Origin of the sequence: Nocardia sp. NPDC056952 (genome assembly GCF_042674185.1) — a bacterium.
Lineage (GTDB): Bacteria > Actinomycetota > Actinomycetes > Mycobacteriales > Mycobacteriaceae > Nocardia.
In genome coordinates this window covers 448,831-499,660 of the sequence record NZ_JBHURA010000006.1, presented here as the reverse complement: position 1 = coordinate 499,660, position 50,830 = coordinate 448,831, and the positions used below count along the sequence as shown (strand labels likewise).

Genomic DNA, 50,830 nt, shown 5'->3' with positions numbered 1-50,830 from the left:
GGCGCCGGGGCGTAGGCGACGAAGGAGCAAGCCCCGGTGCCTGACCGGCGGCCCCTCAGGGCCGCGGACACGCGCGCGCCAGCGCGCCAAAAACACAGCGTCAAACCGTCCTGGGACTACCGAACCCAGGTCATCCCAGGAGGTCAACGATGACAAACACCCACTCCACCACCGGCGCCCGCGCCCACGCACGCGCCCAAGCCGCAGCAGCGACCATCACCACCCCCGACACACCCCCTGACATAGATCCCACAAAAATCGTGGCCGCACAACGCATCCCCCCAGGCGGCTACGCGAATATCGTGCTCGGCAGAGGCACCCGAGTGCGCCTCAGCGACCCCACCGGCACCACCTGCGCCCACCTGTTCCTACTCCGGACCGAATCCCCCTGGGAACGGCTGAATGTCGCCGACACCGTGAAAGTGCCGTGGCAGGCCTACCTCAGCGCAGGCCATCCACTGCTCTCCGACCAAGGCCGGGTCCTGGCCACCGTCCTCACCGACTCCGACGGCCACCACGACACCCTCTGCGGCCCCACCGCCGAGGGCCGCCACCAACTCCACCTGGCAGGTGCCAAACAGGGCCTGGAGCCCCGCGATATCGGCCCCTCGATCGCGCTGTTCCGCGGTGCCAGGGTCGCGGTGGGCGGCGCGATCGAGCCCAACGGCAACGGCCCGGCAGGCGCCACCCTCGATCTCGTCGTCCATCTCCCCCTGACCCTCCTGGTAGCCAACGCCCCGCACCCCCTCGACGACCGCCCCACCGGCGACCTCGACCTTCTCGCCTGGTCCTCCCCCGCGGATCTGGACACCCGCAACGACGACCCCGAATACCGCCGGGCCGTGGAGAACACCGAAGCCGCCTGGACGGCCGCACTGAACACGGAGGTTCCGGCATGACCGCCACCCGCACCGTCGTCCTCGACGAGACCGTCCCCGCCCGGGCTCCGTGGTCGGCCATCGTCCGCGCGGGCGACCACCTCGACATCATCGACCTGCACGGCAATCAGGCCGTCGACTGCCTGCTCTACTCCGCCGCCGACCGCACCGACCGCTACAGCGCCCAGGCCACCATCGCCGCCCAGCGCAACATCTTCCTCACCACCGGCAGCGTCCTGCGGACCGAAGGCGGCACCCCGCTGATGACGGTGGTCGCCGACGAGGTCGGCAACCACGACACCATCGCGGGCGCCTGCTCCCAGGAATCCAACACGCTGCGCTACGGCCACCACACCCGCCACCAGCACGCCTGCGTGGAGAACTTCCTCACCGCCGCCCTCGAATGGGGTCTGGGCAAACGCGACCTGGTCTCCAACATCAACTGGTTCATGAACGTCCCCGTCGAACCCGACGGCACGCTCGGCATCGTCGACGGCCTGTCCGCGCCCGGCAAGAAGCTCACCCTCCGCGCCGAGATCGACACCCTGGTCCTGGTCTCCAACTGCCCCCAGATCAACAACCCCTGCAACGGTTTCGACCCCACCCCGGTCCGCATGGTGGTGACCCGATGAGCCTCACCGACACCCGCATCGATCCCGCTGCCGACCTGTCCACAACGAGCCTCCCCGCACCGAGTGGTGTCACCGACTCGACCACGAGGTCGGCTGTCCTGGACAGTGCGACCGAGCCGACTTCGGACACCCCGGCGGCGCCGTCGCCCACTCGGCGGCGCATCGATGTCGTCCGTCCCGGAATGCAGACCACCGTGCAGGACTGGCCGGGACGAATCGGCTACTGGCACATCGGGGTTCCGCCGTCCGGGCCGATGGACGATCTGTCGTTCCGCCTGGGCAATCGCGTGCTCGGCAACCCCGAAGGCGCGGCCGGGCTGGAGTGCACGCTGGGCGGACCCGCGTTGCGCTTCTCCGAGCCGACGTGGGTGTGTGTGACCGGCGCGGTCGCCGACGTCCGGGTGGACGGCGTCCCGGTCGAGCAGTGGCGGACCGTCGAGATCCAGGCGGGCGGCGTGCTCGATGTCGGCGCGATCCGCGGACCCGGCATGCGCACCTACATCCTGATCTCGGGCGGGATCGATGTCGACGAATTCCTCGGCAGCGCGGCGACATTCACGCTCGGCAAGTTCGGCGGCGGGACCGGTGCCGCGTTGCGCGCCGACGATTCGCTCACGCTGGGCGCACCGTCGATCCGCCGCGCTCCCGCCGTTCCGATGGCCGACCAGCCCGCCTTCGCGCATCGTTGGGAACTCGCCGTCACCGAGGGCCCACACGGCGCACCGGAGTTCTTCACCCGCGCCGACTTCGACACCATCATCGGGACCGACTACGAGGTCCACTTCAACTCCGATCGCACGGGCGTGCGCCTCATCGGCCCGAAGCCCGAGTGGGCCCGCACCGACGGGGGCGAAGCGGGCCTGCACCCGTCGAACATCCACGACAACGCGTATACCGTCGGCGCCCTCGACTTCACCGGCGATACCCCGATCCTGCTCGGCCCGGACGGCCCCAGCCTGGGCGGATTCGTCTGCCCGGTCACCGTCGTCGCCGCCGACCGCTGGAAACTCGGCCAGCTCACACCCGGCGACAAGGTCCGCTTCGTCCCAATCCGTTCCGAACACGCCGCCCCCGCAGCGGAACTCGGCGCTCGTCGACGCGCCTGCTTCGGCACCGTCCTTTCGGCCGGTCGTGACGGCGACGACGGGATCCTGCGCCGTACCGAAGTCGACGACGAGACCGGCGTGACCTACCGCCGCCAAGGCGACGACGGCGTGCTGGTCGAATACGGCACGCTCACACTGGATCTCGGCCTTCGTGCCCGCGTCCACGCCCTGCACCAGCACCTCATCGCGATCGGGCTGCGTGGCGTCATCGAGCTCACCCCGGGGATTCGCTCACTCCAGATCAGGGTCGACCCCGCCGTCCTGCCGATCCCCCGTCTGCTCGACCTCCTCGCCGAAGCCGAGGCGCAGCTGCCGAATTCCGATCAGCTGGTCGTCCCGAGCCGCACGGTCCACCTCCCGCTGTCCTGGGACGACCCCTCCACCAGGGAAGCGATCACGCGCTACATGCACGGCGTGCGCGCCGACGCCCCCTGGTGCCCGTGGAACATCGAGTTCATCCGCCGGATGAACGGCCTCCCGTCCGTCGAGGATGTCTACAAGACGGTCTTCGACGCCGAATACCTGGTCCTCGGCTTGGGCGATGTCTACCTCGGCGCCCCCGTGGCCACCCCGACCGACCCCCGCCACCGCCTCGTCACCACCAAATACAACCCGGCCCGCACCTGGACCCCGGAGAACGCGGTCGGCATCGGCGGCGCCTACCTCTGTATCTACGGCATGGAAGGCCCGGGCGGCTACCAATTCGTCGGGCGCACCACTCAGGTCTGGAACCACCGGGCCCGCCCGGCCGGCACGGCGGGCCCCGGCGTCGACCGCTTCGCCACCGACCCCGAAACCCCCTGGCTTCTGCGCTATTTCGATCGCATCCGCTGGCACCCGGTCGAGGCGGACGAACTACTGGACCTTCGCGCGGATTTCGCGGCGGGCAAGGTCGACATCACCACCGAGAACGGCGACTTCCGCCTGGCCGACTACCGGAAGTTCCTGGCGGAGAACGACGACTCCATCACCGACTTCCGCGCCCTCCAAGCCGAGGCCTTCGCCGAGGAGCGCCAATCCTGGCGCACCGCAGGAGAACTCACCGACTGAGCTGGGTCAGGCAATGAGAACGGTCTTCCCCGACGCGTGCCCTTGCTCGAACGCGGCGACGGCAAGGGGCGTGTCGGACAAGGGGAACCGCCGCTCGATCACCGGCCGCAACTCTCCGGAGACAGCCAATTCGGCCAGGTATTCCAGGTCGGCGGCGGCGGGTCGCATGAGCAGTGCCTTCAGGGTCTGTCGCGCGAACAGGTCGGTGAGTACCACCTGACCCAGCCATCGGATCGGGCCGAACCAATCGTTGCCCGGCGCGGCGGCGGAGGAGATGAACACACCGTCCACGGCCAGCGCGCGACGGATTTCGCGTAGTTCACGGTTGCCGGCGAGGTCGAAGATCACGTCGTAAGGCACGTCTGTCAGGGTGAAATCGTCAGTGGTGTAATCGATGACGATGTCGGCGCCGATATCGCGCACCATGTCGATGTGCCGGGTGCTGCACACCGCCGTCACGTGCGCGCCGAGCACCTTCGCGATCTGCACCGCGAAACTGCCCACCCCACCGGACGCACCGTTGACGAGCACCCGCTGCCCCGGCCCGACCCTGCCGATGTCGCGCAGCCCCTGCAAAGCCGTCATTCCCGAATCCGGTATCGCCGCGGCGTCTTCCACGCTCAATCCAGCGGGGACCGCGGCGAACGAACCCACGTCCGCGCACACGTACTCGGCGAACCCGCCGCTGGGGACCGCACCGAAAACCTGATCGCCGACCCGGAATTCAGTGACCGAGTCACCCACCGCGACGACCTCGCCCGCCGAGTTCTGCCCGATCATCCGATGCTTGGGCCTGCGCAATCCGAACCCGAGCCGCAGCAGGTACGGCGTTCCGTTGAGCAGGTGCAGGTCACCGCTGCACAGCGAGGCCGCTCGCACCCGGACCACCACATCACGGTCCCCCGGCGTCGGCCTCGGCACGATCTCGGTCCGCAACACCTCGCCGCCGCCGTATCGGGGCGCGATCCAGGCGGTCATCGAAGCGGTATCGACATCGGTCATGAGAATTGCCCCTCAACTCATACTTACAGCGTAAGTCGCTCAGGCGAGACGCTACGCTTACGCCGTAAGTACGTCAAGGAGAGGACACCCATGCCGACGCGCACTCCACTCACCAGGGAACGCGTCCTGCGCGCCGCCATCGACCTCGCCGACCAGCAGGGCCTCGCCGCCCTGTCGATGCGCAACCTCGCCAAGACCGTCGGAGTGGAGGCGATGTCGCTGTACAACCACGTCGCCAACAAGGACGACCTCTACGACGGCATCATCGACCTGGTGGTCGCGGAGATCTACGTCCCGCGAGCGGGCGGCGACTGGCGGGCGGAACTGCGCCGCCGCGCCACCTCTGCCCACGAGGTCCTGCTGAGCCACCGCTGGGCCACCGGCCTGCTCGGCTCCCGCATCAACGTCGGCCCCGCCATGCTGCGCTACATCGATGCCACCCTCGGCTGCCTGATCACCGCGGGCTTCACCTACGAACAGGCCGACCGAGCCTGGAATGCCCTGGACAGCCACATCTACGGCTTCACCGTCCAGGCCGTCAACTTCCCTCTCGCCACCTCCGAATACGCTTCGGCCGCAGAACAATTCCTTCCGCTCATCCCCGCGGCAACCCATCCCTACATGCACGCGCTGGCCGCGCGCGTCATCACCGGAACTCACTCCGGCGAGGCTGATTTCACTTTCGGCCTCGAGCTACTGCTCGAGGGGTTGGCCGGTCTGCTCCCCCGCTGACAACGGCGCGGTGTCAGATACAGATCTCCACGCTACCCAGTGGGAAGCACAACGCCACCGATCCGACTTCCGATGCTGTGGGGGTCGCGGTCTGCGGCGCGGGCACGGCAGCCGAGGCCGCGGGAGCGGCGACAGCGCCGAGAGACAGAACGATGGCAGCCGCGGCGGCCGCCTTGCTGATCTTCGCGGACATGGGGAATCCTTTCCCTCGAGTGAACTCGGTTGGTTGGTTCCTAGCTGCGCGCCTCCTCAGTCTTCGCGGTGACGAGGGCAAACTCCAGGCAAGAAAGCATTACGCCGGACGCGGTGGCGTCGCGGAACTGTCACTGCCGGGATTCGACGGTCACCCGAGACAGGCCCGCATGCCGCGGCAGCCGGCGGCTTTCCCGGCGTGGCGCCGGAAAAACCGAGTGTTACCGCCCGGTGACCTTCGCGCCGGCGCATTCACCGTTCCGGAATGTGGCCAGCGGTTGTCCACCGATCGGTGGACACGAAGTTCGACCGGTCGATGCTGTCTGCGGCACCGGCCACCCGAGCAGCATTGACGACATGCGAAATCGCTTGGTATTGATCGCCGTTGCCAGCGCGCGCCATCCGTGGCGAGCCATTGTCGGCTGGTTCGTCTTCGTCGCGTTATGCGTCGGAATCGGCGCCGGAATCGGCGGTAAACCCGCGGCCACCGAGGACTTCTGGATCGGCGAGGCGGGCCGCGGTGAGGCGATCGCGACCTCGGGTGGGTTGCAGCAGGTACCGATGGAACGGGTGCTGATCACCGGCGCAGGAGCGGCCGCGCACAACGCCGCTCGCGACATCACCGACCGAATGCTGACACTGCCCGAGGTCAGCCGGGTACCAGGTCCGCGCTTCTGCGCACGGCACCGGCGAACTGACCGTCCGATTGCGGCGCGACCTCCATGACCGCTTCCGCCACAGCGAGACAGGCACCGAGCCGCGGCGGTCGGCGCAATCCCGAATCCCCTTGCAGCAGGAGCCGAACCGCGGCCCATGGGAGGTTCACGTCGGCGAACGACGTGTGGAACAAGCCGGCCGAGGGCCGGGGATTCGCCTCGAGCAGTACCGGTTCGCCACCGCGATAACGCAATTGAACATTCGTCAGATAGGCCAGTTCGAAATGCCGCACGAGCCGACGTGCGATGTCGACCAGCGCGGGATCGTCGAGCAAGATCCGGAACCGACCGTGCTTGGCCCGCGGAATACCCATCAGCAGTTCGCCTCCCGGAGCGGAGAGGCAGTCGATGCTGATCTCCGGTCCTTCGAGGAACGGCATCACGAGCAGCGGCGGCACCGCTTCGCCCTCTTCCGCCGCCCGGCGCATCGCCCCCGCGACCGCCTCGACCGAGGCCACCGGCCGGGGCGCGACCCGCAGGTTCGCCATGGTCAGCGGGCGGTCGTCGAGGATGCGGAAGCCGAACGCCGAGTACTCACCGCTGGGCTTGATACACAGCGTCTCCCCGGTGAGCGAGAGCTCGTCGACGGCCGCGTAGAACTCATCGACGTCGGCCGCCTCGCGCCACGGCGGCACGGGAATTCCCGCGGCACCGGCTATCTCGTAGGTGAGAACCTTGCTGGTCAGCGCCGTCACCGCGGACAGCGGCGAACACATCAGACTGGTACCGACCGCGGCGAAGTCGGCCACCCGGCCCGCGAGCGCGTCGAGACGGCGCGGCGGGATGAGCACATCGATGCGATGCGTCCGACAGAAATCAAGCGCGAACTGTGCATACTCCTCGTTGCTGACATACCGAGGTTCGATCGCCGACACATCACACGCCGAGAGAGCTGCCGCACTCGGATCCACATTGCTGGCATAAATACTGACGGCCACCCCGTCGGGATTCTCCCGCAGCAACCGCATGACCTGCACGGTTGCCGCCCCCGCACTGCTCAGCCAAACCCGAAGCGTAATACCAACCGCTCCCTTCTTGTTCTCGGAGAGAACCGGACCCTATCCCGGTTCTGCTTCGAGCACATTTCGAGCAGAAGGACCCCACGTCACATCCGTCCCGCCGAGTCGGACTCCGTTCCGTGGGCACGCCGGAACAGTGAATGAACGGCCGATCTAGCGAGGGAGCAGCGCGCCCGGGTCGAAGGTGACTTCATACGGCGAACGTAGAGTCACCGGATTACCGGCCGACGCACGGTGTGTCTGCTCGTACTCACCATCGGTGCCGAGTGCGTAGGCGAACAGCACCGGCAACTCCTCGTCGGCGAGACAGCCTTTGAACGGGTTGATTTCGAATCGCCAGTACGTCGGAATCCTGGCCTGCGCGTACAGAACCGGCTTCACCAATCGGTCCTGCAATGTCGTCGACTTCGACACGACCTCCACGGCGAGCGCGACCTGGCCCACCGGAACCCCGCGTCCATTCCAGTCGATCGATCCGGCGACCACCATCAGATCGGGGATCGGCTGGTCGTCCCCGATGAGTACGCCGACACCGTCCAAGACCAGGTGATCGGCGGGAACGCACGCGTCAAGGACCTGGGTCAGCCGTTTGATCAACCACTGATGCTTCGGCTTGGGTGCGGCGTTCACGACAAGCTGGCCATTCAATACCTCGTAACGCAGTCCGTCATCGGGTAGTTGATCCAGATCAGCAGCAGTCCACTCGGCCGAATGTGGCACCGGCATTGCCACGGAGACCACCTCCTACCTTGCTGAACTCGTCAGATGAACGCACTGGTAACGCTCAGTCTAGTTCAGCCATCGTGCTGAACCAGCTCATCACTCGGCCGAACGCGCACTCCTACTCAGCGACGATCACCGTGACCTCACTGTCGGCCACGTCGGTCGGGTCGCCCGTGACCACGAACCAGTGGGTGACCTCGCCGTCTGCCAGGTCGTCTTCCACCGAGGTATCGGGGAGCACCGACAGTGCTCCGGCAGTGGACGAGGCCAGGAATTCCTGGATGGCGGCCGGGCCGGAGGCGTGGGTGGTGTAGGTGGTGCATTCGTAGTCGATGCCGTGTTCGTCGCGGAGGGTTTCGGCGAGGGCGACCGCGGCGCTCTGGGTGAGTGTCGAGGTGGTGTCACCGGAGACCTGGACGAAGGCCGGGTGGTCCTCGGCCAGGGGACGGACCCGGTCGGCGTAGGAAACGGGATGGGCCGCGGCGGCGGCGATCTCGTCTTCGACGTCGGCCAGGATCAGCCACTGACCCGCCACCCCGGCGACCGGCGCAGCGCTGATCCCGAAAAGAGCTCCGGCGGCGGCGATTTCGACGCCGGAGAGTTCGCCGGCGAACAGCACCGCGGCACCCGCCTTCTGGACCGCCCAGGCGGCGAGGACCGAATCGACGCTGCGCGGCAGCGAGATCGCGACCACGTCGCCGGGACCCGCACCGCGCGCGATGAGCACCCGGGCCAGCTGGGAGGACTTGCGATCCAGTGCGCTGTAGGCGATTTCGCTGTCACCGCGCAGCAACGCCGGAGCCTGCGGATCGGCTTCGACGACCTCGGCGAGCACCTTGGCCACCGTCTGCGCACCGACACCGGAAACAGCCGGAGCCGAAACAGCGGCTGTCACACCGGAATCGGCGAGCAGCTGTGCGCGTTCGCTCGCATCGAGGATGTCGATGTCGCCGACCAGACCGGACGGGTTGTCGAGCAGCTCGTCGAGCACCCGCAGCAGGCGCTGCGACAGCGTGCGGACCTCGTCGGCGGTGAAGGTGCTGGTCAGGTACTTCATCGTGATCTCGATGGTCGACTCGGCCATCACCACCAGCGTGAGCGGGTAGTGGGTCGCGTCGTCGAGGCCGACACCGGTGACCTGCATGCCGTCGATCGAGCTCGCCGCGGTGACGGCGTCCTTGTCCATCGGGTAGGACTCGAACACCACCAGCGTGTCGAACTGCGAGCCCATGCCCGCCACCCGCTGGATGTCGGACAGACCGACGAAGTGGTGGCTGAGCAGCTCGGCCTGCTCGGACTGCACCCGCTGGGCGAGCTTCTCCGCGGTCATCCGATCGTCGATCTGGATGCGCACGGGCAGGGTGTTGATGAACAGGCCGACCATCGACTCGACGCCGGGCAGTTCCGCCGGGCGACCCGAGACGGTCGCGCCGAACACTACGTCGTCGCGCCCGGTGAGACGACCGACGACGATGCCCCACGCGGTCTGCAGCATCGTGTTCACGGTGACACCGAGCTCGCCGGCGAACTTGCCGAGCGCCCTGGTGCGGTCGTTGTCGATCTCGACGATGACCTTGCCGAGCTCGTAGCGTTCCTCGGTGCGCGGCGCGGGCGCGAGCTGGGTGGGGCCTTCGACCCCGGCCAGCGCGTCGGCCCACACCTGCAACGACACTTCGCGATCCCAGCCCGAGAGCCAGGACAGGAAGTTGCGGTAGGACGCCACGCGCGGGAGCGCGGTGAGGTCACCGTGCACCGCGTAGAGCACGAGCAGGTCGCGCATGAGCAGCGGCATGGACCAGCCGTCGACCAGGATGTGGTGAACGGTGATCGCCAGGTGCGAATGCTCCTCGTCGATCTTGTAGAGACCGAAGCGGATCAGCGGCGCGGTGGCCATGTCGAACTGGTTCGCCTGGTCAGCGGCCAGCAGCTGCCGCATGCGCGGCATCCGCTCGTCTGCGGGCAGGTCGGTGAGGTCGACCTCGCGCCACGGCACCTCGAGCTCGGACAGCACCACCTGCACCGGCTGACCGGCCGAATCGGTGACGAACGCGGTCCGCAGGTTCGGGTACCGGTCGAGCACGGCCTGGGCCGCGCCACGCAGCCGCTCGACGTCGAGGGTGCCGGTGAGGTCGAGGACGGCCTGCACGGTGTAGACGTCGACGGTCGCCGAGCTGAGCATGGCGTGGAACATCAGGCCCGCCTGCAGCGGCGAGAGCGGCCACACCTCCGACAGCGCCGGGTAGTCGCGCTCCCACAGCTCGAGATCGGACTGGCCGACCCGGACCAAGGACATGTCGGACGGGGTGAAGCCACCGGCGTCGACACGCTGGGCGTGCGTGGCGAGCGCGGTGAGCGCGGCCACGAACAGGTCGGCGAACTGCTGCGCCTGGTCGGCGGTGAGCAGGCCCTTCGGGAACGCGATGTTCGCGCCGAGCTGCGGGCCCTCGTCGCCGTCGTTGACGATGGCGTTGATGTCCAGGGTCGCGTTGGCGGGCATGTCGAGGTCCATCTCGGCGTCGAGCTGGCCCAGATCCGCCACCGGCACCCAGCCGAGTTCGGCGAGCTCGGCGGGGATCTCACCGGCGGTCGCGCGACCGAGGTAGTTGAAGCTGATCTGGCCCACGCTCGGCAGGTCGGCACCGTCGAGGTACTTCAGCATGCCGAAGCCGATGCCCTTGTCCGGCACCGCGAGCATCTGCTCCTTGACCGACTTGATGACATCACCGAGCACGGCGCCACCGGCGAACGCGTCGTCGAGGTCGGCGCCGCCCAGGTCCAAGCGGACCGGGAAGGCGGTGGTGAACCAGCCGACGGTGCGCGACAGATCCGCACCGGCGACGATCTCTTCCTGGCGGCCGTGACCTTCCAGCTTGATCAGGGCCGCGGTGCCGGATTCGTCTCCACGCCAACGGGATACGGCCAGCGCCAGCGCGGTGAGCAGGCCGTCGTTGACGCCACCGTGGTATAGGCCGGGGATCGCGGTGAGGACCGCGTCGGTGACCTCGGGCGACAGGGTGACCTGTACCCGGTCGACGGTGGCGAAGGTGTCGACCCGCGGGTCGAACGCCCGCGCGCCCAGCTGCGGATCGGCGGTGGCCGAAACCTCGCGCCAGAACGGCAGTTCCGCGCGACGATCGGTCGACTGCTCGACCAGGCTGTGCGCCCAGCGACGCATCGAGGTGCCGTTGACCGGCAGCGTCATCTGCTGGCCCGCCGCGATCTGCCCCCAGGCCATGCCGAGGTCCGGGATCAGGATGCGCCAGGAGACGCCGTCGATCACGAAGTGGTGGCCGACGATGAGCAGGGCGTCGCGCCGGCGCGGACCCTCGGTGGGCTCACCGAAGGTGAACCACACGAACTGCACCATGGCGGCGTTCGCGGGGTCGAGACGGCCCATGGCCTCGTCGTACTCGACGCTGGCCAGCTTGGACAGCTGATCGTCGGCGATGTCACCGGCGACCTCGACCCGGCGCACGAGCGTGGTCACGTCGACCTCGCCCGGCGCCAGAGCCTCGAAGATCCACCCGTTCGCGGCATCCTTCGCGACCCGCGAACGCAGCACATCGTGGTGGTCGAAGACCGCGCCGATGGTGGCGTGCAGGACATCGGCGGTGATGTTCTCGGGCAGACGCAGCACCATCGACTGGGAGAACCGGTCGTAGGTGGAACCGCTGGCCAGGATCTGGCGCATGATCGGCAGCATCGGGATATCGCCGACACCGCCGCCCGGCAGTTCCTCGAGCACGATCTGTTCGGCGTCGCCCGCGAGCACGGCGACCTCGGCAAGCCCCGCCACGCTGCGCTTGTCGAACACATCACGCGGCTTGAAGAGCACGCCGCGATCCTTGGCACGCGAGACCAGCTGGATGGACAGGATCGAGTCGCCGCCGAGGGCGAAGAACGAATCGTCCAGGCCCACGGCGTCCACACCGAGCACCTCGGCGAAGACGGTAGCGATGATCGCCTCGATTTCGCTGGTCGGCGTGCGGAACTCGCGCGGGGCGAGGACCGGCTCGGGCAGTGCGCGCCGGTCCAGCTTGCCCGCGGGGGTCAGCGGGATCTCGTCGAGGACCATCACGGCGGCCGGCACCATGTGCGCGGGCAGGTGCTGCGCCGCGTACTCGACCAGGGCGGCCGGGTCCACGTTGCCGCGGACGTAGGACACCAGGATGGTGGCGCCCGCGTCGGTCTTGCGGCCGATGGTGGCGGCGAACTCGACGTCGTCGTGCGCGGTGAGGATCGCGTCGATCTCGCCCAGTTCGATGCGGAAGCCGCGGATCTTCACCTGGAAGTCGTTGCGGCCCACGTATTCCACGACCGGCTTGCCGTGGACGGTGCGCCAGGCGACGACGTCACCGGTGCGGTAGAGGCGCTCGCCTGCTGTGTACGGGCTGGCCACGAAACGCTCGGCGGTGAGGCCGTGGCGCGCGTGGTAGCCGCGCGCCAGCGGGACGCCGCCGAGGTACAGCTCACCGGCCACGCCCTCGGGGACCGGGCGCAGGCGGCTGTCGAGCACGTACACGGTCGCGCCCGCGATCGGGCCACCGATGTTCATGGTGTCGCCCGGCAGCAGCGGATCGGACAGGTTGGTGGCGATGGTCGCCTCGGTCGGACCGTAGGCGTTGTAGAACCGGTGCAGCGCCGGGTCGGTACCCGCGCTGTGCCAGTTCGCGACCAGGTCGACGGGGGCCTTGTCGCCACCGACGATCAGCGCTTCGAGCCCGGCCAGGGCCGCGGGTTCCATCGACGCCGCGACCAGTGGGGTGAGGAACACATGCGTCAGCTGCTGGCCGGCGATGATGTCGGCCAGTTCCTCGCCGCCGACCACACCGACCGGTGTGATGACGAGGGTGCCCGCCGAGCCGACGGCCAGGAGGAACTCGAGGATCGAGGCGTCGAACGACGGTGACGCGAACGCCAGGGTCCGCGCGTTCTTGTCGAGACCGAACTGCGCGACCTGGGCGGCGGCGAAGTTGGGCACACCGGCATGGGTGACGACGACGCCCTTGGGCAGACCCGTCGAACCCGAGGTGTAGATCATGTAGGCCGTGTTGCCGGGGCGGACCGCGCCACGGCGATCGGCCTCGGTGATCGGGGCCTCGGACTGCGCGGCGATCTCGGACTCGGTGGCCGCGTCGTCGAGGGTCAGCCAGTCGCCCAGCGCGGGCGCCGGCAGGTGGTCGGCCTCGGCGGACACCGTGATACCCAGTGCCGCACCGGAGTCCGACATCATGTGCGCGATGCGCTCGGCCGGGTACTTCGGGTCGACCGGGAGGAACGCCGCGCCGGTCTTGCTGACAGCCCAGATCGCCAGGGTCGTGTCGAGCGAACGCTGCATGGCGATGGCGACGACCGTTTCCGGTGCCGCACCACGCTCGATCAGCACGCGAGCCAGGCGCGAGGACGCCGCGTCGAGCTCGGCGTAGGTCAGCGAGGCCGACTCACCCGGCGCGACGATGGCCTGACCGGTCGGGTTGGTCGCCACGGCCTGGGCCAGCAGCTCCGGCAGGGTGCTCACCGCAGCGGCGGGACCGCCGGTGCGGGTGAGCAGTTCGGTGCGCTCGGCGCTGTCGAGGAGTTCGAGGTCACCGACCGGGGTGGTGGTGTCGGCGACGACCTCGGCGAGCAGTCGCTGGAAGCGCTGCGCGAACTTCTCCACCGTCGACTGGTCGAACAGCGCACTGGCGTAGGAGAACTCGGCGTAGGCGCCCTCGTCATCACCAGCTGCGGCTTCCCGCACGGTGAGCAGCAGGTCGAACTTGGCGGTGTCGACGTCGAAGTCGACGGCCGAGACCGACAGGCCGGGCAGCTCGAAGCCGGCATCGGGCAGGTTCTCGAACGACAGCGCCACCTGGAACAGCGGGTGCCGCGCGGTGGAGCGCTCGGGGTTGAGCAGTTCCACCAGGCGTTCGAACGGGATGTCGGCGTGGGCGAAGGCTGCCAGGTCGGCTTCCTTGGCCTGGGTCAGCAGCTCCGCGAAGGTGAGCTGTCCGCCGACCTGGGTACGCAGGGCGAGGGTGTTGACGAACATGCCGATCACGTCGTCGAGTTCGGCCTCGCCACGGCCCGCGATCGGGGTGCCGATGACGATGTCCTCGGTGCCCGACATGCGTGCCAGGAATACCGCCAGCGCGGTGTGCACGACCATGAACAGCGTCGCGTTCTGCTCGCGAGCGATGGCAGACAGTCCGGCGTGGATGTCGCCGCCGATCGGGAACAGCACCCGGCCACCGGCGAAGGACTGCGTGCTCGGACGCGGCCGATCCAGGGGCAGGTTCAGCTCGTCGGGCACACCGGCGAGTGCGCGCTTCCAGTAGCCGGCCTGCTGGGCGATGAGGCTGGTCTCGTCGGTCTCATCGCCGAGCACCTCGCGCTGCCAGACGCTGAAGTCGGCGTACTGCACCGGCATCGGCGCCCAGCCCGGTGCTTCACCGGTGGCACGGGCGGCGTAGGCGATCATCACGTCGCGGGTCAGCGGGCCCATGGACCAACCGTCGGCGCTGATGTGGTGGGCCACGAAGACGAGGACGAATTCCTCGCCCGCGATGCGTCCGGCGGGCCCGGAGGCGGTAGCGGAGCGTGACCACGCAGGGCCCTCGGACGCATCGCCATCGGGCACAGCGACCTGCATGAGCTTCGCGCGCAACGGAACTTCGTCGATCACGTCGAAACCGGTGGTGATCAGCTCGGCGATCTTGTCGCGAACCTGTTCGGGGGCAACGGTTTCCGGCGTCAGATCCGGCACATTGCCCTCGACCGGCAGGATCACCTGGTGCGGTGTGCCGTCGGTCGACGGGTACACCGTGCGCAGGGTCTCGTGCCGCGCGAGCACATCGGCGACTGCCAGCTGCAATGCCTCGACATCCAGCGCGCCCGACAGGCGGACGGCGACGGGGATGTTGTTCACCGAAGAGGCAGTGTCGAACTGGTTCAGGAACCACATGCGCTGCTGTGCGAGCGACAGCGGCACCTGATCCGGGCGCGGACCGGCGACCAGCGCGCGACGCCCACCGGCACCCGCACCCTGCTCGACCTTCACCGCGAGTCCGGCCACCGTCGACGCCTCGAACAGCAGGCGCACGGGCACCCGGCTGTCCAGGGCGGCGCCGAGGCGGGCCGCGACCTGAGTGGCCAGCAGCGAGTTGCCGCCGAGGGCGAAGAAGTCGTCGTCGGCGCCGACGCGCTCGGCGCCGAGAACATCGGCGAACACGCCGGCCACGATCTCCTCGATCGGGGTCGACGGCGCGCGGAAGGTCTGCGCCTCGAACTCCGGCTCCGGCAGCGCCTTGCGGTCGAGCTTGCCGTTCACATTGAGCGGCAGCGCGTCCAGCACCACGAACGCGGCGGGCACCATGTACGACGGCAGTCCGGCCGACAGCGTCGACTTGACCTGTGCCACCTCGATATCAGCGCCGACCAGGTAGGCGACCAGACGGTCACCGGTGCGCGGATCGGACTTGGCGATCACCGCGGTCTGGGCGATCTCGGGCAGCGCGAGCAGCGCGGCCTCGATCTCGCCGAGCTCGATCCGGAAGCCGCGGATCTTCACCTGGAAGTCGGTGCGGCCGCGGTAGTCGAGTTCGCGGTTGTGCCAGGCCACCAGGTCACCGGTGCGGTACATGCGAGTACCCGGCGTGAACGGGTTGGCCACGAAACGATCGGCGGTCAGGTCGGGGCGACCGTAGTAGCCGCGAGCCAACTGGGCGCCTGCCAGGTACAGCTCACCGGCGACCCCGTCGGGCACCGGGCGCAGGCGCTCGTCGAGCACGTAGACCTGGCTGTTCCACTCGGGCGAACCGATAGAGACCGACACCTGGTCGGCGGCGTTCACCCGGTGCGAGGTGATCGAGACCGCGGCCTCGGTCGGGCCGTACAGGTTGAACAGCTCGGTGCGGCTGAACTCGGTGCGGAAGCGCTGGGCCAGCGAACCCGGCAGCGCCTCACCGATGGCGAGGACCCGCCACAGCGAATCGGGCATTCCCGAGGCGAGCAGCGCGTCGAGCATCGACGGCACCACATGCAGGGTGGTGACCCATTCGCGGGCCATCAGCTCGTTGAGGTAGGCCGGGTCGCGATGGCCGTCGGCCGAGGCGATCACCAGGCGGCCACCGCAGACCGCGGCCGACCAGAACTCCCAGACCGAGAGGTCGAAGGTGGCGGCGGTCTTGAGCAGCACCGCGTCGGCGGCGTCCATGCCGAACTCGATCAGCTTCCACTGCAGCTGGTTGGCGATGGACTGGTGAGGAACGGCGACACCCTTCGGGCGGCCGGTGGAACCGGAGGTGAAGATCACGTACGCGGTGTTCTCCGGACGCAACGGCTCGGTGCGCTCGGCATCGGAAATCGGTGCTGCGCTGAGAGATTCGAGGTCGAGCTCATCGATGCGAACCACCGGCGCGACATCCGTGGCGAACTCGGCGTCGGTCAGCACGCAGACCGGTGCCGCCGTCTCGAGGATGTAGTCGGTGCGCTCGGCCGCCTGATCGGGATCGACCGGCACGTACGCGCCACCGGACTTGGCCACCGCGTACATCGCGACAACCAGGTCCACCGAGCGGCGCATCGCCAGCGCGACACGGGACTCCGGGCCCACACCGAGCGAGATCAGGTGCCGCGCGAGGCGGTTCACCTTCGCGTCGAGTTCGGCGTAGGTGAGCTGTGCGCCGTCGTCGGTGACCAGCGCGGTCGACTTCGGATCGGCGGCCACGGTCGCGTCGAGCAGCGAGACCAGGGTGGCCTCGGTGTCGACCGAGTAGGTGGTGGCGTTGCGGGCGTCGAGGATCTGCGTGCGTTCGGCCGGGGCCAGCAGCTCGATATCGCCGACCGCGGTACGCGGGGTGGCGACGATCGCGCCGAGCAGCCGGACGAAACGCTCCACGAAACCTTCGACCGTGGCGTGGTCGAACAGGTCGGTGGCGTAGGTGAACAGACCCGAGATACCTTCGGGCTCACCGGCATCGCCGTAGCGGTCGGTGGCGATCAGGTGCAGATCGAACTGCGACAGCTCGGTGGCGATGTCGAGGCCCGAGACCGTCAGGCCCGGCAGTTCCAGGGTGGCGCGGCTGAGGTTCTGGAACGACAGGCCGACCTGGAACAGCGGGTGACGCGCGGTGGACCGCACCGGGTTCAGCACCTCGACCAGGCGCTCGAACGGCACGTCGGCGTTGGCGAACGCCGCGATGTCGTCTTCACGCTGGCGGGCGAGCAGTTCGGTGAACGCCTCGCCGCCGTCGACCTTGGTGCGGAACACCAGGGTGTTGACGAACATGCCGATCATGTCGTCGAGCGCGGCTTCGCCACGTCCGGCCATCGGGGTGCCGATGGCGATGTCGTCGGTGCCGGACAGGCGGGCCAGCAGCACCGCGAGAGCGGTGTGCACGACCATGAACAGCGTCGCGCCCTCGGCACGAGCCAGTTCGACCAGCGCGCGGTGGGTGTCGGCGTCGATCTGGACGTCGACCTTGCTGCCGGCGAAGGTCTGCACCGCGGGGCGCGGGCGGTCGGCGGGCAGGTCGAGCTGATCGGGCAGGTCGGCGAGGGCCTGCTTCCAGTGCGCGACCTGCTTGGACGCCATCGAATCGGCGTCGTCCTCGCTGCCGAGGAGGTCGCGCTGCCAGATGCTGTAGTCCGCGTACTGCACGGCCAGCGGGGCCCAGCCGGGCTCGGAGCCCATCGAACGGGCCGCGTAGGCGGTCATCAGGTCGCGGGTCAGCGGGGCGACCGAGGATCCGTCACCGGAGATGTGGTGCACGACCAGAGCCAGGACGAACTCGTCGGTGTTCTCGACGCGGAACAGCGCCACCTTGAGGGGGACCTCGACGGTGACGTCGAACATCGTCGACATCAGTTCCGCCACAGCCGATTCCACCTGGTCGGCGGCCACGGTGCGTTCGATCAGTTCCGGCGCGGCCTGTGCGGGCGACAGGATCACCTGTGCCGCACCGGCTTCGGTCTGCGGGTAGATCGTGCGCAGGATCTCGTGGCGGGTCACCAGGTCGGTGACCGCCGCACGCAGCGCGTTCACGTCGAGGTCGCCGGTGAGGCGGACCGCGACGGGCACGTTGTACGCGGCCGACTGGGTGTCGAAGCGGTTGAGGAACCACATCCGCTGCTGCGCGAGCGAGAGCGGGATGTGCTCGGGGCGCGGACCCGCGGTCAGTGCCTTGCGATCGCCGGTCTCGGCATGCTGCTCGACCCGCTGGGCCAGCGCGGCCACCGTGGACGCCTCGAACAACAGACGCACGGGAATGCGGGTGTCGAGCGCCGCGCCGAGGCGGGCGGCGACCTGCGTGGCCAGCAGCGAGTTACCGCCCCAGGCGAAGAAGTCGTCGTCGAGTCCGAACCGCTTGGCTGAGCCGGATGCAGCCGCTCCCGAGGACCCTGCGTGGTCACGCTTCGCTACCGCCTCCGGGCCCGCCGGTCGCGGCTGGACGTCGAGGCGAAGGACCTCGGCGAAGGTCGCGGCCACGAGCTGTTCGCTCGGGCTCACCGGCGCGCGGAACACGGCCTTCTCGACCTCGGGCTCCGGGAGAGCCTTGCGGTCGAGCTTGCCGTTGGCGTTGAGCGGCAGCGCGTCGAGCTGCAGGAACACGGTCGGAACCATGTACGACGGCAGTTCGGCGGCCAGCGCTGCGCGCAGGGCGAGCTTGTCGACCTCGGCGGACGACAGGGACGGCGCGCCTGCCCCGGTCGCGGTCTCCGCGTCAGCGGAAGCGGTACCGGCGACGACATAGGCGACCAGGCGGTCGCCGACGACGGGGTCGGTATGGGCCAGCACGGCGGCGGAGGTGATGCCGGGCTGACGCAGCAGCGCGGCTTCGATCTCGCCGAGTTCGATGCGGAAACCGCGGATCTTCACCTGGAAGTCGGTGCGGCCGCGGTAGTCCAGTTCACCGTCGGCGTTCCAGGCGACGAGGTCACCGGTGCGGTACATGCGCTCGCCGAGCGCGGAGAACGGGTCGGCGACGAAGCGGTCGGCGGTGAGGTCGGCGCGACCGTAGTAGCCGCGGGCCAGCTGGGCGCCGGCCAGGTACAGCTCACCGGACACACCGACAGGAACCGGGCGCAGGCGCGAATCCAGCACGTAGACACGGCTGTTCCACTCCGGCGCACCGATCGAGACCGACACCTTGTCCGCGTCGGTGACCGCGTGGCTGGTGATCGAGACCGCGGCCTCGGTCGGGCCGTACAGGTTGAACAGCGCGGCGGTGTTGGCCGTGCGGAAACGCTGCGCGGTCGCGGCGGGCAGTGCCTCGCCGATGGCGAGGACGCGACGCAACGTACGCGGTAGTGCCGCACCGGATTCGGTGAGCAAGGCGTCGAGCATCGACGGCACCACGTGCAGTGTGGTGACGCCGGTGGCCCGCATCAGGTCGTTGAGGTAGGCCGGGTCACGGTGGCCGTCGGCGGTGGCGACCACCAGACGGGCACCCGCGACGGCGGCGGTCCAGAATTCCCAGACCGAGAGGTCGAAGGTGGCGGCGGTCTTGAGCAGGACCGCGTCGTCGGCACCGATACCGAATTCGGCCGTCTCCCACAGCAGCTGGTTGACGATCGCGCCGTGCGAGACCGCGACACCCTTGGGCTTGCCGGTCGAGCCGGACGTGAAGATGACGTACGCGGTGTTCGCGGGGACCAGGGTGCGCCCGGTGATCGCGGCATCGCTGACATCGCCCAGGTCGAGGTCATCGAGGACCACGACTTCGGCTGCCGCCGTGCTGAATTCGGCGTTCGCCGTCGTCAGTACGACTGCCGGTGCGGCCGTCTCCAGGATGTAGTCGGTGCGCTCGGCAGGCTGATCCGGGTCGATCGGCACGTAGGCCGCGCCCGTGCGGGCCACCGCGTACATCGCGATGATCAGCTCGGCGGAGCGGCGGATGGCCAGCGCGACCCGGTCCTCGGTGCCGATGCCGCGCGAGATCAGGTACCGCGCAAGACGGTTGACCTCGGCATCGAGTTCGGCGTAAGTCAGCTCACGACGCCGGTCGGCTTCATCCACGACCAGCGCGATGGCGTCGGACGTGGCCGCCACGGTCGCATCGAGCAGCGACACCAGGGTGGCGTCGGTGTCGACGGCGTGCGCGGTGTCGTTCCAGGCGGTGACGATCCGCTCGGATTCCGGCGTGGTGAGCAGGTCGATGTCGCCGACCGGGATGGTGGCGTCGGCGGCGACCGCGTCGAGCACCAGCAGGAAACGGTCCGCGAAGCTCTGGACCGTCGACTCGTCGAACAGGTCGATGGCGTAACCGAATTCGGTGACCAGCTGGGCCGGTGCGCCGTCGTCGGTGTAGCGGTCGTAGAGGGTGACGTGCAGGTCGGTCTTGGCCAGCTGCGAGTCGTAGTCGACGGCGCTGACGGTCAGGCCGGGCAGTTCGAAGGTGGTGTCGGCCAGGTTCTGGAACGACAGGCCCACCTGGAACAGCGGGTTGCGGGCGGTGGAGCGGACCGGGTTGAGCACCTCGACGAGACGCTCGAAGGGCACGTCGGCGTTGGCGAAGGCTTCCAGGTCGCGGTTGCGCACGTCGGCGAGCAGTTCGGCGAAGGAGGCGCCGGGGTCGACGGCGGTGCGGAACACCAGGGTGTTGACGAACATGCCGATCAGGTCGTCGAGTTCGCGCTCACCACGGCCGGCGATGGGGGTGCCGACGGCGATGTCGTCGGTGCCGGACAGGCGGGCCAGCAGCACCGCGAGCGCGGCGTGCACGACCATGAACAGCGAGGCGTTGTTGGCCCGTGCCAGGTCGTGCAGGGCGGCGTGACGGGTCGGGTCGATCTCGAAGCGGATGGCCTGGCCCTGGAACGACTGCGCGGGCGGGCGCGGCCGGTCGGCGGGCAGTTCGAGCTGGTCGGGCAGCCCGGCGAGCGCTTCGCTCCAGTAGGCGACCTGCTTGGCGGCGAGGGATTCGGTATCGGTCTCGTCGCCGAGGACTTCGCGCTGCCACAGCGCGTAGTCGGCGTACTGCACGGGCAGCGGCGCCCACTGCGGCGCCTCACCCTGCACGCGGGCCACGTAGGCGGCCATGATGTCGCGCGCCAGCGGGCCCATCGAGGAACCGTCGGCGGAGACGTGGTGCACGGTGAACGCGAGCACGTGGTCGGTCTCGTTCAGTTCGAACAGCGCGACCTTGAGCGGCACCTCCTGGGTGACGTCGAAGGTGGTCATCGCGAATTCGATGACGCTGCCGAGCAATTCGGCCTCGGTGACCACGATGTGGTGCACCACGGCGCGGCTCTGCGAGACGGGCAGGATCACCTGGTGGGGGCCGTCCGGCGAGCCCGGGTAGGTGGTGCGCAGCATTTCGTGGCGGGCGAACACGTCGCCGATGGCCTGCTCGAGCGCGGGCACGTCGAGTTCGCCGGTGAGGCGGACGGCCAGGGGGATGTTGTCGACCGCGGAGGTGGACGTGTCGAACTGGTTGAGGAACCAGTAGCGCTGCTGGGCGGGCGAGAGCGGGATGACGGCGGGCCGCTCCCCCGCGGTCAGGCGTGGACGGGTGCGGCCGGAGCCCGCGTTGTGCTCGGCGCGGGCGGCCAGCGCGGAGACCGTCGAGGCCTCGAACAGGTCGCGCACCGAGAGCTGGGTGTCCAGGGCCGCACCGATGCGGGCGGTGACCTGGGTGGCCAGCAGCGAGTTGCCGCCGAGTTCGAAGAAGTCGTCGTCGGCGCCGACGCGGGTGACGCCGAGCACGTCGCCGAACGTGCCTGCCACGATCTCCTCGATCGGGGTGGACGCCGCACGGAACACCTTGGCCTCGAACACCGGCGCGGGCAGTGCCTTGCGGTCGAGCTTGCCGGAGGCGTTGAGCGGGAAGGCATCCAGGATCACGAAGGCGGTGGGGACCATGTAGGCCGGCAGCGCGCCGCCGAGCTCGGTGCGCACGGCGTCGAGGTCGATGCTCGCACCGGCCGCCGGGATCAGGTAGCCGACCAGCTGGTCGCCGAGGCGCTCGTCGGAGCGGACCACGACCACGGACTGGGCGATCGAGGGCAGTGCGGTGAGCGCGGACTCGATCTCGCCGAGTTCGATGCGCAGACCACGCAGCTTCACCTGGAAGTCGGTGCGGCCCAGGTATTCCAGCTCGCCGTCGGCGGTCCAGGCGACGAGGTCGCCGGTGCGGTACATGCGGGCGCCGTCCGCGCCGAACGGATCGGCGACGAAGCGGTCGGCGGTGAGGTCAGGGCGGTTGACGTAACCGCGCGCCAGCTGGACACCGGCCAGGTAGAGCTCGCCGGGGACGCCGGCGGGCGCGGGGTGCAGACGCGAATCCAGCACGTACACCTGGGTGTTGAAGACCGGCGCGCCGATCGGCACCGAGGTGGTGTCGGCATCGGTGACCTCGTGGAACGTCACGTCGACGGCGGCTTCGGTGGGGCCGTACAGGTTGTGCAGGGCCGCGCCGGTGAGGGCGCGCATCCGCTGGGCGGTGGGCGCGGGCAGCGCCTCACCCGAGGCGAACACCAGTCGCAGGCTGCTCGAGACCTCGGCACCGTCGGCGAGCGCCACGGCGGCGGATTCGGCCAGTTCGGCGACGAAGACCGACATCATCGACGGCACGAAGTGCGCGGTGGTGACGCCTTCGGTGGCGATGATCTCGGCGAGGTAAGCCGGATCGCGGTGACCATCGGGCTTCGCGACAACGAGTCGCGCGCCGATCTGCAAGGGCCAGAAGAACTCCCACACCGACACGTCGAACGTCGCCGGAGTCTTCTGCAAGACCACATCGGCCTCGGTCAGACCGTAGGCCTCCTGCATCCACACCAAACGGTTGACGATCGCACCATGGCTGACCGCCACACCCTTCGGACGACCCGTCGAACCCGACGTGAAGATCACATACGCCGTGTTCTCCGGACGCAGCGGCGCGATCCGCTCGGCATCGGTGACCGGCGCATCCGAGTACCCCGAGAGATCCAGGCGCTCGATGTTCAGCGCGGTGGTCGAGCCCGCGTCGAATTCGTCACGGGCAGTGGTCAATACGCAGACCGGCGCCGCGGTCTCGAGCACGTAGTGGGTGCGCTCGGCCGGGTGATCGGGGTCCAGCGGCACGTAGGCGCCACCGGCCACGCTCACCGCGTACATGCCGATCACCAGATCGAGCGAGCGGCGCATGCCGAGCGCGACCATGGTGTCCGGGCCGACGCCCTGGGCGATGAGGTGGCGGGCCAGGCGGTTCACCTGCGCGGTGAACTCGCGGTAGGACAGACTTGTCCCCTCGAACGTCACGGCGGTCGCGTTCGGGCCGGTCGCGGCCTGTGCCTCGAACATCGACACCAGCGTGGCGGCTTGGTCGACCGGGTGCTCGGTGGCGTTCCAGTCGGTGACCACCTGGCGGTATTCGGCCGGGGCCAGCAGGTCGACCTCGCCGATCGCGCGGGCGGGCTTGGCCACGACCGCGGTCAGCATCCGCACCAGGCGCTGCGCGAGGGCGGCGATGGTGTCGGCGTCGAACATATCGGTGGCGTAGGCGAATTCGGCGGTCATGCCGTCGGCGGAACCGTCGGCACGGTGACGATCGGCCAGATTCAGGTGCAGATCGAACTTGGCGGTGACCACATCCAGCGGCACGCCCGCGACCTCGAGGCCGGGCAGTTCGAAGGACGCCTCACCGGTGTTCTGGAACGACAGCATCACCTGGAACAGCGGGTGGCGGGCCTGCGAACGAGCCGGGTTGAGGATCTCCACGAGCCGCTCGAACGGCAGATCGGCGTGGCCGAAGGCCGCGAGATCGTTCTCCCTGGTCTGCGCGAGCAGCTCGGTGAACGGCTGGGCCGGGTCGACGGCGCTGCGCAGGACCAGGGTGTTGACGAACATGCCGATGGCGTCGTCGAGCACCGCTTCACCACGACCGGCGACGGCGGTGCCGATGGCGATGTCGTCGCTGCCCGACAGGCGGGCCAGCAGTGCGGCGAACGCGGCGTGCACGACCATGAACAGGCTGGCGCTGTGTTCGCGGGCGAGCGCGTTGAGTCCGGCCGACAGGGCCGGGTCGATGGAGAACTCGTGCACGCCACCGCGGTTGGACGCGACAGCGGGGCGGGCCCGGTCGGCGGGCAGGTCGAGCTGGTCGGGCAGCCCGGCCAGGTTCTGCGACCAGTAGGCCACCTGCTGGGCGATCATCGACGACGAATCCGCTTCGGAGCCCAGCGTTTCGCGCTGCCACAGGGCGAAGTCGGCGTACTGCACGGGCAGCGGGGTCCAGCCGGGCGCCTCACCGCGCGAGCGGGCGGCGTAGGCGATCATCACGTCGCGGGCCAGCGGGCGCACCGACCAGCCGTCGCCGGAGATGTGGTGCACGACGAAGACCAGCACGTGGGTGTCGGGGTGCGAGCCGTCCATGGAGCCCGCGATGCGCAGCAGTTCGGCACGCACCGGGACCTCGGCGGTCACGTCGAATCCGGCGAGCACGAGTTCGCTGATGCGATCGCGGATCTCGTCCTCGCCGACGGTGATCGGGTGCAGCGAGATCGGCATCTGCCCGGCGGGCAGCACGACCTGCACACCCTGGCCGTCGGCGGTCTCCGGGTAGACGGTGCGCAGCACCTCGTGCCGGTCGACCACGTCGGCGACGGCCTGGCGCAGGGCATCGATGTCGAGGTCGCCGGTCAGGCGGACTGCGAGGGGGATGTTGTTGACGCCGGTCGCGCTGTCGAAGCGGTTGAGGAACCACATGCGCTGCTGAGCGAGCGAGAGCGGGATCTGGTCCGGACGCGCACCGGCGACGAGCTCGCGACGGCTGCCGCTGCCCGCGTGGACCTCGACCTTGGTGGCCAGCGCGGCCACCGAGGGCGCCTCGAACAGAGCGCGCACGGGGACGCGGGTGTCGAGGGCGGCACCGAGGCGGGCGACCACCTGGGTGGCGATGAGCGAGTTGCCGCCCAGATCGAAGAAGTCGTCGTCGAGGCCGACCGCGCGGTCGCCGGTCAGGCCGAGCACCTCGGCGAAGGTGGCGGCGACGATCTCCTCGATCGGCGTGCGCGGCGCACGGAACTCGCGCGCCTCGAACACCGGCTCGGGCAGGGCGCGCCGGTCGAGCTTGCCGTTGGCGCTCAGCGGCATCTCGTCGATCACGACGAACGCGGCCGGAACCATGTAGGACGGCAGCTGCGCCGCGAGCTGCGCGCGCAGAACGTCGATGTCGACGGTCTCGCCCACGGCGGGGACGACATAGCCGACGAGCTGGTCACCGGTGCGAGCGTCCGAACGCACGACCACCACGGCCTGCGTCACGGTGTTGTGCGCGGTGAGCGCGGCTTCGATCTCGCCGAGCTCGATCCGCAGACCACGCAGCTTGACCTGGAAGTCGGTGCGGCCGAGATAGGTGATGACGCCGTTCTCGTCGCGGCGGACGAGGTCACCGGTGCGGTACATGCGCTCGCCGTCGATCCCGAACGGATCGGCGACGAAGCGGTCGGCGGTGAGATCCGGCCGGCCGAAGTAACCGCGTGCCAGCTGGGCACCAGCCAGGTACAGCTCACCGGCGACACCGGCGGCCACGGGGTGCAGGCGCGAATCCAGGACGTAGGCCTGCGAGTTCCAGACCGGCGCACCGATCGGGACGGCGCCGTCGACCTGGTCGGCGACCGGGCCGTGCGTCGCGTGGACAGTGAACTCGGTGGGGCCGTACAGGTTGAACAGCGCCGCGTCGCTCACCTTGCGGAATGCGACGACCGTATCGGCGGTGAATGCCTCACCGGCGATCAGCAGGGCGCGCAGCGAGGACAGAGCTCCGCCCTCGACCGCGGCCTGGTCGATGCTGCCCGCGAACACGGTGAGCATCGACGGCACGAACGAGGTCATCGTGACCCGTTGCGCGGCGATGACATCCGCGAGGTACTGCGGGTCGCGGTGACCATCGGGGCTCGCCACGACGATCCGGCCGCCGGTGCTCAGCGGGCCGAACAGCTCCCACACCGACACGTCGAAGGTGGCGGGCGTCTTGAACAGCACCACATCGTCGGCGCCGATGCCGTATTCGCCGGTGATCCAGCGGATCTGGTTCACCACGGCCGAGTGCGGCACGGCCACACCCTTCGGGCGACCGGTCGAGCCGGAGGTGAAGATGACGTAGGCCGGGTGCCGCGGGAGCAGCGGAACGATCCGCTCGGCATCGCTGACCGGAGTCTGCGGGTACGCCGTGAGGTCGATCGCGTCGATGACCAGCGTCGTCGGGGCGGCGTCCACGGCCGCGTCGTCGTCGAGTCCGAACCCGTCGCGGGTAGTGGTGAGGACGGCGACCGGGGCTGCCGTCTCCAGGACGTAGGCGATGCGGTCGGCGGGCTGGTCCAGGTCGAGCGGCACGTAGCCACCGCCTGCTTCCTGCACCGCGTAGGCCGCGAGGACCAGGTCGATGCTGCGGCGAAGGCCGAGCGCGACGAGGGATTCCGGGCCGACGCCCACTTCGATCAGTCGATGCGCCAAACGGTGCACACGAGCGGCGAATTCGGCGTAGGTCAGGGTCTCGCCGGTGGCGGGGTCGACCATCGCGACCGCGTCGGGGGTGGCCAGCGCCTGGCGGGCGAACTCGTCCACCAGGGTGCCCGCGCCGGGCAGCTCGTGCGCGGTGTCGTTCCAACCACGCACGGCCAGTGCGGTTTCGGCGGAGTCGAGCAGGGCGATATCGCCGACAGCGCGGTTCGGAGCAGTCGCGATCTCGGCGAGCAGGCGAGCGAAGCGGGCGCCGAAGCGGTCCATGGTGGCCGCGTCGAACAGGTCGGTGGCGTAGATCAGCTCGGCGACGATGCCGGACGCGTCACCCGGCTTCTCGGTGAGCACGACCTGCAGGTCGAACTTGGCCACGTCGATCGGCAGATCGACGCCGCTCACGGTGAGGCCGGGCAGTTCCAGGCTGGTCTGGCCGGTGTTCTGGAAGGCCAGCATGACCTGGAACAGGGGGTGGCGGGCCTGCGAGCGGGCAGGGTTGATGATCTCGACGAGACGTTCGAACGGCAGATCGGCGTGACCGAAGGCGGCGATGTCGCTCGCGCGGACCGCACCGAGCAGGTCGGTGAAGCTCGCGTCGCTGTCGATCTCGGTGCGCAGCACCAGGGTGTTGACGAACATGCCGATCAGGTCGTCGAGCGCGCGCTCACCACGGCCCGCGATGGGGGTGCCGATGGCGATGTCGTTCTCGCCGGACAGGCGCGAGAGCAGCAGTGCCAGCGCCGCGTGGGAGACCATGAACAGCGTCGCGCCGCGGGTGCGGGCCAGCTCGGTCAGGGCCGCATGGGTTTTCGCGTCGATCTCGAAGGTGTGGGTGGCGCCGCGTCCGCTGGCGACCGCGGGGCGCGGCCGGTCGGCGGGCAGGTCGAGCTGCTCGGGCAGGCCGCGCAGGGTCGAACCCCAGTACGAGACCTGCTGGGCGATCACCGATTTCGCGTCGTCCTCGTCACCGAGCACGGCGCGCTGCCACAGCGCGAAGTCGGCGTACTGGACTTCCAGCGGACGCCAGGCCGGTTCGGCGCCTTCGACGCGGGCGCTGTAGGCGGTCATCACGTCGCGGGTCAGCGGGCCCATGGAGAAGCCGTCGGCCGAGATGTGGTGCACGACAAGGGCGAGCACGTGTTCGGTGGGGCTCACCTCGAACAGGGCCGCGCGGAACGGCACCTCGGCGGTGACGTCGAACGCGGTGCGTACGAGCTCCGAAAGCCGTTGCGGCAATTCGGCGGCGGTGGTCTCGATCGGCGCGAGGTCGGGGATGACCTTGCCGGTCGGCACGATCACCTGGTAGCCGGCGCCGGAAACCTCCGGGTAGTAGCTGCGCAGGGACTCGTGGCGGGCGAGCACGTCGGCCACGGCCACCTGCAGCGCCTGGCGGTCGAGCAGGCCCGACAGCCGGACGGCGGCGGGGATGTTGTCCACCGCGGACTCGGGGTCGAAGCGGTTGAGGAACCACATGCGCTGCTGGGCCAGTGACAGCGGCACCCGCTCGGGGCGCTGCTGCGGCACCAGCGGCGCGCGGCGTTCGGCACCGGAGTGCGTCTCGGCCCGCGCGGCCAGCCCGGCGACGGTGGAGGACTCGAACAGTTCGCGCACGCCGATGTCGGTGTCGAGCGCGGCCGACAGGCGGGCGGCGACCTGGGTGGCGGTCAGCGAGTTGCCGCCGAGCGCGAAGAAGTCGTCGTCCAGCCCGACCCGATCCACACCGAGCACACCGGCGAAGGTGGCGGCGACGATTTCCTCGACGGGGGTGGTCGGGGCGCGGAACACCGCGGCCTCGAACACCGGCGCGGGCAGCGCCTTGCGGTCGAGCTTGCCGGAGGCGTTGAGCGGGAACTCGTCGAGCACGACGATGACCGAGGGCACCATGTACGCGGGCAGGTTGCTGCCCAGTTCCTCGCGAGCGTCCTCGATGTCGACGGTGCGGCCGGTCGCGGGGATGACGTAGGCGACCAGCTGGTCGCCGGTGTGCTGATCGCCGCGCACGACGACCACCGACTGGGCGACCTCGTCGAGGCCGGTCAGCGCGGACTCGATCTCGCCGAGCTCGATGCGCAGACCACGCAGCTTCACCTGGAAGTCGGTGCGGCCCAGATACTCCAGCTCGCCCTGTTCGGTCCAGGCGACGAGGTCACCGGTGCGGTACATGCGCTCGCCGTCGTCGCCGAACGGGTCTGCGACGAAGCGATCGGAAGTCAGGTCCGGACGGGCGACATAGCCACGCGCCAGCTGGACACCGGCGAGATAGAGCTCACCCGCGACACCGACCGGGACGGGGCGCAGGCGCGCGTCGAGGACGTAGACCTGGGTGTTGAAGACCGGGGCACCGATCGGCACCGTGTCCACGTCGGTGTCGACGACCTCGTGGAAGGTGACGTCGACAGCGGCCTCGGTGGGGCCGTACAGGTTGTGCAGGGCGGCGCCGGTCAGCTCGCGCAAACGGTGGGCGGGCTTGGGCGGCAACGCTTCACCGGAGGCGAACACCATCCGCAGCGACGCGCAGCGCGCGGCCGCGGCGTCGGCGACGAACACGGCCAGCATCGACGGCACGAAGTGGGTGACCGTGACGCCCTCGGTGTGAACGATCTCGGCGAGGTACGCCGGATCACGATGACCGTCCGGCTTCGCGACGACCAGCTTCGCACCGATCTGCAAGGGCCAGAAGAACTCCCACACCGACACGTCGAACGTCGCCGGAGTCTTCTGCAAGACCACATCGGCCTCGGTCAGACCGTAGGCCTCCTGCATCCACACCAAACGGTTGACGATCGCACCATGGCTGACCGCCACACCCTTCGGACGACCCGTCGAACCCGACGTGAAGATCACATACGCCGTGTTCTCCGGACGCAGCGGCGCGATGCGCTGGGCATCGGTGACGCGGGTATCGGCGTAGCCGTCCAGGTCGAGCAGATCGATGCGGACCTGCGCGGTGTCGATCTCCAGATCGGTGCCCGAGGTGAGCACACACACCGGATCCGCCGTCGCCAGAATGTATTCCGTGCGCTCGGCCGGGTGATCGGGGTCCAGCGGCACGTAGGCGCCACCGGCCACGCTCACCGCGTACATGCCGATCACCAGATCGAGCGAGCGGCGCATGCCCAGTGCCACATAGGTTTCCGGGCCAACGCCGCGATCGATCAGCCAGCGCGACAGGCGGTAGACCCGCTGGGCGAACTCGGAATAGTTCAGCGTCTCGGAGAGACTCCGTGGGGGGCGGTGGTCGGGCGACGGGTGGGCCGGATTCGTGCCCTCGAAGGACAGGGCGGTGGCCTGCGGCGTGCGGGCAACCTGGGCCTCGAACATCGAGACGAGGGTGGCCCGCTGATCGACCTCGTGCGCGGTGGCGTTCCACTCGCGCACGACGAGTTCGCGTTCGGCGGCATCGAGCAGTTCGATATCGCCCACCGCGACAGCCGGTTCCGTGGTGATCGCGGTGAGCACCCGGATCAGGCGATCGGCGATGCGGTGCACGGTGGCCGCGTCGAACAGGTCGCTCAGATAACCGGCGCGGATGCGCAGCTGGGTGTCGAGCTGGGCGATCAGCGACAGCGGGTAGTGGGTGGCGTCGGCGGCGTCCAGGCCGGTGACGGCCATGCCGTCGATGTCGGCGGCCTGGGCCTTGATGCCCTCGGCGTCGACCGGGTAGGACTCGAAGACGACCAGCGAGTCGAACAGGCCACCGATTCCGGCCGCCGACTGGATCTCGGCGAGGCCGATGTAGTGGTGGTCGAGCAGGTCGGCCTGCTCGCCCTGGGTGCGGGTGAGCACCTCGCGCACCGATTCGGCGGCGTCGAAACGCACGCGCACCGGGACGGTGTTGATGAACAGGCCGACCATGGATTCCACGCCGGACAGCTGCGCGGGACGACCCGAGACGGTGGTGCCGAAGAGCACGTCGTCGCGGCCGGTCATCCGGCCGAGCACGATCGACCAGGCCACCTGCAGGACGGTGTTCGGGGTGACGCCGAGGTCGGCGGCCAGCGCCACGAGCCGCGCCGTGGTGGGCTCGTCGAGGTCGAACAGGTACTCGTCGGACAGGGCGGCGATCTCGCGGCTCGCGTCGGGGCGGGCCAGCATGGTCGGCTCGGTGACGCCGCGCAGCGCATGCGACCAGGCTTCGACCGAGACCGAATGGTCCTGACGGCCGACCCATTCCAGGAAGTGCCGGTAGGAGCGGACGGCGGGCAGCGCGCTCGCGTCGCCGTGCAGGGCGTAGAGGGCGAGCAGGTCGCGCATGACCAGCGGCGTCGACCAGCCGTCCAGCAGGATGTGGTGGTTGGACACCACGAAACGCCATTCGTGCTCGGCGATCTGGATCAGCGTGAAGCGGATCAGTGGCGGGTTCGCCAGGTCGAAGCGGGCGGTGCGGTCGGCTTCGACGAGATCGGCGTATTCGCCGGTCTCGATGCGGTCGTGTTCGGCCCAGGCCACGCGGGTGGTGTCGAGGACGACCTGCACGGCGTTGCCGTCGTGGTCGGTGACGAACGCGGTGCGCAGGGTTTCGTGGCGGTCGAGCAGCGCCTGGGCGGCGGCACGCAGACGGGTGGCGTCGACGCGACCGGTGAGCGTGAGGACGGCCTGGGCGGTGTAGACGTCGACCGAGGTGGCGGCCAGACGGGCGTGGAAGAACAGACCTGCCTGCAGCGCGGCGAGCGGCCACACCTGGGTCAGCTCGGGGTAGCGCTTCTCCCAGGTGTCGATATCGCGCTGGGTGGAGCGAACCAGGGCGAAGTCGGACGGCGTGTGACCGCCCGCATCGGCCGAATTGGCATGCCGGGCGACAGCTTCCAGCGCGGTGATCCACAGATCGGCGAATTCGCGAACCTCGGCCTCGGCGAGCAGGGTGCTCGGGTAGCCGATATTGGCGCTGAGCTTGTCGCCGACGACGATCGCGTTGACATCGAGGGGCGCCATCGCGGGCATGTCGGCGTCGTAGGCGCCACCGAGGGTGGCCAGCTCGGGCGCGGGAATCCAGCCGAAGCCGCGCAGGGCGTCGGGGACGTCGCTGTCGGCGACACGGCCGAGGTAGTTGAAGCTGATCTGGCCGGGCAGCTGCGTGGGCAGTTCGACGGCGGTCTCGGCGTTCATGTACCGCAGCAGGCCGTAACCGATGCCCTTGTCGGGCACCGCGAGCAGCTGTTCCTTGACCGCCTTGACGGCCTGTCCCAGCGCCGGACCACCGGCGAGCGCGGCATCGATGTCGATGCCGGCCAGGTCGAGGCGGACGGGGAAGATGGCGGTGAACCAGCCGACGGTGCGCGACAGGTCGGCGCCGGGCGCGACCTCTTCCTCGCGACCGTGGCCTTCCAGACGCACCAGCAGCGCGTCGCCGCTCGGGTCGGCGCGGTGGCCGTTGCCGAGCGCGCCGGGACCGGTGCGGGTGGAACGCCACTTGGCGGCGGCCAGCGCCAGCGCGGTGAGCAGACCGTCGTTGACGCCACCGTGGAACAACGCGGGGACGGTGGTGAGCAGGGCCTTGGTGACCTCGGCGGACACCTCGACCGGCAGCTTCTCGATGACGCCGGAGACGTCGAGGGCCGGGTCCATGGGCCGCGCGGTGAGCAGCGGGTCCGGGGTGGCGACGACCTCACGCCAGAAGTCGAGTTCGGCGGCGCGGTCGGCGCTCTTCGCCTCGTCGGCGAGAGCATGCGCCCAGGCCCGCATGGAGGTGGCGGGGGCACCGAGTTCCGGCTGCTGACCCGAGGAGAGCTGACCCCACGCGGAAACGAAGTCGGGCACCAGGATGCGCCACGAGACGCCGTCGACGACGAGGTGGTGAGCGACAACGATCAGTCGACCCGCGCGACGTGCATTCGACGCACCGGTCGCGGCCGCAGCGGATTCGCTGGCGCCCTCGACCTTTTCAGCGGCAGCGTCGCTCGCCGCAGCAGCGTCGGTGTGAGGGTTGTTCAGGTCCGGCTCGAGCCACACGAAGCGCACGACGACGCCGTTGGCCGGGTCGAGCCGATCGAGGCTGGTGTCCAGCGCGGCGGAGGCGATTTCGACAAGTTCGGCGTCCGAGACGTTCGGGTCGAACGTGGTGTGGTCGATCAGCGCGGTCGCGTCGACAGTGCCGGTGGGGGCGGTGTCGACGACCCAGCGGCCGTCGACCTGGTGCAGGCGCGAGCGCAGCATGTCGTGGCGGTCGATGACCGCGCCGACGGTGGCGGCGATGCCGGCGCGGTCGATGCCGACCGGCAGTTCCAGCGCCATGGTCTGGTTGAACCGGTCGAACGAGCCGGGACGCTCGGCCATGAACCGCACGACCGGGGTCAGCGGCATCTCGCCGACGCCACCGCCCGGCAGCTCGGCCAGGGTGATCGCGGTCGCCGCCGCGACATCGGCGGTCTCGGCGACCGACGCCAGGCCGGCGACGGTGCGCTGTTCGAAGACATTGCGCGGGGAGAACAGCACGCCGCGCGCCTTGGCCCGGGAGACGAGCTGGATGGAGACGATCGAGTCGCCGCCGAGGGCGAAGAACGAATCGTCCACACCCACGCGTTCCACACCGAGCACCTCGGCGAAGACCTCGGCGATGGTCTGCTCGATCGGGTTGCGCGCGGCCCGGAAGGTGACCTCGGTGGCGAACACCGGCTCCGGCAACGCCTTTCGGTCGAGCTTGCCGACCGGGGTGAGCGGCACGTGGTCGATCACCATGATCGACGACGGCACCATGTACGCGGGCAGACGATCCTCGACGTGCGCGGTCAGCGCCGCGACATCGATCGAATGGCCCGGCGCGGCAACCACATACGCGACCAGCGAGACGGCGCCCGCGGTGCTCTTGTGGCCGACGGTGGTGGCGAAGTCGACGGTCTCGTGCGAGGCGAGGGCGGAGTCGATCTCGCCCAGTTCGATCCGGAAGCCACGGATCTTGACCTGGAAGTCGGAACGGCCGACGTACTCGACGGTGCGCTCGGCGGTCCAGCGCACCACGTCACCGGTGCGGTACATCCGCTCGCCCGGGATGAACGGGTCGGCGACGAACCGGTCGGCGGTGAGTCCGGCGCGGGCGTGGTACCCACGGGCCAGCTGGATGCCCGACAGATACAGCTCACCCGCGACACCCTCCGGTACCGGCTGGAGCTGGGCGTCCAGGATCAGTGAACGCATGCCGCGAGTCGGCCCACCGATGGTGACCAGCTCGCCCGGCACCAGCGCGGCGCTGATGTTCGTCATGATCGTGGTCTCGGTGGGGCCGTAACCGTTGTGGAAGGCGCGAGTCGTGCCGTCCGCCAAAGGAACTGCCCACTTCGACACCAGGTCGGCGGGCACCGCTTCGCCACCGGCGACCAGCACGCGCAGCGAGTCGAGCCCGCTGGGGTCGAAGGTCGCCAGGGCGGCGGGGGTGATGAAGGCGTGCGTGACCCGCTCGGTGCGGATCAGCTCGGACAGCTCGTCGCCGCCGTAGACGCCGGGCGGGACGACGACCAGCGCACCGCCGCGGGCCAGCGCCAGCAGCAGTTCGAGGATCGACGCGTCGAACGAGGGCGAGGCGAAATGCAGTGCGCGCGTGTCGGAATCGAGGGCATAGCGCTGGGCCTGCTCCTCACCGAAGTTGGCGAGACCGGCATGGGTGACGACGACGCCCTTGGGCACGCCGGTCGAACCGGAGGTGTAGATGACGTAGGCGGGCTGCTCGGGCGTGGTCGCGCGGACCAGTTCGGTGTCGGCGATCGGCCCGCCGTCGAAACGAGCGAGGTCCAGCTCGTCGAGTACCAGCCAGCCGGCGGCAGAAGCATCCGCGGCAGCGCTGTCGAGTGTCGGCGCGGTCGCTGCCTGGCCGTCCGGCGCCGTTGCGGATTCCTGCGCACCAGCCGTCGCGTGCGGCGTGGATTCGATACCGGCCGCATCGCGCGGCGCGATGTCCGGAAGTCCGCCCAGTACAGAGGCGACAGTGATGCCCAGCGGCGAACCGGAGTCGGTGACCATGTGGGCGATGCGGTCGGCGGGGTAGGTCGGGTCGACCGGGACGAAAGCCGCGCCGGTCTTGGCGACGGCCCACGCTGCCAGCACCGAGTCGGCCGAGCGGGGGACGCCGATCGCGACGAGGTCCTCGGCGCCGATCCCCTCGGCGATCAGCAAGCGCGCCAGGCGGTTCGAGCGTTCGTCGAGCTCGGCGTAGGACACACTCGCCCCCTGGAACACCACGGCCGGGCCCGTCGGGTTCTGAGCGACGGCCTCGGACAGCAAGCTGCGCAGGGTGCGGGCGGGTACCGGCGGTTCGCCGACCCGGAACACGAGGTCGGCCCGCTCGGCGGCGTCGAGCACATCGATCGCGCCGACCGTGATCGAGGCATCGGCGGCGATCGCTTCGAGCACTCGCTGCCAGCGCACGGCGATGCCGGCGACGGTGTCCTCATCGAACAGTTCGGTGGCGTAGTTCAGTGCCAGCGCCATCCCGCCGTGGCCGGGTTCGCCCAGCTCGGAGAGGGTGAACTGCAGGTCGAAGCGGGCGACGCTCTCGTCGAGGTCGAGCGCCGACACTGCCAGGCCGGGCAGTTCCAGGGTGGTGCGGTCCAGGTTCTGGAAGGCCAGCATCACCTGGAACAGCGGGTTGCGCGACTGCGAGCGCTCCGGTGCGAGGAGTTCGACAAGGCGCTCGAAGGGCACATCGGCGTTGCCGTAGGCGTCGAGGTCGGTCTTGCGGGCCTGCTCGAGCAGGTCGGTGAACGTCTCGGCCGGGCGCACGCCGGTGCGCAGCACCAGGGTGTTGACGAACATGCCGACCAGGTCGTCGAGGGCCTGCTCACCGCGGCCCGCGATAGGGGTGCCGATGGCGACGTCGTCGGAGCCGGACAGCCGGGCCAGCAGCACCGCGAGGGCGGTGTGCATGACCATGAACAGCGACGCGCCCTGGCGACGGGCGATCTCGTCGAGCGCGGCGACGAGTTCGGGCGAGAGTTCGCGGTGCACGGTGGCACCGCGCAGCGAGGCGATGGCCGGACGCGGGCGGTCGAACGGCAGGGTCAGTTCGTCGGGGACACCGGCGAGCTGGGACTGCCAGTAACCGACCTGGCGCGACATGAGCGAGTCGGCGTCGTCCTCGGTGCCGAGTACTGCGCGCTGCCAGATCGCGAAATCGGCGTACTGGACGGGCAGCGGTGCCCAACCGGGGGCAGTGCCCTGGGCACGGGCGGTGTACGCGCGCATCACATCTCGGGTCAGCGGCGCGATCGAGAAACCGTCGGCGGCGATGTGGTGCACGACCACGACCAAGACGTGCTCGGCACCCGCAGCCTGTTCGTTGTCAGCGGTGCGACCTGTGTGGCCTGCGGAGGCGACCCGGAAGAGGCGGGCGCGCATCGGAACCTGTTCGGCCACATCGAAACCGGTGGAGACGAACTCGGTGACAGTCTCGAACAGCTCGTCCTGAGCGATCGCGATCGGGCGAAGGTCCAGTGAAATGCGTTCCGCCGCGACGATCTGCTGCACCGGGGTGCCGCCGTGCTCGGGGTAGCGGGTGCGCAGCGATTCGTGCCTGCGGACCAGGTCGGCCAGCGCGAGTGCCAGTGCCTCGGTGTCGAGTTCACCGGTGAGCCGGATCGCGACGGGCAGGTTGTAGGCGGCCGAGGTGGTGTCGTACTTGTTGAGGAACCACATCCGCTGCTGCGCGAACGACAGCGGAACCAGTTCCCCTTCGGCGCGCTCACGGGCGACCAGCGCCGCGCGAGCGGTACCGCCGGTGTGCGATTCCACCCGTGCCGCGAGGGCTTCCACGGTGGACGCTTCGAACAGCGCGCGCACCGGCACCGTGGCGCCGAGCGCCGCACCGATGCGGGCGACGACGCGGGTGGCGATGAGCGAGTTGCCGCCGAGGTCGAAGAAATCGTCGTCGACACCGACGCGATCCAAGCCGAGCACATCGGCGAAGACCGCGGCCACGGCTTCCTGCACCGGTGTGACCGGTGCGCGGAAGGCCCGCGCCTGCACCGCGGGAGCGGGCAGCGCGCGGCGGTCCAGCTTGCCGTTGACCGTCAGCGGGATCCACTCGAGGCGCACGAGCGCCGCCGGAACCATGTAGGCGGGCAGCTGTTCGGCCGCACCGCTACGGATGGTCTCGAGGTCGGGTTCGAGGTCGCCCTCGGCGACCACGTAGGCGACGATCCGCTGGTCACCCGGCTGATCCTCACGCACGATGACCGCGGCCTGGGCGATGCCCGGCTGCGCGAGCACGGCGGCTTCGATCTCACCGAGCTCGATGCGGAAGCCGCGAACCTTCACCTGGTCGTCGGCGCGGCCGAGATATTCGAGTTCGCCGAAACGGTTCCAGCGCGCGAGGTCGCCCGAGCGGTACAGGCGCGAGCCACCCTGGTTCGGGCCCGCGAGCGGGTTGGCGACGAAGCGGGTGGCGGTCAGGTCCGGGCGACCGAGGTAGCCACGCGCCAGCTGCGGTCCGGCGACATACATTTCGCCCGCGACACCCACCGGCACCGGCCGCAACCGGTTGTCGAGGACGTACACGCCCAGACCCGCGATCGCCCGGCCGACCACCGAACCGGCGGCGGCGGCAATGGTTTTCGCGTCGAGCGCACGGAACGACACGTGCACCGTGGTCTCGGTGATGCCGTACATGTTGACCAGCGTCGGCGAGCTGTCACCGTGGCGCGCGACCCAATCCGACAGGCGGCGCAGCTCGAGGGCCTCGCCACCGAACACCACGTAGCGCAGGGCCAGCGGCTCCAGGCCCGGTCCGGCGTTGCGGTCGGCCTCGGCCAGCTGGTAGAACGCCGACGGTGTCTGGTTGAGGACCGTCACCTGTTCCACGCGCAGCAGTTCCAGGAACTGCTCGGGCGAACGCGAGGTGTAGTAGTCGACGACGATCAGCGAGCCGCCGAACAGCAGCGGCCCCCACAGCTCCCACACCGAGAAGTCGAAGGCGTAGGAGTGGAACAGCGTCCACACATCACGCGGGCCGAAGCCGAAGTCGCGATCGGTGTTGGCGAACAAGCGCACCACATTGCGGTGCGCGACCGCGACACCCTTGGGGCGACCGGTCGAGCCGGAGGTGTAGATGACGTAGGCGACATTGTCCGGCGAGAGCGGGGCGAGCCGGTCGGCGTCGGTGATCGGGGCGTCGTCGGCGTCTTCGATATTGCCGGTTTCCACGGCGAATCCGTCGAGCACCACCGAGGGCAGGTGCTCGGGCACCCGCACCTGGACGGTGGAATCGAGGACGACGCTGGTGGGGCGTGAGTCCTCGAGCACGTAGGCGATGCGCTCGGCCGGGTACGTCGGATCGACCGGCACGTAGCCCGCACCGGTCTTGACGACGGCGAGCAGCGCGACCACGAGATCGAGCGAACGCGGCAGGATCACCGCGACCAGCGATTCCGGGCCCGCGCCGTCGTCGATCAACCTGCGCGCCAGCACATTCGCACGGCGATCGAGCTCGGCGTAGGTCAGCGACTCGACGCCGAACTTGGCGGCGATCCGGTCGGGGTAGGCGGCGGCCGCGGCGTCGAACAGGTCGACCAGGGTCGTGTGCTTGTTACCGAACAGGCCACGCCGGTAGCCGGCGGGGGTGCTGGCGTCGTGGATGACCGGCAGACCGATGGCGTCGACACCGGAGGACACCCAGCGCTGCGCGACATCACGCTGTTCGGCCTCGCCGAGCAGGTCGATGTCGCCGACGATCACGTCGGGGTTCTCGGCCACGCTGCGCAGGATGCGGACCAGGCGGTCGCCGAAGGCGGCGACGGTTTCGGCGTCGAACAGATCGGTGGCGTAGTTCCACGACAGCGCGAGCGAGCCGTCGGCGGCCTCGCCCACGGTGAGCTGCACGTCGAATTTCGCCGTACCCGGATCGAAGTCGACGACCTCGAGATCGAGGCCGGGCAGTGCGATGGTGCCCGCGTCGGCGGCGGTGGCCGCCTCGAAGGTGAGCGCCACCTGGAACAGCGGGTGATGCGCCTGTGAACGGGTGGGGCTGAGCACGTCGACGAGGCGCTCGAACGGCACATCGGCGTTGGCGAAGGCGGACAGGTCGACCTTGCGGACCTGATCCAGGAGGTCGCTGAAGCTCGCGCTCGAGTCGACCTCGCTGCGCAGCACCAGGGTGTTGACGAACATGCCGACCAAGTCGTCGAGCGTGCGCTCGCCGCGACCGGCGATGGGGGTGCCGATGGCGATGTCGGTGCTGTTGGACAGGCGCGCGGCCCAGGTGGCCAGTGCCGCGTGCATCACCATGAACAGGGTGACGCCGCGGGCGCGGGCGATCTCGGTCAGCGCGTGGTGCAGTTGCGCGTCGACCGAGAATCGGTGCAGGTCACCGGCATTGGTGGCGACCTCGGGGCGCGGCCGATCGGCGGGCAGCTCGAGCTGATCGGGCAGATCGCGCAGCTGCTCGGTCCAGTAGGCGAGCTGGCTCGCGGCGACCGATTCGGGATCGGACTCCTCACCGAGGACCTCACGCTGCCACAGGGTGTAGTCGGCGTACTGGACCTCCAGCGGCGCCCAGGCGGGGTTCTCGCCGCGGGTGCGCTCGGTGTAGGCGATCACGACATCGCGCAGCAGCGGACGCAACGAGAAACCGTCACCGCTGATGTGGTGCATGACCAGCACGGCCACGTGGTTCCGGTCGTCGACTCGCAGCAGGCTCGCGCGGAACGGGACTTCGCGGGTCACGTCGAAGTGCACGCTCGCCAGTTCGATCACCCTGGCCACCACGTCGCTCGCGGCGACCGGCTGGGCGGCCAGCGCGACACGGACCTCGTCGGCGGGCCGGATCTGCTGGTAGCCCGCGCCTTCCTCGACCGCACCCGCGGCCACATCGGCCGCCGGGTAGAAGGTGCGCAGGGACTCGTGCCGGGCGACCACGTCGGCGATGGCCGCCTCGAGCGCGGCGACATCGAGCTCACCGGTGAGACGGATCGCGACGGGGATGTTGTTGACCGCGGTGCGGTTGTCGAAGCGGTTGAGGAACCACATCCGCTGCTGCGCCTGCGACAGCGGCACCAGCTCGGGCCGCGGGCGGGGGGCCAACGGGATGCGGCCACCACGACCGGTGTGCGTTTCGACCCGAGCCGCCAGCGCGGCCACCGTCGACGCCTCGAACAGCGCGCGCAGCGGCACCTGGGTATCGAGCGCCTCCGACAGCCGGGCCGCGACCCTGGTGGCGACCAGCGAGTTGCCGCCGAGCTCGAAGAAGTCGTCGTCGAGGCCGACCTGACCGGCGCCGAGCACCTCGGCGAAGGTGGCGGCGACGATCTGCTGCACCGGGGTGACCGGCGCCTGGAAGGTGCGCGCGGCGAACACCGGCGACGGCAGCGCCTTGCGATCGAGCTTGCCGGAAGCGTTGAGCGGGAACGCGTTCAGCACCACGTACGCGGCGGGCACCATGTAGACGGGCAGCTCCGCGCCGAGTGCGTCCTTCACCGCGTCGGTGTCCACGGTGGCGCCGGTCTGCGGGACGACGTAGGCGACCAGCTGATCGCCGGTGTGCTCGTCGGCACGGACCACGACCACCGACTGGGCGATCTCCGGCAGCGCCGTGAGCGCCGCCTCGATCTCGCCGAGCTCGATGCGCAGACCACGCAGCTTCACCTGGAAGTCGGTGCGGCCCAGGTACTCCAGCTCGCCGGTCGGCGTCCAGGTGACGAGGTCACCGGTGCGGTACATACGCTCGCCGGGCGCGAACGGGTCGGCGACGAAACGGTCCATCGTCAGGTCGGCACGGCCCACATACCCGTGGGCCAGCTGCACGCCCGCGAGGTAGAGCTCACCCGCGACACCCACCGGAACCGGTCGCAGCCGCGAATCCAGCACGTACAGACGGGTGTTGAACACCGGGGCGCCGATCGGCACCGTCTCGATGTCGGCATCGGTGACCTCGTGATAGGTCACGTCGACCGCGGCCTCGGTGGGGCCGTAGAGGTTGTGCAGCGCGGCGCCGGTCAATTCGCGCAGACGTTGCGCGGTCGGCGCGGGCAGACCCTCGCCGGAGGCGAACACATTGCGCAGCGAAACGCACTCGGCGGCGAGCGGTTCGGTGACGAACACGGCCATCATCGACGGCACGAAGTGCGCCGTGGTGACCTGTTCGGCCACGATCAGCCGGGCCAGGTAGGCCGGGTCGCGATGCCCGTCCGGCTTGGCGACGACCAGGCGCGCGCCGACCTGCAAAGGCCAGAAGAACTCCCACACCGACACGTCGAAGGTGGCGGGGGTCTTCTGCAGCACCACATCGTCGGCGGCGAGGCCGTAGGCGGCGTGCATCCACACCAGGCGGTTGACGATCGCCGCGTGGCTGACGGCCACGCCCTTGGGGCGACCGGTCGAGCCGGAGGTGAAGATGACGTAGGCGGTGTTGTCCGAGCGCAGCGGGCGGTGCCGGTCGGCGTCGGTGACCGGCTCGGCCGAGTGGCCGGACAGGTCGAGCTGGTCGATGCGCACCTCGCGACCGGCGGCCGCGGGCAGGCTCTCGCCGGAGGTGAGCACGCAGACCGGTTGCGCGGTCTCGAGGATGTGCTCGATGCGCTCGGCCGGGTGATCGGGGTCCAGCGGTACGTACGCGCCACCGGCGGCGGACACGGCGTACATGCCGACCAGCAGATCGATCGAGCGCCGCATACCGAGTGCCACATACGATTCCGGGCCGACGCCGGCGTCCTTGAGCCAGCGCGCCAGCTGACGCACGCGACCCGCGAACTCGGCGTAGGACAGACTCGTCCCCTCGAACGTGAGCGCGACCGCGTCGGGGGTCCGGGCGACCTGAGCCTCGAACAGCGCGTGCAGCGTGGCCGGCTCGTCGTCGCTCGGGGTGCTCAGCGCGGCGTCGACGGCGAATTCGGTGTCGTTCCAGCGATCGAGCACCAGGGCGCGCTCGGCGGAGTCGAGAAGTTCGATGTCACCCACGGGAGCCGAGGGGTCGACCACGACGGCGGTGAGCACGCGCAGCAGGCGAGCGCCGAAGGTCGCGGCGAAGCCCGCGTCGAAAAGGTCTGTCGCGTAGACGAGTTCGGCATCCATGTGGCTGTCGTCGTCGGCGGGGACCTCGCTGAGCGCGAGCTGCAGATCGAACTTGGCCGTGTGCTGGTCGATGCCCAGCTCGGAGACCGTGAGGCCGGGCAGTTCCAGGGTGGTGCGGCCCAGGTTCTGGAACGAGAGCATCACCTGGAACAGCGGGTGGCGCGACTGCGAGCGCGCCGGGTTGAGCACCTCGACCAGGCGCTCGAACGGCACGTCGGCGTGCGCGAAGGCGGCCAGATCGTGCTCGCGGACCTGACCGAGCAACTCGGCGAAGGTGGCGCCCGGATCGACCTGCGCGCGCAACACCAGGGTGTTGACGAACATGCCGACCAGGTCGTCGAGCGCCTGCTGACCACGGCCCGCGACCGGGGTGCCGATGGCGATGTCGGGGGTGCCCGACAGACGCGACAGCAGGACGGCGAAAGCGCTGTGCACCACCATGAACAGGGTGGTGCTGTGCTCGTGGGCGACCCGGTTCAATGCCTCGACGAGCTCGCCCGGCACTTCGAAACGGTGCGTGCCCGCCTGGTAGCTGGCCTGCGCGGGCCGCGACTTGTGGCCGAGGCGCAGCTCGTCGGGCAGATCGGCGAGCGCCCCGCGCCAGTGCTCGAGCTGCTCGGAGATCAGCGAGGTGGGATCGGTTTCGTCGCCGAGGACCTCGCGCTGCCACAGCGCGTAGTCGACGTACTGGATGTTCAGGGGCGGCCAGCCGGGTTCGGTGTTCGCGGTGCGGGCCACGTAGGCGGTCATCAAGTCGCGCACCAGCGGACGCAGCGAGAAACCGTCGGCGGCGATGTGGTGGACCACCATCACCAGCACGTGTTCGCGCTCGCTGAGCTCGTAGACCCGAAGGCGCACCGGCGCGTTCGCGGTGACGTCGAACCCGCGACGGGCGAACTCGTAGAGCGAGGTCGCCATGTCGGTCTCGTCGGCCTCGATCAGCTCGACGTCCGGAATCGAGCCCGCGGCGGCGAGCACCTTCTGGTAGGCGGTGCCGTCGGCCATGGCGGCGCGCCCCGACTCGGGGGCGACGTACACGGGGTACACCGTGCGCAGGGTTTCGTGGCGGGCGACCACGTCGGCGACCGCGCCGCGCAGCGCGGGCAGGTCGAGCAGGCCCTGCAGGCGGACCGCGACCGGGATGTTGTAGGTGCCGGTGTCGGCGACGTCGAAGCGGTTCAGGAACCACATCCGCTGCTGTGCGAGCGACAGCGGCGGATACTCGGGGCGCTGACGGGCCGTCAGCTCGGCGCGCAGACCGGTGCCCGCGTGCGATTCCACGCGGGCGGCCAACGCGCCGACGGTGGGCGCCTCGAACAGCGTCCGCACGCCGACCTCGGTGTCGAGCGCCGTGCTCAGGCGTGCCGCGACCTGGGTGGCCACGAGCGAGTTGCCGCCGAGGGCGAAGAAGTCGTCGTCCACGCCGACGCGTTCGGCGCCGAGCAGGTCGGCGAAGATCTCGGCGACGATCTCCTCGATCGGGGTCGAGGGCGCACGGAACACCTTCGCCTCGAACACGGGCGCCGGCAACGCTTTACGGTCGAGCTTGCCGGACGCGTTGAGCGGGAAGGCCTCCAGCACGACCAGGGCCGACGGCACCATGTAGGCGGGCAGTTCGGTGGTGATGCCCGCCTTCACCGCGGCCACGTCGAGAGCCGAGCCCGCCTCTGGCACCAGGTAACCGACGAGCTGGTCACCGGCGTGCGCGTCGGAGCGCACGACGACGACCGACTGCGCGACACCCGGCTGAGCCAGCAGGGTCGCCTCGATCTCACCGAGTTCGATGCGCAGACCGCGCAGCTTCACCTGGAAGTCGGTGCGGCCCAGGTAGTTCAGTTCGCCGTAGGTGAGACCGTTCTCGCCCGACACCGCGGTCCAGGTGACGAGGTCACCGGTGCGGTACATGCGCGAGCCCGCCGCGCCGTACGGATTGGCGACGAAGCGGTCGGCGGTGAGGTCGGCCCGGTTGAGATAGCCGACAGCCAGCTGATCGCCCGCCAGATAGAGCTCTCCCGCAACGCCGGGGGCCACGGGGTGCAGGCGCGAATCCAGCACGAACACCCGGGTGTTCCACACCGGGCGCCCGATCGGCACCGACTCCACATCGGCGTCGACGACCTCGTGATAGGTGACGTCGACCGCGGCCTCGGTGGGACCGTACAGGTTGTGCAGCCGGGCGCCGGTGAGCTCGCGCAGGCGCTGCGCGGTGGGCGCGGGCAGCGCCTCGCCGGAGGCGAACACCTGACGCAGGCGCACCGCGTCACCGTTGCCGTTGCTGCCGAGGGTCGAGACGAACACCGACAGCATCGAGGGCACGAAGTGCGCGGTGGTGATGTCGCGTTCGGCGATGATCTGGGCCAGGTACACCGGGTCGCGGTGGCCGTCGGGCTTGGCGACGACCAGGCGGGCGCCGGTCTGCAAGGGCCAGAAGAACTCCCACACCGACACGTCGAAGGTGGCCGGGGTCTTCTGCAGGACGGCGTCGGCGGCGTCGATCGGGTACTCGTGCTGCATCCACAGCAGGCGGTTGACGATCGCCGCGTGATCCACCGCGACGCCCTTGGGGCGGCCGGTCGAGCCGGATGTGAAGATCACGTAGGCGGTATTGGTGGCCCGAATCGGTTGCACGCGTTCGGCATCGGTGATCGGCGCACCGCTGAAGTCGGCGGGCGAGAAGATGTTCTCGACCGCGTGCACGGTGACGCCGTCGGCCTCGAACGCGTCGCGGCGGCTGGTGAGCACCAGTCGCGGCTGCGCGGTCTCGATGATGTGGCCGATGCGGTCGGCGGGCTGATCCGGGTCGAGCGGTACGTAGGCGGCGCCGGTCTGCAGCACCGCGTACATGGCGACGACGAGCTCCGTGGAGCGCCGGATCGCCAGTGCCACATTGTCACCGGGGCCCACGCCGTCGGAGATCAAGCGGCGGGCGATGCGGTTGGCCCGCTCCTGCAGCTCGCGGTAGGACAGCTCCTGCTGCTCGAAGACCAGGGCGACGGCGTCCGGGGTCCGCTCCACCTGCGCGTCGAACAGCGACATCAGCGTCGCGTGCGGGACGGCGTGCGCGGTGTCGTTCCAGTCGACGAGGACCTGCGCGTGCTCCTCGGGTGCGAGCAGATCGATGTCGCCGACGAACACCTCGGGATCGGCGACCACCGCGGCGAAGATGTTGTCGAGCCTGCGGGCGAACGCGGCGACCGTCGATTCGTCGAAGAGATCGAGCGCGTACGAGAACTCGGCCGCCATACCGCCGACGTCACCGTCGGTGTCCTGGACCTCGGTGAGCGTGAGCTGCAGGTCGAACTTGGCCAGCTGCGGGTCGTAGTCGATTCCGCTCACCGCGAGACCGGGCAGCTGCAGCGAGGCCTGCTTGTTGTTCTGGAACGACAGCATCACCTGGAACAGCGGGTGGCGCGACTGCGAACGGGCCGGGTTGAGCACCTCGACCAGGCGCTCGAACGGCACGTCGGCGTGCGCGAAGGCCTGCAGGTCGGTCTCGCGGGCCTGGGCGAGCAGGGTGGCGAACGGGGTGGCGCCGTCGACCTGCGAGCGCAGCACCAGGGTGTTGACGAACATGCCGACCAGGTCGTCGAGCGCCTGATCGCCACGGCCCGCCACCGGGGTACCGATCGCGATATCGCTGGAGCCGCTGGCCCGGGCCAGCAGCACCGCGAGGGCGCTGTGCATGACCATGAACAGCGAGGCGTTGTAGCGGCGGCCCAATTCGACCAGGGCACGCTGGGTTTCGCTCGCGATGACGAAGCTGTACGTGCCGCCCCGGTAGGACGCGGCAGGCGGGCGCGGGTGATCGGCCGGGAGCACCAGCTCGTCGGGCAGGTCCGCGAGTTCCTTTGTCCAGTAGGCGATCTCGGACGAGATCAACGACTGCGGATCGTCCTCGGAGCCGAGGACCTCACGCTGCCAGAGCGAGTAGTCGGCGTACTGGACCGGCAGCTCGGCCCAGGTCGGCGCCTCCCACGAGGTGCGGGCCGCGTACGCCATGATCACATCGCGCGAGAGCGGCGCCATCGACCAGCCGTCGGCGGAGATGTGGTGCACCACCATGCCGAGCACGTACTCGGACTCGGACACCTCGAAAAGCCGTGCGTGCAGCGGCACTTCGCTGGTCACGTCGAACGCCATCGACGCCAGATCGATCAGGTGATCGATGAGGTTGTCCTCGGTCACCCGGTACGGGGTGAGGTCGGGAACGATCTGCGCGGCGTCCAGGATCACCTGCACGGGGCCGGTGCCGGAGTCGGGGAACACGGTGCGCAGCGACTCGTGGCGGTCGATCACGTCGATGACCGCGACCTGCAGGGCTGCCACGTCGAGGTCACCGGACAGCCGGATCGCGACAGGGATGTTGTTGACCGCCGACGCGGTGTCGAAGCGGTTGAGGAACCACATGCGCTGCTGCGCCAGCGACAGCGGCACCCGGTCGGGACGTTCGCGGGCGACCAGGGCCTTGCGCGCGCCGTCACCGGCCTGCGACTCCACCCGGGCGGCCAGCGCCGCCACCGTGGGGGCCTCGAACAGCATGCGGACCGGGACACGGGTGTCCAGGGCGATGCCGATGCGGGACGCGACCTGGGTGGCGATCAGCGAGTTGCCGCCCAGTTCGAAGAAGTCGTCCTCGACACCGACCCGGCCGAGTTCGAGCACGTCGGCGAAGACCTGCGCGACGATCTGCTCGATCGGGGTGGTCGGCGCGCGGAACTCGCGCACCTCGAACACCGGCGCGGGCAGCGCGCGCCGATCGAGCTTGCCGTTGACGGTCAGCGGGACCGCGGCGAGCACCATGATCGACGAGGGCACCATGTACGCGGGCAGACGCTGTGCGACATGGTCGGTCAGTTCGGCGATATCGATCGAACTGCCCGGCACCGCCACGACATAGGACACCAGCGAGGTGCTGCCGCCCTTGTTCTTGTGGCCGATGCTGACCGCGAAGTCGACTGTCTCGTGCGAGGCGAGCGCGGAGTCGATCTCGCCCAGTTCGATACGGAAACCGCGGACCTTCACCTGGAAGTCGGAGCGGCCGACGTACTCCACGTTGCGGTCGGCGGTCCAGCGCACCACGTCACCGGTGCGGTACATCCGCGCACCGGGGGCGTAGGGGTTGGCGACGAAACGGTCGGCGGTGAGCGAGGCGCGCGCGTGGTACCCCCGCGCCATGCCGACGCCGCCGATGTAGAGCTCACCCGCGACACCGACCGGCACGGGGCGAAGGCGGTCGTCGAGGATCAGGGTGTGGACGCCGCGGATGGGGCCGCCGATGACGACCCGCTCCCCCGGGATCAGCCCTTCGCTGAGGTTGGACGCGATGGTGGTCTCGGTGGGTCCGTAGACATTGCCCAGCATGCGGCGCGAGCCGTCGGGCAGGCGCACGGCCCACTTGGCGACCAGTTCCGGCGGGACCGCTTCACCACCCGCGGCGAGCACCCGCAGGTGATCGAGGCCGCGGGCGTCGAAGGTGGCCAGCGCGGCCGGGGTCACGAACGCGTGGGTGACCTGTTCGGTGATGAGGATGTCGCGCAGTTCCTCACCGCCGTACACACCCGGCGGGACGACGACGAGCGTGCCGCCGCGACCGATCGCGAGCAGCATTTCCAGCACCGACGCGTCGAATGAGGGCGAGGCGAAATGCAGTGCGCGCGTGGTGGAGTCGAGCGAGTAGAGGTCGATCTGCTCGGCGCAGAAGTTGGCGACGGAGGCGTGGGTGACCACGACGCCCTTGGGCACACCGGTGGAACCGGAGGTGTAGATCAGGTACGCGGGCTGCGCGGGATCGGTCTGGCGGACCAGTTCACGCGGTGCGAGGGCGGCATCGGAGATACCGGTGAGGTCGATGTCGTCGACCACCACCCAGCTCACCGAATCAGGGAGGTCGTCGGCTTCACCGGTGACCGTGATGCCAACGGACACACCGGCGTCGGTGATCATGTGGGCGATGCGGTCGGCCGGGTAGTTCGGGTCGACGGGCACGAACGCGGCACCGGTCTTGGTGACCGCCCACACGGCGAGCACCGATTCCAGCGAACGCGGCACGGCGACGGCGACGAAGTCCTCGGCGCCCAGACCCTGCTGGATCAGCAAGCGCGCCAGCTGGTTCGAGCGACGATCGAGTTCGCCGTAGGAGACAGCGGTCCCCTCGAACACCACGGCGGTCGCCTCGGTGTCGCGGGCGGCCTGCGCGATCAGCTGCGGCAGGGTGCGCGCCACCGCGGCGGGAGCGCCGAAACGGGTGACCAGGTCGGCGCGCTCGGCGTCGTCGAGCACGTCGATCGCGCCGACGGTGACGGCCGGGTCGGCCAGGATCGCGTCGAGCACGCGGCGCCAGCGCAGCAGCAGCTCTTCGACGGTCGACTGATCGAACAGGTCGATGGCGTAGGTGAGCACGCCGGTCATGCCCGACAGCGAGCCGGTGCCGGTGTGTTCCTCGGTGAGGGTCCACTGCAGGTCGAACTTGGCCATGTCGACCTCGACCTCGTCGGCCGTGACCGTGAGACCGGGCAGCTCCAGGGTGCCGTGCGACATCTCCTGGAACGACAGCACCACCTGGAACAGCGGATGGCGGGCCTGCGAACGCGACGGGTTGAGCACGTCGACGAGCCGCTCGAACGGCACATCCGCGTTGGCGAACGCGCTCAGGTCGGTTTCGCGGGTGCGGGTGAGGAATTCGGTGAACGGCTGGGTGGGATCGACGTCGGAACGCAACACCAGGGTGTTGACGAACATGCCGATCAGGTCATCGAGGGCCTGCTCACCACGACCGGCGATGGGGGTACCGACGGCGATGTCGGTGGTGCCCGACAGGCGCGCGAGCAGCACCGCGAGGGAGGCGTGCACCACCATGAACAGGGTGACGCCGTTGGCGCGGGCCACGGCGGCGAGCTGTTCGTGGGTGTCGGCGTCGATCTCGAAACCGACGCGCGCGCCACGGAAGCTCTGCTGCTGCGGGCGCGGGCGGTCGCTGGGCAGGTCGAGCTGGTCGGGCAGGCCTTCGAGGGCGCTCTTCCAGTAGTCGAGCTGACGCGCGGCCATCGAGGCCGGGTCGGATTCGGCGCCGAGCAGTTCGTGCTGCCACAGGGTGTAGTCGCGGTACTGGACCGGCAGCGGCAGCCAGGCCGGAGCCTGGCCCGCGGCGCGAGCCAGGTAGGCGGTGGCGACATCGCGGGCCAGCGGGCCGAAGGAGAAACCGTCGGCCGCGATGTGATGCACGACGAAGGCGACCGCGTATTCCGGTGTGCCCGCACCGTGACCGTTGGACTCGGCGGTCCCACCGGCCACCTTGAAGATCTGCACACGGATCGGCAGTTCCAGGGTGACATCGAAGCCGGTGGAGGCGAAGTCGATCAGCTCGTCGCGCAGCCGCGACTGGTCGATCGGGGTCACCGCGATGCCGAGGTCGAACTCGTCGGCGCCCAGGACGTGCTGGAAACCGCCGTCGGCGTCGGGGAAGATCGTGCGCAGCGATTCCTGGCGCACCACAACATCATTGAGCGCGGCGATCAGGGCATCGACGTCGACGCTGCCCTTCATCTGCACCACGAACGGCAGGTTGTAGGTGGGTGCGGTGGGGTCGAACTGGTTGATGAACCACATCCGCTGCTGGGCCAGCGACAGCGGCACCTGTTCGGGACGCGGCTGCGCGACCAGCGGCGGACGCGCGGCGGAAACATCGGCGGGCGTGACGGATTCGGCCCGCGCGGCGAGTCCGGCCACGGTCGGGGTCTCGAACAGCGCGCGCACACCCAGCTGGATACCGAAGGCGGCGCCGATGCGGGCGACGACCTGCGTGGCGACCAGGGAGTTGCCGCCCAGTTCGAAGAAGTTGTCGTCGGCGCCGACGCGTTCCTGGCTCAGCACATCGCCGAAAATGCCGGCCACGATCTGCTCGGCCGGGGTACGCGGTGCGCGGAAATCGCCTGCGGCAGCGGTGAAGACGGGTTCGGGCAGCGCCTTGCGGTCCAGCTTGCCGGAGGTGTTGAGCGGGAACGCGTCGAGCACCATGATCGACGCGGGCACCATGTAGGCGGGCAGCTTCTCGGACACGAAACGAGTCAGCGTCGCCGGGTCGGCGGACTGGCCCGGCGCGGGCACGATGTAGGCCACGAGCTGCTGGCCGGTCGCGGTGTCGACCACGAGCACCGCGGCCTGGCTGACGGTCGGGTGCGCGAGCAGGTCGGTCTCGATCTCGCCGAGCTCGATGCGCTGACCGCGGAACTTCACCTGGAAGTCGGTGCGGCCGATGTACTCCAGCACGCCCTCGGCGTTCCAGCGCACGAGGTCGCCGGTGCGGTACATGCGCTCGCCGGGGGCGCCGACGGGGTTGGCGACGAATCGGTCCGAGGTCAGGTCGGGGCGGCCGCGGTAGCAGCGGGCCAGCTGCCGACCGGCCAGGTACAGCTCACCGGGGGCGCCGATCGCAGCCGGGCGCAGCCGCGAATCCAGTACGTAGACTTCGACATTCCACTCGGGGATACCGATCGGCACCTGTGTGGTGTCGGCTTCGGTGGCCTCCCAGTAGGTGACCGAGACCGCGGCCTCCGTGGGTCCGTACAGGTTGTGCAGGCCGGCGTCGGAGATCGCGCGCAGACCCGCGGCGGTCTCCGGGGGCAGCGCTTCACCGATGACGAAAACCGCACGCAGCGAGGCGCATTGAACCTGCGTGGCGTGCGAGACGAAGACGGTGAGCATCGACGGGACGAAGTCGGTCACGGTCACGCCGTGACGTTCGATCATGTCCGCGACATACAGCGGGTCGCGGTGGCCGTCGGGGCTCGCGATGATCAGTTTCGCGCCGACCATCAGCGGCAGGAAGTAGCCCCACAGCGACACGTCGAAGGTGGTGGCGGTCTTCTGTAAGTAGACGTCGTCGGCGGTCAACCGGTACTCGTCGAGCATCCACAGCTCTTGGTTGACGATCGCGTGGTGGGTGACCGCGACGCCCTTGGGGCGACCGGTCGAACCCGAGGTGTAGATGACGTAGGCGGTGTTGTCCGGACGCAGCGGGGACAGGCGGTCGGCGTCGGTGAGAGCTGTGGCGTCGAAACCGGTCGTGTCGAGTCGATCGATCTCGACGCGGGCGACGGTGTCGGGCAGGTCGAGGTCGTCGCCGGTGGTGGTCAGGACGCAGACCGGTGCCGCGGACTCGAGGATGTAGGCGGTGCGGTCGGCCGGGTGATCCGGGTCGATCGGCACGTACGCGCCACCGGCCCGCAGCACGGCGTGCATGCCGATGACGAGATCGAGCGAGCGGCGCATGCCGAGCGCTACGAGCGATTCCGGGCCGACGCCGTCGGCGATCAGGAAGCGGGCCAGCCGGTTCACCTTCGCGCCGAATTCGGCGTAGGTGAGGGTTTCGCCCT

10 protein-coding genes (1 of these 10 cut by a window edge) are annotated in these 50,830 nt (G+C 69.5%); 5 read left to right on the top strand and 5 right to left on the bottom strand.

Features of this window, described 5'->3' with window-relative positions:
- The first annotated feature begins 149 nt into the window (after positions 1-149).
- The 3 genes from ACFTS5_RS23300 to ACFTS5_RS23290 are packed head-to-tail and all read left to right on the top strand — an operon-like array spanning position 150 to position 3,666.
- Entirely contained in the window at positions 150-899 is a 750-nt protein-coding gene (locus ACFTS5_RS23300) for a DUF1989 domain-containing protein (protein ID WP_378634458.1), read from the top strand.
- The gene (locus ACFTS5_RS23295) at positions 896-1,510 is read left to right on the top strand and encodes an urea amidolyase associated protein UAAP2 (RefSeq protein ID WP_378634456.1); all 615 of its coding nucleotides are present in this window, start codon (positions 896-898) and stop codon (positions 1,508-1,510) included. The genes ACFTS5_RS23300 and ACFTS5_RS23295 overlap by 4 nt, the downstream gene beginning before the upstream one ends.
- The gene (locus ACFTS5_RS23290) at positions 1,507-3,666 is read left to right on the top strand and encodes a 5-oxoprolinase/urea amidolyase family protein (RefSeq protein ID WP_378634453.1); all 2,160 of its coding nucleotides are present in this window, start codon (positions 1,507-1,509) and stop codon (positions 3,664-3,666) included. The genes ACFTS5_RS23295 and ACFTS5_RS23290 overlap by 4 nt, the downstream gene beginning before the upstream one ends.
- A gap of 6 nt (positions 3,667-3,672) precedes the next feature.
- On the opposite strand, the gene ACFTS5_RS23285 is transcribed toward ACFTS5_RS23290, so the two are convergent.
- Positions 3,673-4,668 (bottom strand): NAD(P)-dependent alcohol dehydrogenase, encoded by a 996-nt coding sequence (locus ACFTS5_RS23285; protein ID WP_378634451.1) that lies wholly within the window; start codon positions 4,666-4,668, stop codon positions 3,673-3,675.
- A 90-nt stretch (positions 4,669-4,758) separates the two neighbouring features.
- Here ACFTS5_RS23285 and ACFTS5_RS23280 point away from each other — a divergent pair, with 90 nt between their 5' ends.
- The gene (locus ACFTS5_RS23280; RefSeq protein ID WP_378634448.1) at positions 4,759-5,400 is read left to right on the top strand and encodes a TetR/AcrR family transcriptional regulator C-terminal domain-containing protein; all 642 of its coding nucleotides are present in this window, start codon (positions 4,759-4,761) and stop codon (positions 5,398-5,400) included.
- 13 nt (positions 5,401-5,413) lie between these two features.
- Here ACFTS5_RS23280 and ACFTS5_RS23275 read toward each other — a convergent pair whose 3' ends face one another.
- The gene (locus ACFTS5_RS23275) at positions 5,414-5,593 is read right to left on the bottom strand and encodes a hypothetical protein (RefSeq protein ID WP_378634446.1); all 180 of its coding nucleotides are present in this window, start codon (positions 5,591-5,593) and stop codon (positions 5,414-5,416) included.
- Positions 5,594-5,949: 356 nt separating this feature from the next.
- Here ACFTS5_RS23275 and ACFTS5_RS23270 point away from each other — a divergent pair, with 356 nt between their 5' ends.
- Positions 5,950-6,318, top strand: coding sequence for a hypothetical protein (locus ACFTS5_RS23270; protein WP_378634444.1), 369 nt, complete (start codon positions 5,950-5,952; stop codon positions 6,316-6,318).
- Here ACFTS5_RS23270 and ACFTS5_RS23265 read toward each other — a convergent pair.
- The 3 genes from ACFTS5_RS23265 to ACFTS5_RS23255 all read right to left on the bottom strand — a co-directional run.
- Positions 6,242-7,309: an ATP-grasp domain-containing protein gene (locus ACFTS5_RS23265; RefSeq protein WP_378634514.1), complete on the bottom strand. Its 1,068-nt coding sequence runs from the start codon at positions 7,307-7,309 to the stop codon at positions 6,242-6,244. The genes ACFTS5_RS23270 and ACFTS5_RS23265 overlap by 77 nt on opposite strands.
- Positions 7,310-7,480: 171 nt before the next feature.
- On the bottom strand, positions 7,481-8,053 hold the full coding sequence (locus tag ACFTS5_RS23260; protein ID WP_378634512.1) for a Uma2 family endonuclease: 573 nt from the start codon (positions 8,051-8,053) through the stop codon (positions 7,481-7,483).
- Positions 8,054-8,168: 115 nt separating this feature from the next.
- Positions 8,169-50,830 carry the 3' portion of a non-ribosomal peptide synthase/polyketide synthase gene (locus ACFTS5_RS23255; protein ID WP_378634441.1) on the bottom strand. Its footprint extends 1,483 nt past the window's final position, so the window shows 42,662 of its 44,145 coding nt (coding positions 1,484-44,145); its start codon lies beyond the right edge, outside the window; the stop codon is at positions 8,169-8,171.

Excerpts from the sequence above, each read along its gene's own strand:
- ACFTS5_RS23300 (WP_378634458.1), top strand. The coding sequence starts at position 150 with ATGACAAACACCCACTCCACCACCGGCGCCCGCGCCCACGCACGCGCC.
- ACFTS5_RS23295 (WP_378634456.1), top strand. The coding sequence starts at position 896 with ATGACCGCCACCCGCACCGTCGTCCTCGACGAGACCGTCCCCGCCCGG.
- ACFTS5_RS23290 (WP_378634453.1), top strand. The coding sequence starts at position 1,507 with ATGAGCCTCACCGACACCCGCATCGATCCCGCTGCCGACCTGTCCACA.
- ACFTS5_RS23285 (WP_378634451.1), bottom strand. The coding sequence starts at position 4,668 with ATGACCGATGTCGATACCGCTTCGATGACCGCCTGGATCGCGCCCCGA.
- ACFTS5_RS23280 (WP_378634448.1), top strand. The coding sequence starts at position 4,759 with ATGCCGACGCGCACTCCACTCACCAGGGAACGCGTCCTGCGCGCCGCC.
- ACFTS5_RS23275 (WP_378634446.1), bottom strand. The coding sequence starts at position 5,593 with ATGTCCGCGAAGATCAGCAAGGCGGCCGCCGCGGCTGCCATCGTTCTG.
- ACFTS5_RS23270 (WP_378634444.1), top strand. The coding sequence starts at position 5,950 with ATGCGAAATCGCTTGGTATTGATCGCCGTTGCCAGCGCGCGCCATCCG.
- ACFTS5_RS23260 (WP_378634512.1), bottom strand. The coding sequence starts at position 8,053 with ATGCCGGTGCCACATTCGGCCGAGTGGACTGCTGCTGATCTGGATCAA.